The organism is Microbispora sp. NPDC088329, from assembly GCF_040685655.1.
Classification (GTDB): Bacteria; Actinomycetota; Actinomycetes; order Streptosporangiales; family Streptosporangiaceae; genus Microbispora.
This window is the reverse complement of sequence record NZ_JBFBIP010000026.1, coordinates 57,214-112,451: the sequence shown is the minus strand read 5'-3', so window position 1 is coordinate 112,451 and position 55,238 is coordinate 57,214. Positions and strand designations below refer to the sequence as shown.

51 protein-coding genes and 1 pseudogene (2 of these 52 only partly in view) are annotated in these 55,238 nt (G+C 72.4%); 29 read left to right on the top strand and 23 right to left on the bottom strand.

Annotated features, from left to right (window positions below; all coding sequences use genetic code 11):
- On the top strand, nucleotides 1-2,041 hold the 3' portion of the coding sequence (locus tag AB0O28_RS34470) for an AAA family ATPase (RefSeq protein WP_363646764.1). Its footprint begins 68 nt before the window's first position; only the last 2,041 of its 2,109 coding nucleotides appear in the window; its start codon lies beyond the left edge, outside the window; the stop codon is at nucleotides 2,039-2,041.
- Nucleotides 2,042-2,051: 10 nt separating this feature from the next.
- Here AB0O28_RS34470 and AB0O28_RS34465 read toward each other — a convergent pair whose 3' ends face one another.
- Both AB0O28_RS34465 and AB0O28_RS34460 read right to left on the bottom strand, forming a co-directional pair.
- On the bottom strand, nucleotides 2,052-3,017 hold the full coding sequence (locus AB0O28_RS34465; protein WP_363646763.1) for a 4-epi-cubebol synthase: 966 nt from the start codon (nucleotides 3,015-3,017) through the stop codon (nucleotides 2,052-2,054).
- Nucleotides 3,018-3,101: 84 nt separating this feature from the next.
- Entirely contained in the window at nucleotides 3,102-3,494 is a 393-nt protein-coding gene (locus AB0O28_RS34460) for an ankyrin repeat domain-containing protein (protein ID WP_363646762.1), read from the bottom strand.
- Between the two features lie 105 nt (nucleotides 3,495-3,599).
- Between AB0O28_RS34460 and AB0O28_RS34455 the strand changes: the two genes are divergently transcribed.
- A complete protein-coding gene (locus AB0O28_RS34455; protein WP_363646761.1) occupies nucleotides 3,600-4,505 on the top strand; it encodes a PAC2 family protein in 906 nt (301 codons plus the stop codon).
- A gap of 22 nt (nucleotides 4,506-4,527) precedes the next feature.
- Nucleotides 4,528-5,592: a Gfo/Idh/MocA family oxidoreductase gene (locus AB0O28_RS34450; protein WP_363646760.1), complete on the top strand. Its 1,065-nt coding sequence runs from the start codon at nucleotides 4,528-4,530 to the stop codon at nucleotides 5,590-5,592.
- A gap of 2 nt (nucleotides 5,593-5,594) precedes the next feature.
- Here the strand turns inward: AB0O28_RS34450 and AB0O28_RS34445 are convergent, their stop codons facing one another.
- Nucleotides 5,595-6,224 (bottom strand): TetR family transcriptional regulator, encoded by a 630-nt coding sequence (locus tag AB0O28_RS34445; protein WP_363646759.1) that lies wholly within the window; start codon nucleotides 6,222-6,224, stop codon nucleotides 5,595-5,597.
- 97 nt (nucleotides 6,225-6,321) lie between these two features.
- On the opposite strand from AB0O28_RS34445, the gene AB0O28_RS34440 reads away from it, so the two are divergent.
- Nucleotides 6,322-7,119, top strand: a complete 798-nt coding sequence (locus AB0O28_RS34440) for an SDR family oxidoreductase (protein WP_363646758.1) — start codon at nucleotides 6,322-6,324, stop codon at nucleotides 7,117-7,119.
- Between the two features lie 24 nt (nucleotides 7,120-7,143).
- On the opposite strand, the gene AB0O28_RS34435 is transcribed toward AB0O28_RS34440, so the two are convergent.
- Nucleotides 7,144-7,941, bottom strand: coding sequence for a tyrosine-protein phosphatase (locus tag AB0O28_RS34435; protein WP_363646757.1), 798 nt, complete (start codon nucleotides 7,939-7,941; stop codon nucleotides 7,144-7,146).
- Between the two features lie 191 nt (nucleotides 7,942-8,132).
- Here AB0O28_RS34435 and AB0O28_RS34430 point away from each other — a divergent pair, with 191 nt between their 5' ends.
- The 3 genes from AB0O28_RS34430 (at nucleotide 8,133) to AB0O28_RS34420 (ending at nucleotide 10,603) form a co-directional block, all read left to right on the top strand.
- Nucleotides 8,133-9,437 carry an SGNH/GDSL hydrolase family protein gene (locus AB0O28_RS34430; protein ID WP_363646756.1) on the top strand — a complete coding sequence of 435 codons (1,305 nt, stop codon included), beginning with the start codon at nucleotides 8,133-8,135 and terminating at the stop codon, nucleotides 9,435-9,437.
- Nucleotides 9,438-9,484: 47 nt separating this feature from the next.
- A complete protein-coding gene (locus tag AB0O28_RS34425; RefSeq protein ID WP_363646755.1) occupies nucleotides 9,485-9,934 on the top strand; it encodes a hypothetical protein in 450 nt (149 codons plus the stop codon).
- A 96-nt stretch (nucleotides 9,935-10,030) separates the two neighbouring features.
- On the top strand, nucleotides 10,031-10,603 hold the full coding sequence (locus AB0O28_RS34420) for a hemerythrin domain-containing protein (protein ID WP_363646754.1): 573 nt from the start codon (nucleotides 10,031-10,033) through the stop codon (nucleotides 10,601-10,603).
- Nucleotides 10,604-10,693: 90 nt separating this feature from the next.
- Here the strand turns inward: AB0O28_RS34420 and AB0O28_RS34415 are convergent, their stop codons facing one another.
- Nucleotides 10,694-11,794 (bottom strand): serine hydrolase domain-containing protein, encoded by a 1,101-nt coding sequence (locus AB0O28_RS34415; RefSeq protein WP_363646753.1) that lies wholly within the window; start codon nucleotides 11,792-11,794, stop codon nucleotides 10,694-10,696.
- 65 nt (nucleotides 11,795-11,859) lie between these two features.
- On the opposite strand from AB0O28_RS34415, the gene AB0O28_RS34410 reads away from it, so the two are divergent.
- Both AB0O28_RS34410 and AB0O28_RS34405 read left to right on the top strand, forming a co-directional pair.
- Entirely contained in the window at nucleotides 11,860-12,315 is a 456-nt protein-coding gene (locus tag AB0O28_RS34410) for a MarR family winged helix-turn-helix transcriptional regulator (protein ID WP_363646752.1), read from the top strand.
- 152 nt (nucleotides 12,316-12,467) lie between these two features.
- Nucleotides 12,468-13,391 carry a hypothetical protein gene (locus tag AB0O28_RS34405; RefSeq protein WP_363646751.1) on the top strand — a complete coding sequence of 308 codons (924 nt, stop codon included), beginning with the start codon at nucleotides 12,468-12,470 and terminating at the stop codon, nucleotides 13,389-13,391.
- On the opposite strand, the gene AB0O28_RS34400 is transcribed toward AB0O28_RS34405, so the two are convergent.
- The 3 genes from AB0O28_RS34400 to AB0O28_RS34390 form a co-directional block, all read right to left on the bottom strand.
- A complete protein-coding gene (locus AB0O28_RS34400; protein ID WP_363646750.1) occupies nucleotides 13,373-16,645 on the bottom strand; it encodes a hypothetical protein in 3,273 nt (1,090 codons plus the stop codon). The genes AB0O28_RS34405 and AB0O28_RS34400 overlap by 19 nt on opposite strands.
- Before the next feature lie 81 nt (nucleotides 16,646-16,726).
- Nucleotides 16,727-19,438, bottom strand: a complete 2,712-nt coding sequence (locus tag AB0O28_RS34395) for an AAA family ATPase (RefSeq protein ID WP_363646749.1) — start codon at nucleotides 19,436-19,438, stop codon at nucleotides 16,727-16,729.
- 236 nt (nucleotides 19,439-19,674) lie between these two features.
- Entirely contained in the window at nucleotides 19,675-20,328 is a 654-nt protein-coding gene (locus AB0O28_RS34390) for an HAD-IA family hydrolase (protein WP_363646748.1), read from the bottom strand.
- A 65-nt stretch (nucleotides 20,329-20,393) separates the two neighbouring features.
- On the opposite strand from AB0O28_RS34390, the gene AB0O28_RS34385 reads away from it, so the two are divergent.
- Entirely contained in the window at nucleotides 20,394-21,926 is a 1,533-nt protein-coding gene (locus AB0O28_RS34385; RefSeq protein ID WP_363646747.1) for a gamma-glutamyltransferase, read from the top strand.
- Nucleotides 21,927-21,957: 31 nt separating this feature from the next.
- On the opposite strand, the gene hrpA is transcribed toward AB0O28_RS34385, so the two are convergent.
- The 3 genes from hrpA to ppgK all read right to left on the bottom strand — a co-directional run bounded on the left by hrpA (nucleotide 21,958) and on the right by ppgK (nucleotide 27,384).
- On the bottom strand, nucleotides 21,958-25,878 hold the full coding sequence (gene hrpA, locus AB0O28_RS34380; RefSeq protein WP_363646746.1) for an ATP-dependent RNA helicase HrpA: 3,921 nt from the start codon (nucleotides 25,876-25,878) through the stop codon (nucleotides 21,958-21,960).
- An 84-nt stretch (nucleotides 25,879-25,962) separates the two neighbouring features.
- Nucleotides 25,963-26,469, bottom strand: a complete 507-nt coding sequence (locus AB0O28_RS34375) for a winged helix-turn-helix domain-containing protein (protein WP_363646745.1) — start codon at nucleotides 26,467-26,469, stop codon at nucleotides 25,963-25,965.
- 180 nt (nucleotides 26,470-26,649) lie between these two features.
- Nucleotides 26,650-27,384, bottom strand: coding sequence for a polyphosphate--glucose phosphotransferase (gene ppgK / locus AB0O28_RS34370; RefSeq protein WP_363646744.1), 735 nt, complete (start codon nucleotides 27,382-27,384; stop codon nucleotides 26,650-26,652).
- Nucleotides 27,385-27,537: 153 nt separating this feature from the next.
- Here ppgK and AB0O28_RS34365 point away from each other — a divergent pair, with 153 nt between their 5' ends.
- Complete coding sequence (locus AB0O28_RS34365; protein ID WP_363646743.1) at nucleotides 27,538-27,828, top strand: hypothetical protein; 291 nt, start codon at nucleotides 27,538-27,540, stop codon at nucleotides 27,826-27,828.
- Between the two features lie 94 nt (nucleotides 27,829-27,922).
- On the opposite strand, the gene AB0O28_RS34360 is transcribed toward AB0O28_RS34365, so the two are convergent.
- Complete coding sequence (locus AB0O28_RS34360) at nucleotides 27,923-28,849, bottom strand: NmrA family NAD(P)-binding protein (protein WP_363646742.1); 927 nt, start codon at nucleotides 28,847-28,849, stop codon at nucleotides 27,923-27,925.
- A gap of 103 nt (nucleotides 28,850-28,952) precedes the next feature.
- On the opposite strand from AB0O28_RS34360, the gene AB0O28_RS34355 reads away from it, so the two are divergent.
- Together AB0O28_RS34355 and AB0O28_RS34350 are read left to right on the top strand one after the other, a co-directional pair.
- Complete coding sequence (locus AB0O28_RS34355; RefSeq protein ID WP_363646741.1) at nucleotides 28,953-29,519, top strand: helix-turn-helix domain-containing protein; 567 nt, start codon at nucleotides 28,953-28,955, stop codon at nucleotides 29,517-29,519.
- Nucleotides 29,520-29,530: 11 nt separating this feature from the next.
- Nucleotides 29,531-30,073 (top strand): hypothetical protein, encoded by a 543-nt coding sequence (locus AB0O28_RS34350; protein WP_363646740.1) that lies wholly within the window; start codon nucleotides 29,531-29,533, stop codon nucleotides 30,071-30,073.
- A 6-nt stretch (nucleotides 30,074-30,079) separates the two neighbouring features.
- Here AB0O28_RS34350 and AB0O28_RS34345 read toward each other — a convergent pair whose 3' ends face one another.
- Nucleotides 30,080-30,781, bottom strand: a complete 702-nt coding sequence (locus tag AB0O28_RS34345) for an HAD family hydrolase (protein ID WP_363646739.1) — start codon at nucleotides 30,779-30,781, stop codon at nucleotides 30,080-30,082.
- 103 nt (nucleotides 30,782-30,884) lie between these two features.
- The gene (locus AB0O28_RS34340) at nucleotides 30,885-31,283 is read right to left on the bottom strand and encodes a cupin domain-containing protein (RefSeq protein WP_363646738.1); all 399 of its coding nucleotides are present in this window, start codon (nucleotides 31,281-31,283) and stop codon (nucleotides 30,885-30,887) included.
- A 334-nt stretch (nucleotides 31,284-31,617) separates the two neighbouring features.
- On the opposite strand from AB0O28_RS34340, the gene AB0O28_RS34335 reads away from it, so the two are divergent.
- A complete protein-coding gene (locus AB0O28_RS34335) occupies nucleotides 31,618-32,052 on the top strand; it encodes an Hsp20/alpha crystallin family protein (RefSeq protein ID WP_363646737.1) in 435 nt (144 codons plus the stop codon).
- A gap of 78 nt (nucleotides 32,053-32,130) precedes the next feature.
- On the opposite strand, the gene AB0O28_RS34330 is transcribed toward AB0O28_RS34335, so the two are convergent.
- Nucleotides 32,131-32,991, bottom strand: coding sequence for a universal stress protein (locus AB0O28_RS34330; protein ID WP_363646736.1), 861 nt, complete (start codon nucleotides 32,989-32,991; stop codon nucleotides 32,131-32,133).
- Between the two features lie 104 nt (nucleotides 32,992-33,095).
- Between AB0O28_RS34330 and AB0O28_RS34325 the strand changes: the two genes are divergently transcribed.
- Nucleotides 33,096-33,365, top strand: coding sequence for a DUF1876 domain-containing protein (locus AB0O28_RS34325; protein ID WP_139580661.1), 270 nt, complete (start codon nucleotides 33,096-33,098; stop codon nucleotides 33,363-33,365).
- 110 nt (nucleotides 33,366-33,475) lie between these two features.
- Here the strand turns inward: AB0O28_RS34325 and AB0O28_RS34320 are convergent, their stop codons facing one another.
- Nucleotides 33,476-35,623: a S8 family serine peptidase gene (locus AB0O28_RS34320; RefSeq protein ID WP_363646735.1), complete on the bottom strand. Its 2,148-nt coding sequence runs from the start codon at nucleotides 35,621-35,623 to the stop codon at nucleotides 33,476-33,478.
- A 44-nt stretch (nucleotides 35,624-35,667) separates the two neighbouring features.
- On the opposite strand from AB0O28_RS34320, the gene AB0O28_RS34315 reads away from it, so the two are divergent.
- Nucleotides 35,668-36,084, top strand: a complete 417-nt coding sequence (locus tag AB0O28_RS34315; protein WP_363646734.1) for a helix-turn-helix domain-containing protein — start codon at nucleotides 35,668-35,670, stop codon at nucleotides 36,082-36,084.
- Nucleotides 35,997-36,449: pseudogene (locus AB0O28_RS34310) on the top strand (RNA-guided endonuclease TnpB family protein); the annotation flags it as partial. The gene AB0O28_RS34315 and the pseudogene AB0O28_RS34310, both read left to right, overlap by 88 nt.
- 162 nt (nucleotides 36,450-36,611) lie before the next feature.
- Here AB0O28_RS34310 and AB0O28_RS34305 read toward each other — a convergent pair.
- Nucleotides 36,612-36,896, bottom strand: a complete 285-nt coding sequence (locus AB0O28_RS34305) for a hypothetical protein (RefSeq protein WP_363646733.1) — start codon at nucleotides 36,894-36,896, stop codon at nucleotides 36,612-36,614.
- Between the two features lie 22 nt (nucleotides 36,897-36,918).
- On the bottom strand, nucleotides 36,919-37,548 hold the full coding sequence (locus tag AB0O28_RS34300) for a hypothetical protein (protein ID WP_363646732.1): 630 nt from the start codon (nucleotides 37,546-37,548) through the stop codon (nucleotides 36,919-36,921).
- A 217-nt stretch (nucleotides 37,549-37,765) separates the two neighbouring features.
- Here AB0O28_RS34300 and AB0O28_RS34295 point away from each other — a divergent pair, with 217 nt between their 5' ends.
- From AB0O28_RS34295 to AB0O28_RS34285, 3 genes are read left to right on the top strand one after another with little or no spacing between them, the layout of a single operon-like run.
- Nucleotides 37,766-38,377, top strand: a complete 612-nt coding sequence (locus tag AB0O28_RS34295; protein ID WP_363646731.1) for a helix-turn-helix domain-containing protein — start codon at nucleotides 37,766-37,768, stop codon at nucleotides 38,375-38,377.
- Entirely contained in the window at nucleotides 38,377-39,132 is a 756-nt protein-coding gene (locus AB0O28_RS34290) for an SRPBCC domain-containing protein (protein WP_363646730.1), read from the top strand. Before AB0O28_RS34295 ends, AB0O28_RS34290 begins: the two co-directional genes overlap by 1 nt.
- Before the next feature lie 44 nt (nucleotides 39,133-39,176).
- Nucleotides 39,177-39,632: an SRPBCC domain-containing protein gene (locus tag AB0O28_RS34285; RefSeq protein ID WP_363646729.1), complete on the top strand. Its 456-nt coding sequence runs from the start codon at nucleotides 39,177-39,179 to the stop codon at nucleotides 39,630-39,632.
- A gap of 62 nt (nucleotides 39,633-39,694) precedes the next feature.
- Here AB0O28_RS34285 and AB0O28_RS34280 read toward each other — a convergent pair whose 3' ends face one another.
- Both AB0O28_RS34280 and AB0O28_RS34275 read right to left on the bottom strand, forming a co-directional pair.
- Nucleotides 39,695-40,426 carry a DUF429 domain-containing protein gene (locus tag AB0O28_RS34280; protein ID WP_363646728.1) on the bottom strand — a complete coding sequence of 244 codons (732 nt, stop codon included), beginning with the start codon at nucleotides 40,424-40,426 and terminating at the stop codon, nucleotides 39,695-39,697.
- A gap of 10 nt (nucleotides 40,427-40,436) precedes the next feature.
- Complete coding sequence (locus AB0O28_RS34275) at nucleotides 40,437-41,813, bottom strand: FAD-binding oxidoreductase (RefSeq protein ID WP_363646727.1); 1,377 nt, start codon at nucleotides 41,811-41,813, stop codon at nucleotides 40,437-40,439.
- 164 nt (nucleotides 41,814-41,977) lie between these two features.
- Here AB0O28_RS34275 and AB0O28_RS34270 point away from each other — a divergent pair, with 164 nt between their 5' ends.
- Nucleotides 41,978-42,676: a GNAT family N-acetyltransferase gene (locus tag AB0O28_RS34270; protein ID WP_363646726.1), complete on the top strand. Its 699-nt coding sequence runs from the start codon at nucleotides 41,978-41,980 to the stop codon at nucleotides 42,674-42,676.
- On the top strand, nucleotides 42,676-46,365 hold the full coding sequence (locus AB0O28_RS34265; protein WP_363646725.1) for a BTAD domain-containing putative transcriptional regulator: 3,690 nt from the start codon (nucleotides 42,676-42,678) through the stop codon (nucleotides 46,363-46,365). The genes AB0O28_RS34270 and AB0O28_RS34265 overlap by 1 nt, the downstream gene beginning before the upstream one ends.
- A gap of 28 nt (nucleotides 46,366-46,393) precedes the next feature.
- Here the strand turns inward: AB0O28_RS34265 and AB0O28_RS34260 are convergent, their stop codons facing one another.
- Nucleotides 46,394-46,555 (bottom strand): hypothetical protein, encoded by a 162-nt coding sequence (locus tag AB0O28_RS34260; protein ID WP_363646724.1) that lies wholly within the window; start codon nucleotides 46,553-46,555, stop codon nucleotides 46,394-46,396.
- Nucleotides 46,556-46,618: 63 nt separating this feature from the next.
- Between AB0O28_RS34260 and AB0O28_RS34255 the strand changes: the two genes are divergently transcribed.
- Nucleotides 46,619-47,599 carry a cation diffusion facilitator family transporter gene (locus tag AB0O28_RS34255; RefSeq protein WP_363646723.1) on the top strand — a complete coding sequence of 327 codons (981 nt, stop codon included), beginning with the start codon at nucleotides 46,619-46,621 and terminating at the stop codon, nucleotides 47,597-47,599.
- 29 nt (nucleotides 47,600-47,628) lie between these two features.
- Here AB0O28_RS34255 and AB0O28_RS34250 read toward each other — a convergent pair whose 3' ends face one another.
- Nucleotides 47,629-49,182: an ABC transporter substrate-binding protein gene (locus AB0O28_RS34250; RefSeq protein ID WP_363646722.1), complete on the bottom strand. Its 1,554-nt coding sequence runs from the start codon at nucleotides 49,180-49,182 to the stop codon at nucleotides 47,629-47,631.
- Between the two features lie 81 nt (nucleotides 49,183-49,263).
- Entirely contained in the window at nucleotides 49,264-50,034 is a 771-nt protein-coding gene (locus AB0O28_RS34245) for a sporulation protein (RefSeq protein ID WP_363646721.1), read from the bottom strand.
- A gap of 139 nt (nucleotides 50,035-50,173) precedes the next feature.
- Here AB0O28_RS34245 and AB0O28_RS34240 point away from each other — a divergent pair, with 139 nt between their 5' ends.
- From AB0O28_RS34240 to AB0O28_RS34215, 6 genes are all read left to right on the top strand, one after another.
- A complete protein-coding gene (locus AB0O28_RS34240) occupies nucleotides 50,174-50,497 on the top strand; it encodes a YciI family protein (protein WP_363646720.1) in 324 nt (107 codons plus the stop codon).
- On the top strand, nucleotides 50,494-51,741 hold the full coding sequence (locus AB0O28_RS34235) for a sigma-70 family RNA polymerase sigma factor (RefSeq protein ID WP_363646719.1): 1,248 nt from the start codon (nucleotides 50,494-50,496) through the stop codon (nucleotides 51,739-51,741). The genes AB0O28_RS34240 and AB0O28_RS34235 overlap by 4 nt, the downstream gene beginning before the upstream one ends.
- A 71-nt stretch (nucleotides 51,742-51,812) precedes the next feature.
- Complete coding sequence (locus AB0O28_RS34230; RefSeq protein WP_363646718.1) at nucleotides 51,813-52,445, top strand: maleylpyruvate isomerase family mycothiol-dependent enzyme; 633 nt, start codon at nucleotides 51,813-51,815, stop codon at nucleotides 52,443-52,445.
- Between the two features lie 159 nt (nucleotides 52,446-52,604).
- Nucleotides 52,605-53,888 carry an endo-1,4-beta-xylanase gene (locus AB0O28_RS34225; protein WP_363646717.1) on the top strand — a complete coding sequence of 428 codons (1,284 nt, stop codon included), beginning with the start codon at nucleotides 52,605-52,607 and terminating at the stop codon, nucleotides 53,886-53,888.
- 135 nt (nucleotides 53,889-54,023) lie between these two features.
- Entirely contained in the window at nucleotides 54,024-54,422 is a 399-nt protein-coding gene (locus AB0O28_RS34220) for a YciI family protein (RefSeq protein ID WP_363646716.1), read from the top strand.
- Nucleotides 54,419-55,238, top strand: the 5' portion of a protein-coding gene (locus tag AB0O28_RS34215; RefSeq protein ID WP_363646715.1) for a sigma-70 family RNA polymerase sigma factor. Its footprint extends 431 nt past the window's final position; 820 of the gene's 1,251 nt are visible here — the first part of the coding sequence; the start codon lies at nucleotides 54,419-54,421; the stop codon falls past the right edge of the window. The genes AB0O28_RS34220 and AB0O28_RS34215 overlap by 4 nt, the downstream gene beginning before the upstream one ends.

Genomic DNA, 55,238 nt, shown 5'->3' with positions numbered 1-55,238 from the left:
GACGCGGCTGCTCGCGTCGCTGAGACAGAAGCTGCAGGAGCACCGGCTGATCACCGTGACGGGCATCGGCGGGGTCGGCAAGTCGCGCACGGCGCTGCGTCTCGCGCATCAGGTGCGGCGGCAGTTCAGGGACGGCGTCTGGTATGTCGACCTGGCCCGGCTGCAGGACCCCGCGATGGTCTACCACACCATCACCGCCGCGCTCGGCATCGCCGACCAGTCGCCGCGCGAGGGGTCCGACACCCTCGCCGAGTGGCTGGCCGACCGGGAGCTCCTGCTCATCCTGGACACCTGTGAGCACCTGGTCGACGCGTGCGCCCACCTCACGCAGGATCTGCTCAGCACGGCGCCGCACCTGCGCATCCTCGCGACGAGCCGGCGTTCCCTCAACGCCCCGGGCGAGTACACGGCCGCCGTGCCGCCGCTGTCGGTGCCCGGCGACAGTCCCTCGGAGAACCCGTTCACCAACGAGGCCGTCGAGCTGTTCGGCGCGCGGGCCTCCTCCGTCGTGCCCGACTTCGTGGTCGACGAGGACAACATCACGGCCGTCGCCGAGCTGTGCCGCCGCCTCGACGGGATCCCGCTGGCCATCGAACTGGCCGCCGTACGGCTGCGCACACTGTCGGTCGAGCAGATCCTCGCGCTGCTCGCCGACCGGTTCAGCCTGCTCGCCGGGGCCAGCCGTACGGCGCTGCCACGGCACCAGACGCTGCGCGCGGCGATCGGGTGGAGCCACGAGCTGTGCGAACCGGCCGAGCGGCTGCTGTGGGCACGGCTGTCGGTGTTCGCCGGCGACTTCGAGCTGGACGCCGCCCGGAACGTCTGCGCCGGTGAGGTCCTGCCCGCCGAGCGGATCCTCGACGTGATCGGCGGCCTGGTCGACAAGTCGGTCCTGCTCAGCTTCACCACTCCGGCCGGCCAGCGGTATCGGCTGATCGACACGCTGCGGCAGTACGGCGGCGAGTGGCTCGACAAGCTCGGCGAGACGCAGAACCTGCGGCGCCGCCACCGCGACTACTACCTCCAGCTCGCCGAGCGCAGCGAGCACTCGTGGTCGGGACCGCGGCAGGTCCACTGGTACACCCGGTTGCGCCAGGAGCACGACAACATCCGCGTCGCCCTCGACTACTGCCTGTCGACACCGGGCGAGGAGCGCGTCGGCCTGGAACTGCTGTCGGCCCTGTGGTTCCTGTGGGTCGCCTGCGGATTCGCCCGCGAGGGCGTGGTCTACCTGGAGCGGGCACTCAAGGCCAGCCCCTCGCCGAGCAAGGAACGCTGCAAGGCCCTGTGGGTGCTGGCCTACATCCGCAGCGCCCAGGGCGACATGGCGGGCGCGCTGGCCGCGGCCGAGCAGTGCAGCACCGACGCGGTGCGGGTGGGCGACTCGGGCGCGGTGCTGCTCGCGACCAAGATGCAGGGCACCGCGGCCATGCTGCAGGGCGACGCGAAGAAGGCCACCGCGCTGCTCGGCGTCGCGATCGAGTTCCACCGCGGCGGCCGGGAGCTGAACCCGGGCCTGCTGCCCGCGATCGTCGAGCTGTCCATGGTGCTGCTCTCGCAGAGCGACTTCGAGGAGGCGGAGACCCTGCTCGTGGACTGCCTGCAGGTCTGCCAGGAACGCGGCGAGCTGTGGCTGCGCTCCTACGCCTGGTACGCGACCTCCCTGGTGCACCGGGCCATAGGCCGGCGCGACGAGGCGCTGGTGGCGTGCAAGGAGGCGTTGCGGATCAAGCGGCACTTCCACGACGTGCTCGGCATCGTGCTGTGCGTCGACAACCTCGCGACGCTGAGCCTCGAGGCCGGTGAGCCGGAACGGACGGCGACCCTCCTCGGGGCGGCCCAGGCCAACTGGCGGACGTTCGGGCTGCCCCAGTTCGGGTCGCCGTTCTTCACGACCGAGCACGAGCAGTGCGTCAAGGAGTGCAAGAAGCTGGTCGGCGACGCCGCCTACGACGAGGCGTACGCCGTCGGGGCCCGGTTCAGCCTGGGTGACCTCGTCGAGTACGCGCTGGACGATCTCGACGACTTCTCCCCGGACTGACCGGGCGCAGTCACTGCCAGGCGCCGACGTACCGGGAGCTGGTCAGCGAGTAGTCCACGCTGCCGCTGATCCAGTACTTCAGGCCGTCCACGTACGCGTCGACGGCGGGCGAGCCGAGCGCCTCGGTGGCCGGGGTGAGCGCCGCCATCGCGGCGACCGCCTCGTCGCGCATCGCGCCGATGCGGTCCATCGCCTCCTGGACCGTGCAGCCGGTGTGCCCGACCAGCACGCTGACGAGGTTGTTGCGGATGTTCGCCTCCCCCCGCTCCTTTGCGTACGAGATGAGATCGTTGTCCCAGACGACCACGTCGTTGGCGTGCTCGGTCATCTCGTGCACGACCGGGTGGCGCCACTCGTCCACGGTGAGGGGAATCTCGGCGGCCACGTCGATCAGCGCGAAGACGGTGAGCATCGCGCCGGTCCTGCGGCGCATGAAGATGTAGTCGTCGATCGTCGGAACGACGTCGTCCTCGCGGTTGGCGGCCTCCCACACCTGCGCGAACAGGTAGTCCTTGGTCGTCGCGCACCAGCGGTCGATCTGGTCGGCGGTGGCGTGGGCGGCGATCCTCGTCCTGATGTCGAGCAGCGCACGGGCGAAGACGTTGTCGACCGGTTCGGCGTTCTCCTCGACGACGCCGTAGAGCTGGGGCAGGGCCCGGGCGATCTCGGCCGCCCGCCGGTCCGACTCGCAGTAGGCGTCGTCGAACGCGAACAGCCACACGCACCAGTCCGTGACGAGCTGGCACAGCTCCCGGGAGGCGTACGGGTAGGTCCGGGCGCCGAGCCATCCGTAGCGAGCGAGCCGGTAACGGTCGAGCTGGTCCTCGCCGGCGATCATGCCGGACGCGGCCAGCCAGGCCAGCGTGTCCCGGTTCACCACCTCGACGTGCGGGTTCACCGCGCTCGGGAAGGGGCAGGTGAGCGAGGGAAGGCGGAGGGGGCGCCCACTGAGGGAATCCGCTTTCGCAGTAGCCATCCGCCCAGCATGGTCCCACCGGGTGAACGATGCCAGATCTCCCCAATTACGGACACACCAGTCAGTCGGATCGGCTCAGCCGGATCAGCCCTCCAGGAGGCTGACGATCTCCGGGTCCGCGAACAGGCGGGCGGTGTCGACCGCCGACGGCGTCCCGGCGTAGCGATCGGCTCCCAGCTCCAGCAACGCCCGCACGACCTCGGGCTCCTTCTTGAAGACCGCGCCGGCGAGCGGCGTCTGCCCGCGGTCGTTCGCGAGGTCCGGGTCCGCGCCCCGCTCGCCCAGGGCGCGTACGGTGTCGGCGTGCCCGTGGTAGGCCGCCAGCATGAGCAGGGTGTCGCCCTTCTGGTTGTGCAGGTTCACGGGCACGCCCGCGTCGACGTAGGCGCACAGCGCCTCGGTCCGCCCCGACCTCGCGAGGTCGAAGAGCCTGGTGGCGAACTCCTCCAGCTCCGGGTCCGGCTCCATGTTCTCCATTGTCCAACGGTAGGGTCGCCGCTACCTCCCGGGATTCAAACGCGGAATCGACCGGGGGTCCCGTAGGTTCAGTAGGTAAAGACTTCGTGAGAAAGGCTGGGACACGTGTCCGACCCCACGGATCTCTATCGGCTCGACGGGGACCTGCCCGAGCTGACCGATCCGGTGCTGCTCTACCACTTCGAGGGGTTCGTCGACGCCGGTGCCACCGGGCGGCTGGCCCTGGGGCACCTCCTCGCCGAACTGGAGCACCGGGTCATCGCGCACTTCGACGTGGACCGGCTGCTCGATTACCGGTCGCGCCGCCCGGTGATGACCTTCGACGCCGATCACTGGAGCGATTACGACACTCCTGAGCTGGCCGTCTACCTGGCCAAGGACGTCACCGGCACGCCGTTTCTCATCATGAGCGGCCCGGAGCCCGACCGGGAGTGGGAGCTGTTCACCGAGGCCGTCGGCATGCTGGTGACCCGGCTCAACATCGGCAAGCTCGTGACCGTGCACGGGATCCCGATGGGCGTCCCGCACACCCGGCCGCTCGGCCTGACGGCGCACGCCAGCCGGCCCGACCTCGTCCACGGGCAGACCAGTCCCTTCGGCAAGGTCCGCGTGCCAGGGAGCCTCGCCGCGCTCGTCGAGTTCCGGCTCGGCGCGAAGGGCCACGACGCGCTCGGCTACGCGATCCACGTGCCCCACTATCTCGCCCAGGCCGAGTATCCGCAGGCCGCGGTGACGGCGCTGGAGGCCGTCACCCGCGGCACCGGGCTGGTGTTCCCCACGGACGCTCTCCGGGACGCGGCCGACAAGACCAACACCGAGATCGAGGAGCAGATCGCGGCCTCCGACGAGCTGGCCGGCGCGATCCGCGGCCTGGAGCAGCAGTACGACGCGTTCCAGTCGGGCGCCGAACGGGAGAGCCTGCTGGCCGAGGATGCGCAGATGCCCACGGGTGACGAGCTCGCCGCCCAGTTCGAGGCGTTCCTCGCCGAACAGGACGAGCGCGACACCTGAGCCGAAGGACATCCCGCCCCTCATGCCGCCCTCAGATCTCCCCGGGATCCGCGTAGGATTGGCCGGTTTCGGCCCGGCCGGATCCTTCTTCCACGCGCCGTTGATCGCCGCCACGCCGGGACTGCGCCTCGCCGCCGTCGTCACCCGCGACCCCGCCAGGGCCGGCCGCGTACGCGCCGAGCATCCCGACGCGGACGTCGTGGCGTCGGCGGACGCCCTGTGGGACCGCTGCGACCTCGTGGTGATCGCGACGCCGAACCGCACCCACGTGCCCCTCGCGGCCGAGGCGCTCGCCGCCGGTCTCCCCGTGGTCGTCGACAAGCCGCTGGCCGGCACCGCGCAGGAGGCCCGCGACCTCGTACGGCTGGCGCGTGACCGCGGGCTGATGCTGACGGTCTTCCAGAACAGGCGCTGGGACGGCGACTTCCTGACCCTGCGCCGCCTGCTGCCCGAGCTGGGCGAGGTCCACCGGTTCGAGTCGCGGTTCGAACGGTGGCGGCCGGTGCCCAAGGGCGGCTGGCGCGAGTCGGGCGGCCCGGAGGAGATCGGCGGCACCCTCTACGACCTCGGCAGCCACCTGGTGGACCAGGCCCTGCGGTTGTTCGGCCCGGTCTCTCGGGTGTACGCGGAGACCGACGTCAGGCGGGCCGGGGTGCGCAACGACGACGACGCGTTCGTCGCGCTGACCCACCGGAACGGCACCCGCTCGCACCTGTGGATGAGCGCGATGGCCGCGAACCTCGGCCCGAGGTTCCGGGTGCTGGGCTCCCGCGCCTCGTACGTCAAGTGGGGGCTGGACCCGCAGGAGGAACGCCTGCGGGCGGGCGAGCGGCCGGGCACCGCCGGGTGGGGCGTGGAGTCCCCCGAGCGCTGGGGCACGCTCGGCGCCGAGGGCGACGCCCGCCCGGTTCGCACGGAGCCCGGGGCGTACCAGCGGTTCTACGAGGGCGTGGTGGCCTGCCTGCGGGACGGCGCGGCGCCTCCGGTCGAGCCGGGCGACGCCGCCGAGACCATCGCCGTCCTGGAGGCCGCCGCTCTCTCGGCCGCCCGCGGCCAGGTGGTCACCCTTTCCGAGCGGCAGGAATAGCCTCAGCCCGTGTCGCTCCGGGAGCCCGTTACGGAGGCGCCCTGGGCGGCGGCGAGTCGGCGCGCGACCTCGATCACGGTCTCGCGGCGGCGGTCCAGGGCGGCCTGGTCGGTCTCCTCGTCCAGAGCGAGGCGGCACATCCGGGGCACCGCGAAGTTCCAGGCGATCAGGCCCATGACGGTGAACAGCAGGTCCTGGGCGGCGCGGACCCGTACGTCCTCGGGAACGTGGTGCGCCACGCCTCCGTCCACGAGCTGGTGGGCCTTCTCGCGGAACGCGTCACGGCGCTTCGGCTCGCCCTCATCGGGTGCGTCACCCGCCTCCAGCGCCTCCCACAGCAGCAGCCTGATCAGCTCCGGGTGCTCCCGGTACCAGTCGAAGATCTGCCCGACCGACTCGGCCACCGCGTCGGGATCGATGGAGATGGCGACGGGGACCTCCTCCAGCTTCGCCCGCAAGACGGCGGCGAACAGCTTCTCCTTGTTGCCGTAATACAGGTAGATGGCCTGCTTGTTGGCCCTGGCGGCCGTGGCGATGCGATCCACCCTGGCCCCGGCGAGACCGTGCTCGGCGAACTCGGCGGCGGCGGCATCGAAGATCCTCCGTCTGGTGTCCTCCGCGTCATAGGCCATGGACGAATTAAACCATCCGGTTGACTCCTCTCCGGTCCGGTGACATGATCGAGCCGAATTAAAACAACCAGATGGTTTATTTCATCGAGAGGCTCTCATGAGCACCACGGTTCCCATCCCCGTTCGTTCGCCGCTGCCGACCGCTCTCTCGGGCACGACCGCCGTCGTCATCGGCGGAAGCTCGGGCATCGGGCTGGCGGCGGGCGTCCTGCTGCGTTCGGTCGGCGCCCGCGTCGTGCTGGTCGGCCGCGATCCCGACCGGCTGAAGGCCGCCGTCTCCCGGGTCCGAGGCGCAGGCCCGGCCGAGGATCCCGACGACGCCGTGGTCGGCGTTCCCGGCGACGGCGGAGACGAGCAGACCCTCGCCGAGGCCTTCGACCGGGCGGGTCACGTCGACCATGTGTACGTCACCGCCGGCGGCGTCAGCGGCGCCGGCCCCCTGACCGGGCTGTCGGCCGACGACATCCGCACGACCCTCGGTTCCGGCCCCCTTCAGACGGTCTTCGCCGTCGCCCGCGCGGCGGCGACGCGGCTTCCCGCGGGAGGCTCGCTCACGTTGAGCTCGGGCATCCTCGTGGTCCGCCCCTACCCCGGGATGACCGTCCCGCTGTCGCTCGCCGGCGCCGTGGAGACCCGCACCAGGGCCCTCGCCGTGGAACTCGCCCCCGCACGGGTGCGCGTGAACACCGTGCGCTACGGCCGGATCGACACCCCGCTCCTGCGCTCACTGCCGGGGCTGGACTCCGACGACGCGGTCACCGCCGCCGGGATGTCCGCTCCCCTCGGCCGCTTCGGCACCGCCGAGGAGGCCGCCGCCACAGCTGTCTTCCTCATGGCCAACAACTACGTCACCGGCCAGGTCATCACCGTCGACGGCGGCGAAACCCTCACCTGACCCGCTTCCGGCGGCGGCCCGCGGTCAGTCGCGCAGGCGGCCGCGCAGGGCCTCGGTGTCCGCGTCGGTCCACCCGTGGGTGCGCAGCCAGCCGAGGGGGCCGCCGAACCGGACGTCCAGCGTCGTCAGGAACTGGCCCATGTATTCGGGCCGCGGCAGGTGACTGTCGGCCGGCTTGGAGTCGAGATCCTCGCGGTAGGTGCGGCTGGCGCGCAACCGGGCGAGGATGCCCTCCAGCCGTTGGCCGGTGGCGACGTAGTCCTCGATGATCGCCTCCCGGGTGGCGCCCGCGACGGCGAGCGCCAGCGCGCTGACGACCCCGGTGCGGTCCTTGCCCGCCGCGCAGTGGACCACGGCCATGCCGTCGTCACGGGCGAGCACCCGCAGCGCGGCCACCACGGAGTCGGGCCGGTCGCGCAGGTAGCCGTAGTAGTAGCCGGTAACGCGGAGTTCGGCCAGGTCCGCCTCGTCCCGCTCACCCTGCCACGGCAGCGCCCTGTCGTCGATGGTGTCGGCCTCGACGTCGGTGAGACGCCCGCCCTCCGCGAACAGGCTGTGGTGGTGGATGCCGACCTCCGGCAGGAGGGTCAGGGGCCCGGGCCCCTCCAGGCGTACCTCGGTCTCCGACCGCAGGTCGACCACGTGCCGCAGCTTGAGGTCGCCCACCAGTAGTGCCACGTCCCCCTCGGTCAGGCCCTGCAGATTATCGGCCCGCAGGATCCGCCCGGACGCGGTGGTCCCGCCGTCCGCGGTGGGCAGACCGCCGAGGTCCCGTACGTTCGCCGCGCCTTCCAGAACGATCCAACGCTCGTGTGCATTCATCACATCGAGCCTATCCGCCCCGGCAGCCACGCAACTGTGACGCCTGACGGTCAAGTTCTTCCCCGGTGTTCGCCAAACAGCCGTAATGTATGGCGTCGCGGGCGCTTCTCGATCACCGGTTCCGGCGCAGCGATCGGGAGCGCCGTCGCCACGGACCCCGCCCCAGGCAGCACACCCAATGGAGGACCCGGATGGCACGGCCGGCTCACCGGTTGACCATGGCCGCTCTCGCCCTCGCCGTCGGCGGCGCGACCGCCGCGCTCCCCACGACGCCGGTCCACGCGGAGTCCCTCACGGCCGCGAGCACCGCGACCACCCCCCGGCCTCACCCGTCCTCCGCCGCCCGCGGAGCGGCGGCAGGCGGGGAACGGCCCCGCAACGAGGCGCCCGTACGGCCGCGCCTTGTCGGTTCCTGGACCACCTCGGCCGACCGGATCACGGCGGCCCTCGGCGGGCAGACCGTGCGGATGGTCGTGCGCGCCAGCATCGGCGGCACCGGCATGCGCCTGCGCCTGTCCAACGTCTTCGGGACGGCGCCGGTGACGTTCGCGAGCGTTCACGTGGGCGTCCAGGCGTACGGCGCCGAGATCCTCACCGGAACCAACCGGCCGGTGACGTTCCGCACGCGCACCTCGGTGAAGGTGCCGCCGGGCCAGGCCGTCTGGAGCGACCCGATCCCGGGCCGGATCGCCGGCGGCTCCGCGCTGGTCGTCAGTTTCCACCTGCCCGGCACGGTCAGGGGCGTCACCGGGCACGAACGCGCCTACAGCACCACCTACCTGTCGGACCCGGGGGACCACGCGGCGGAGGAGAGCGGCGAGGGCTTCACCTACACCAGCACGCAGTGGTACTTCCTCGACCGGGTCGCGGTCGAGGCGGGCGCGGCCACGGTCGGCTCGGTGGTCGCGTTCGGCGATTCGATCACCGACGGCGCCGGCCAGGCTGTCGACGCCAACCGCCGCTGGACCGACTACCTGCGGCAGCGCCTCGCCGACCAGTCGCCGTCGCGGCGGATGGGGGTGCTCAACGCCGGCATCGCCGGAAACCGGCTGCTGCACCCCAACGTCGGGCCGAGCGGTCTCAGCCGGTTCTACCGCGACGCGCTGTCCCAGCCGGGGGTGCGCACCGTGGTGGTCTACGAGGGCATCAACGACATCGCCCGGGGCGAGTACACCTCGATCAAGCCGCTCGCCTACGGCTACAAGCGGCTGATCCGCGAGGCGCACGCCCGCAAGGTCAAGGTGCTGGTGGCCACGCTCACGCCGTTCTACGGCTGGGGCACATGGACGCCGGAGCGCGAGGAGATCAGGCAGCGGCTGAACACCTGGATCCGCACGAGCCGGGCGTTCGACGGCGTCCTCGACTTCGACCGGGCCGTGCGCGACCCCGAGTTCCCCGAGCAGCTCGCCCTCCCGTACGACTCCGGCGATCACCTGCACCTGAGCGACGCCGGGCGGCGCGCGCTCGCCGAGGCCGTGAACCCGCGCATGCTCTGATTCCCGATCGGCGGCGGATCGCTACTGTTTGGCCATGGTCGCCCCCCTTGAGCCAGACGACCCGCGCACGCTCGGCGGGTTCCGTATCAGCGGACGGCTCGGCGAGGGCGGCCAGGGCGGCGTCGGGTCCTGGTGACACGGACGGGGCCGATCCCACGACCGCCGCCGAACGGGCGGGCATCCCGCACGCGTTCGCGGGCGAGTGGCGGGGCCACATCGCGCCCACCGCCGGCCTCCTCGCGAGCGAGTACGACATCGAGATCGAGCTGAGGCGCGGTGCGAAGTCCGGCAAGTGGAAGGAGCCGGCGAACTCCTGTGTGGGCACGCTGCGGCTGACCGGAGCGTCCGACTCCGCGCTGATCCTCCGGCTGGAGGACGTTGCGGGGTGTGTCCCGGGCGACGTCGTGCTCGTCCGCAAGGGCGACGCCCTCGCCTATCGCCACACCGACGACTTCCGCGTGATGACCTACGAGGGAAGGCTCACCAGGGACTCCTGATCAACGGCGTGAAAGGCGGGGCTCCCACCCGGCGTGATCGGTGTGATCGCCGCGGCGCCGGGTAGTGCGAGCGCGTCCCACGCACAGGAGGAACCCATGGCAATCGACGTCATCAGCCTGATCAAGGAAGATCACCGCGACGTGGAGTCGCTGTTCGAGCGGCTCCAGAAGATGCCGGAGAACCGCCCGGCCCTGCTCGCGGAGCTGGCGGCGAAGTTCATCGCCCACAGCGAGGGCGAGGAGGACGAGGTCTACCCCGTGCTCGCCAAGCGGCAGCCGGAGGAGAAGGAGGAGGTCCACCACGGCACGGAGGAGCACCACGAGGCCGAGGAGATGATCTCTCAGCTCCTGGAGACCGACCCCGAGAGCCCCGCGTTCGAGACGCTCCTTCAGGAGCTGATCGGGGCGGTGACGCACCACGTCGAGGAGGAGGAGAACGACATCCTCCCGGTCCTGGAGAAGGCCGTCCCCTTCGAGGAGCGGGTCCAGCTCGGCAAGGCCTTCAGCAAGCGGAAAGCGGAGGTGCTGGCCGCCCCGATCAAGCCGCGCTCGCGGACCAAGGACGAGCTGTTGCACCAGGCCAAGCAGCTGGGCGTCGAGGGCGCGTCGGGGTTGAGCAAGGACGAGCTCGTCACCGCCGTCAAGCGGAAGAAGCAGGAACGGGGCTGAGCGGACGTCGCGGCGTCGCCCGTACGCCCGGCGGACGGCCGGTCGGCGCACCGTCCTCGCCCGGCCGCGGGCGGCACCGCGAGCGGATTGTCAGAGGCAGGAGTACAGCGCCGCGACCATGGGCCTCCACCTCGGGTCGGGGCCGGCCGCGCTGACGATGAGGCGGCTCGGGGTGTAGGCCAGGGCGACGCCGGCGTCCGGGTCGGCGAAGGCGAGCGCCCCGCCCGAGCCGCTGTGCCCGAAGGCCCGCGGGTTCGGCGCGTACGGCCGGATCTCGCAGGGCAGCATGTAGCCGAGCGCGAACCTGGTCTGGGCCAGCAGGACCTCGTCGTGTCCCTCGCTCCTGGGTGCGACGGTCCGGTCGAGCGCCTCCTGGTGGAGGATCGCTCCCGACACGAGCCGGCCGTACAGCGTGGCGAGGGCCCTGGCGGTGGCGTGCCCGTTGGACGCGGGGATCTCGGCGGCCCGCCAGCGCGCGGTGTTGGCCAGACCCGCAGTGAGCTGCTCGGCGGGGTTGCAGAAGGCCTTCATCGTGATCGACCCGGGGTCGGCCATGGCGCTCATGAGCGTGGACGACGGGACGTCCGTCCCGGCCTCCGGCGGCGCGAGGTGGGCCGCGCGGGCCGCCTCCGACGCGGGCAGGCCGATCCACAGGCCGGCGATGCCCAGCTCGTCGCGGACCAGGTCGCGCACCGGCCGCCCGCCCACCCGGCGCAACACCTCGCCGACGAGCCAGCCGAAGGTCACCGCGTGGTACCCGTGCCGCTCCCCCGGCGTCCACCACGGGCTCTCGGCCGCCAGCGCCGCGGTCATCGCGTCCCAGTCGAACAGGGAGCCCGGCGGCAGATCCCGGCGTACGGCGGGCAGCCCGGACCGGTGCGCGAGCAGGTCGGCGACGGTGGTCGCGGTGGTGAAGCCGGGCCAGTAGCGGGCCACCGGCGCGTCCAGGTCGAGCAGCCCGCGCTGGACGTAGAGGTGCGCGAGAGTCGCCAGCACCCCCTTGGACGCCGAGAAGACGTTGACGACCGTGTCCCGTTCCCAGGGCCGTACGCCGTCCGCGTCGGCCGTGCCCTGCCAGAGGTCCACGACCATGCGCCCGCCCGCGTACACGGCGAGGGCCGCGCCGCCGCGTCCGCCGCCGGTCTCCCTGAACGCGTCGGCGACGGGCGTGAAGGCCGGATCACACCACACGAGAACCCTCCACAGTTATTCAACTCAAGTTGCGAAACCAAGGTTGAGTATTTGAGCATTCCGGGGTGGTGTCAAGCGACCTGACCCTGCTGTTCACGGCCCTCGCCGCGGCCTGCGACGCCGAGGTGCGCGCCCGGATGGCCGCCGCCGGGCACGACCAGGTGCGCACCGTGCACGGATACGTGTTCCAGCACCTGCTCGCCGGCCCCGTCCGGGTCTCCGACCTGGCCGGGCTGCTCGGCATGACCCCCCAGGGGGCCTCGAAGGTGGCGGCCGAGATGGAGCGCATCGGTTACGTGGCACGCCGGACCGACCCCGGCGACCAGCGGGCACGGATGATCGAGCTCACGCCGTACGGCAGGGCCGCGATCGAGGCGGGCCGCGCCGCGCGTGAGGCCGTGACCGCGCGGATGCTCGGCATCCTCGACCGGCCGGAGGAGTTCCTGACGTCGCTCAACCGCCTCGGGGAGGAGACCGGCGCGCTACGCGAACTCCTCGCCCGCCGCCTGCGACCACAGTGAACGACCTTGGTTCCGAACGACCGGCGTGGATCGCTTCAGTCGAGATTGTCGCGCTGCCTGACGAGATTGGCACTATCAATGGCTCGGTACCCCCCGCCATGGAATCCGCGCGCCCCCCGCCTTCGACCTGGCATCGTCGAATCATGGTCGTCGTGCGGACTTTCCGGACCCCACTGTCCCTGATCTCCGGCGCCATCGTGTTGGCGCTTGCCGGGTGGTGGCAGTACCAGGCGGCCATCCCCTCGTTCCCCGTCGTCGCCGAGCCTGGAACGGTGGGAGTGATCATCTTCGGACCGGCCCACGACGTCGAGATCACGCTGCGCGTGTCCGACGGATCAAGCCTGGCAGTCGAGGTCCTGGCTACGTTCGACCCGGACGAACCGGCCCGGCCCGCCATCCCGGCGTCGCGGTGCGTTCCGATGCGGGTCTACCACTCCGTCGACCGCCCGTCGCCGCCGCGAGAAACCGAGCTCTGCCCCCCGGCTTCATCAGCCGGGAGATACCGGGCCGGGGGAGGGGCCAGTTTCACGGTGGCCGATCCGATGGTAGCCCGGAGCGGGTCCAGCACCGTCGTGCGAATGCCCCGGGTGAGCCCGACCTGGTTCGGGACGGACTGGGACTACGAGGTCGTGTACGAGGGCTCCTTCGACCGGACCGACCAGGACGCTGAAGACCAGCTCAAACCCGAGGCGGTCTCTCCCGACTACGGGGGCCCCGGCCTGCGATGGGTACGCGAGCATCTGCGCGCCAACACGCCGGGCCCCGAGCCCGGTCCCTACGGCACCTTCACCGACGTCCCGGCCGAGAAGGCGGCGAGCCGCTCGCTGTTCTGGGCCGGCCTGCTCGGTGGGGCCGCGCTGTCGGTGCTGGCGTGGGCGGGTGACCTGGCCCTGGCACGACGGTCCGAACGGCGGCGCGAGCAGGAGCGGCGGGCCGAGGAGGAAGCCCACCGGCGCGAGATCGCCGACCTGGCCGCGCAGCGGGTGCTGGCGGCTCTGGCCGAACGGGAGAACGAACGGCCCGGCGGGTTGCTCCGCCGGGTCGCCCGATGGGCCGGTCAGGGAACGCGGAGATAGGCCAGGGCGAACGAGCTGTCACCGGGGGTTCCCGCGGCGGTGTGGCACCAGACGTCGACCGTCACCCGGGGTGCGGCGGCGTAGGAGTTGACGTTGCCGAGATGGCAGTACCCGCCGCCCGTGCCGGTGGAGGTCACCTGGATACTGTCCCCGACCTTCCCTAGGTTCTCCCAGGTCAGCCGGTAGTTGCCGGTGCCGAGCCGGGTGAGGGCGGGGGTCTCGCCAGTGCTGCTGTAGGAACGGGCGGGGTCCACGTCGCCGGTCACGGTGACATACGCGGCCGGTGTGGTGACGTCCCGGTGGAGTCCCGCGTCTTGGGTGTACGACAGCAGCCAGGGCGAGTCGGCGGGAGCGCCGCCGCTGATCGCATGACAGACGACGGTGATCTCCAGGCGATCGTCCCCAGGCTGGGTGGTTGCCGGGTTGCACCGGGCGGGGGTGCCGTTCCCGTAGGGCGTGACCTGGACGTACCCGGTCCCGTCGGCGAACGCCCGGCCGTCGAGGGTTACCTGGTAGCGGCCTACGGACTCGCGGACGACGCGATTGACGCCGCCGCCGGAGTTCACCGTGCCCGTGTTGAGGACGGGGTTCAGCGTGTGGACGCCGCCGGCCGTGTCGTCGTACCGGATCGTGGCATAGGGGGTTGTGCCGGGGCCGAACTCGGCGAAGAAGACCGTGAACCACCAGTCGGCCGGAGCGCCGTTCTCGTTGAAGCAGCGCACCTGGACCAGCTGGTCGGGCCCATCAGGCGCGTATCCGGTGACGCCGCAGGTGCGGCCCCGGTAGGCGGTCCGGTACGGGGTGACGTGCGCGATCCCGCCGGGCGACGCCACCCCGGGCAGGCGCACGTCGTAGGTGCCCGTGCCGGTGTGCACTACCGTGGCGCGCCGGTTGGCGGTGGCCGGGTCGAGGCGCCCGGTGCTCCACTGTCCTGAGGTCGTGAGCGGGGTCACCGTCCCCAGCGGGGCCTCGGCGGGGGTGGCTCGGTCCATGTAGGCGTAACCCCAGCGCGGCGCCGTCACCGGCTTCGGGCTGTCGGCCGCCACGACGGCGTCGAGGAAACGGGCGCGGTGCGCCATGATCTCGTCGGTGGTCATCTCCGGCACGTCGCCGGGAGCGGGGAGGCCGTCGCCGGAACCGGGGGCGATCCGGATCCGCGACCAGTCGTTGGAGCCGAGCAGCACACCGTCGTCGATTTTGTACTTGTGCTCTTGGGGGTAGTCGAAGCCCTGGGGCACCACGGCCCGGTCGGTCAGCGCGGGGCTGCTGTCGCAGACTCCGTCGAGTCCCGCGTAGATCTTCCCGCCCTGCACGCTGTCGTCGTTCGCCCGCCGGCTCTCCAGACTCCCGTCGGCGGCCTCGATGCAGAGCTGGAATTCCCCGTTGACGTCGACCTTCACGACTCCGTCGTCTTCGGGATGCCAGTCGATCGGGTCGGAGGCGTCGCCGACGTGCCGGACGCCCTTGTTGTCCCACCAGGTGGCCATGGCGTGCTGGCCGGTTCCCAGCCCGTTGCGGCCTTCGTCGAGCCGCCAGCGGCGCAGCGGCCAGAGCGTGCTTCTGGAGTAGTCGATCGTGCTGACCTCCTGGAGGGTCTGTTCGAGCGCGTTGCGGCCGATGGCCGGGCCGAGCTGTTCCCTGCGCCGGTCCCATGCGACGTAGTCGGGGATGCCGATGGACGAGTAGGCGTAGTTCATCACCGACAGATAGTTCGGCTTGTAGTTCACGTGGTCGTGACCGCCGTGCGCGAGTCCCAGGGCATGTCCGAGCTCGTGGACGAAGGACGCGCTCTGCACCCGTACCGGCGGATCCTGCATGGTGCCGAGGGTGACCACGAAGCCCCATTTCGTGCAGCAACTCCCGCTCCTGTTGGTGTCGTCCGCCCGGTAGCCCCACAGGTTGTAACGGAACAGGCCCCTGCGGACCGCCGAGAAGTGGGCGTCGGCGAATTCGTAGTAGGGCAGCACCTGGTGGGGCGCCTGGAGCAGCGGCCGCATCCGTTCCGCCTGGTCGACGGGAATGCCCTCGTCGAGGTCGACGAGCAGTTGGACGCCCGCCGTGGGAAGGTGCCCGTAGGGGCAGAAGTCCTGCGGGCCGCGCGGGGCGTTGGCGAACATGGCGATCGCCTCGTCGATCGCGGCGCGGTCGGGCATATCGCTGACGTCGTTGACGGTGTCGTGGAGCCAGTCGATCTCGACCGCGATGGTCTCGCGGCAGGGGTCGGAGCCGTGGTCGGGCAGCCACGTGTCGACGACACCCTGGTCGCGGATGCCGTGCAGCTCAATCCGGTCGCTGAGCCCGTCGCCGTCGCTGTCGTGGTCGAGCGTGGTGTAGAACTGGTCGGCGTTCTTCTGGAAGAGGTGCAGATCCTTGCCCGGGGGCGCGGCGTGGTCGAGCAGGACGCGTCCCGTGTCAAGGTCCCGGATGCGCAGGGACCGCAGGCTCCAGTTGTCGGTGCAGCAGTCGTCGGCGTAGTTGATGTGCTCGATGGTGAAGCCGTTGGCCAGGTCGGCGGCGGTGGCGCAGCCGGCCAGGTGGGCTCGCCAGGTGTACTCGGCATCGGGCTGGTCACTGGTGTTGCCCTGATGGTAGGGGCGGGGTGGGGCGTACGCGGGGCGCTCCTCGAAGAGGAACACGAGGTCGCCGAGCCTGATGATCTCAAGGGAGTCGTTCCGGAGCCCGTACGTGCCGACTCCGATGGTGAACTCCATCCGGCAGAACGTGCGGGCCGGATCGGCCGGAGGGTCGGGCGGGTGCTCGCCGTCGACCGGGATCCGCAGGATCTGACCGGCGTTCTTCTGGAAGTAGTGCACGTACTCCCTGCCGGGTGGGGCGGTGAGTTCGGCCAGAACGGATCCGCTCACCGGGTCCTCGATTCGCACGTATTTCAGATACCAGTTGTCGGTGCAACAGTCGTCGGCGTAGTTGACGTGCTCGATGCTGAAGCCGTCGGCCAGATCGGCAGAGGTGGCGCAGGTGCGCAGATGCCCCGTCCACCGGTGTTCGGTGTGGGCCCGGTCGCCTGTGCCGCCCTGATGGTAGGGCCGGATCGGCGCGTAGAGCGGGCGCTCGGTGAACAGGAACGCCTTCTCACCGAGCCTGATGATCTCCAGGGAGTCGTCCCGGATCCCGTCATCGCCGGTCCCGATGACGAACCTCAGACTGCATAACTCGGCCGCCCACGCGGGTGGGGCCGGGAGTGCCACGAGAACGGCGGCGACCAGCAGCACCATGGCGGCGGCGAGTCGGGACATGGGCAACCTCCGGCGGGTGAGTTCGGCACACCCAGGATCGGATCGGGCCACTCACGCGGGCATCGGGGGAACCACGGATGTTTAGGGCGTCACGCCGCGCAGGATGAGGTCGCGGCGGGACATCCGCAGCTTTGTGTACACCCTGCTCAGGTGAGTCTCCACGGTTCTGACGGTGATCGACAGCCGTTCGGCGATCTCGGCGTTGGTGAGTCCCTGGGCAGCCAGCGCTGCGGTCCGGGTCTCGGCGGGGGTCAGTGACTGTGGGTCGGTCATACGGCGGCGGCGGCCGTCGGCGCGGCGGAGTTCCTCGTGCGCCCGTTCGGCCAGCCACCGTGCCCCGGCTTGGGCGGCCGTGGTCGCTGCATTGGCGAGCATCGGCCTGGCTCGCGCGGGCCGGCCGGTCCGGCGCAGCCAAGCGCCGAAGAGGAGCTGGGTCTCCACCTTCTCGAAGGGCTGGTCGGTGGTGTCGTGCAGGGCGAGGGCCGTCGCGAACTCGGCCTCGGTCTCGGAGGGGTCGTCGGCCAGGAGGGCCCGCCCGGTCGCGGCCGCGATTCGCGGCCAGACGCAGGGGAGCCGGGCCGAGACCGCTTCGAGCCGCGCGACCAGTCGCTCTGCCGACTCGCGCCGCCCGATTCTCGTGTACGCCACGGCGGCGTCCCGCGCGAAGGGGACCAGGCAGGGTTCGAAGATGCCGACCCGCTGGGTCGTCTCGTCGAGCAGGTCGAACTGCGCGCAGGCCGTGGCGAGGTCGCCCTCGTGGAGGGCGCGGCGGCCCCGGACGTACCAGACGACGATCAGGGTGCCGACGTCGCTCAGGTTCGACGCGCTGTGCTCGACCTGGGAGCAGCGCCGCTCGCACTCCTCCAATTCGCCCGACAGCAGCAGGAGCCAGGTCTGGGCGGCGGCCACGTAGCGCTCCGATATCGGGGCCAGATCCTTGACGGCCCGGGCCTGCTCCACGCTCGCGAAAGCCTCGCGGAGCCGGCCGACGCGCACCATGAGTTCGGCGTGGGAGGCGTACAGCATGCTCAGGGTGCCGATCGCCCCGGCGCGCTCGGCGGCGGCGATCACCCGGGTGAACGCCTGCTCGCACTCGTCGAAGCGCTCGGCCCACTTGGCGGCGAAGGCGTGGTTGCTCAGCGCCCCCCAGGTGCCCTGTACGTCGGTCAGCTGGGCCTCCGGGTCGTCCTCGATCTCCCGGGCCGCTCGCACGACCTCGTCGAGTCCGGCCAGGTCGGCGCCGATGTAGGCGATGTAGCCGTGCGCGGAGGCGACCTTCCGGCGCAGGGCTGCGCCGACGCCGGCCGCGTGTTCCCGGGCGTGGTCCCGGGCCCGGGCGGCGAAGGGGAGCGCCCGGCTTCCGTGGATCAGGTGCTGAAAGTTGGCGTGGTCGAGCAGCGCCTCGACGGCGATCGAAGGGGCACGCTCGGCGGCCAGTCCGGCGGCCCGGTCGAGGTCACGTTCGGCCTGCCGATGGTTGCCGGTGAGGAACCCGGCGCGGCCGGCCATCCAGGCGGCCTGCGCGGCGGTCTCCACGTCGGCGGCGGGATGGCGGGAGACGGCACCGAGCAGCGCGACCGCCTCAGCGGCCCGGCCGACCGCCATGAGGGCCTGGCCTGCGGCCAGCCCCAGCCCCGGGTTGGCGTGGTCTCCGGCCAGGCGATGGGCGCCCGCCAGGTAGCGCGCGGCCGTCTCGGTCGCGCCGGCGGCCAGCGCGTCGCGGCCAACCCGTTCCAGCGCGGCGACGGCATGCCGGTCGCCGGCCAGGTTCCCGCGCAGTGCGTGCTCGGCCGCCTCGGCCCGCGACCCCCGCCGCATCAGCAGGGCGAACGCCCGCGCGTGCAGCCGTAAGCGAGTCGAGGTCGGCATCTCCTCGTAGAGGATCTGCTGGAACAGCGGATGGACGAACTCGACCCGCCCGCCGGGAGCCTCCCGCAGGAGGCGCCCCCGCTGGAGACCCGCGACGGTGTCGTCGCCCGCCTCGGTGTCCAGGCCTGCCAGTTCCATCGCCGCCCCTAGATCGAACGACAGCCCCAGGACGCTTCCCGCCCGCGCGCAGCGCATCGCCTCGGGCGCCGCTCCGACAAACCGCCGGACCAGCAGCTCCCGGCCCGCGAGATCGGGCGATCGCGTCTCCAGTGAGCCCAGGTCCACGCCGTCGGCGAGCAGCCGCGCGGCGTGGTCGAGCAGCAGTGGGTTGCCCGCGCACATCGCCCACACTTTGTGAGCCATCCGGGCCGGCAGCTCGCGGCCGGTCCGCCGAGCGAGGAAGGCGGCGGAGGACCGCTCACCCAGGGGTTCGAGCTCGACCGTACGCGCGCACCCGCTCTCCTCCAGGTCCCGCACGAGGTCCAGAGCGGCGGGCGGCCACGCCCGTAGGGCCGCCACGACCGCTACCCGCGAGGCGGCCAGACGGCGGCACAGGAACGCCATCAGCGTGAGCGAGTCGGCGTCGGCCCAGTGGAGATCGTCGACGACCAGCACCACAGGATCGCCCGACCACGACCCCAGGGCCTGCCACATGCGGTGACACCGGCCCGCCATGGTGTCGGCCGGCCGGTCGCCGACGCCGAGGCCCGTCAGGGCCTGAGCCATCACGTCGAAGGGCACCCCCGACGCGATGGGCGAGCCGTGGGCCCGCCCAACGTGGAAGCCGGCACCAGCGATCCCGCCGAGCAGCCAGGTCTTCCCCATCCCCGCGTCCCCGAGGACGAACACCGCCCCGCCACGCCCGGCCCGGGCCTCCGCCAGCCGCTCACGAATGGCCTCAGCCGCAACGTTCCGCTCCCGCACAAATTCACAGTGTCGCAAAAAAGCAGGAAGGATTCCGTTGCATCGGTGGCGGGACAATCCTTACTTCTCAGCCTCGGTCGTGAGTTAGAGCTGCTGCCGACTTCGATGACACGTCCAGCGAGCGGTCACACACGCAGCCGCTGCCACACCCCGGAGGCGTTCCACTCGGCCGGCCGCCGCCGGCACGTCATGCCCGAGCCGTAGAACAAGATGCCTTGCCGAGCAGCGCCAGGCGGTCAGCCGAGGGTGGGGACCAGGCGGACGAGGTCGGCGAGGCCGTCGGCGACGAGGTCCGCGCGGGCGGCGTCCGGACGTGCGGCGTGCAGGTAGCCCCAGGGCCCCCGGCGCAGCAGGGCGGTCCGCATCCCGGCGCGCGCGGCGGGCAGTACGTCGTTGTCGAGGCGGTCGCCGACGTACAAGATCTGCCCGGCCTCGTGCCCGCACACGGCCGCGACCTTGGCGAAGAACCCGGGATCCGGCTTCTCCACTCTCCATCCCGCCGAGGTGTGGATCCCGTCCACCGGCAGGTCCATCGCGACCAGCGCGTCGTACGCCTGGGGCGGCTGGTTTCCGGCGACGACCAGGTCGTAGCCGGCCTCCCGCAGGGCCGCGAGGCCGGGCCGCACATCCGGGTAGAGGTCGCCGGCGTCGAAGTTCTCGCGCAGCCCGTCCGGGTCCTCACGCCGCCACTCCTCGATCTCGGCGTCGAGGTCGATCCCCGGCCTGATCAGCTCGAACGCCTCCCGGTGCCCCCGGTCGAGCGCGGCCATGCCGCCGAGGACGCCCATGAAGGTGAGACGCGGCACGCCCAGCCGGTCGGCCCATCGGGACCAGATCCGGGTCTCGTCGATGAGCGTCTCCCCCACGTCGAACACGAGTGCCCGGATCATGAATTCCTCACCTTCGTCCTGCTTACGGCAGCCACAGCCTATTGGCCTGTCATACGATCCCGAACGTGAGCGAGACTCGGTATGCCCTGAATGGCATGGTGTGCACCATCGACCATCTGGCCTCCGCGGCGGGCGTCGCGATGCTCGACAGAGGTGGCAACGCGGTGGACGCGGCCATCGCCGCCAACGCCGTGCTGGCGGTCACGGCGCCGCACATGTGCGGTCTCGGCGGCGACCTGTTCGCTCTCGTCCATGACGGGAACGTCAGCGCGCTCAACGCCTCGGGCCGGGCGGGCTCGGGCGCCGACCCCGACCGCCTGCGGGCGGAGGGCCACGACCGGGTGCCCGCGGCGTTCGACATCCGCTCGGCCACGGTGCCCGGCTGCGCCGACGGGTGGCTCGCGCTGCACGAACGCTACGCCCGCCTGCCGCTCCCCGACCTGCTCGCCCCGGCGATCCGCCACGCCGCCGAGGGCTTCCCCGCCTCGCCGCTGCTGGGTCCCGCGGGCGACTTCCTCGGAAACCTCGCGGGCGCCGGCGACTTCGCCGCCATGCGGCGCGCCGGCGACGTGGTCCGGCGTCCCGGCGTCGCCAGAGCCCTCACCGCCCTCGGCGAGGGCGGCCGGGCCGCGTTCTACCAGGGCGAGTTCGGCGAGGGCCTGCTGAAGCTGGGCGGCGGCGAGTACGCCGAGGAGGACCTGGCACAGCCGAACGCCGACTGGGTGGAGCCCCTGAGCGCCGAGGTGTTCGGGCACCGGATCTGGACCGTCCCGCCGAACTCCCAGGGATACCTGCTGCTGCTGGCTCTGGAGATCCTCGCCGGACTGGGCGAGCCGGGCGATCCGGCCGATGCGCGCTGGGCCCACCTGCTCGTGGAGTCGGCCAGGGCGGCCGGGCACGACCGGCTCGACGTCCTCCACGAGACGGCCGTCGCGCCGCTCGGCACGGCCGCCGCCCGCCGGGCGCTGATCGACCCCGAGCGGCGCTCCCCCGTGCCCGACGCCCCCAGCGCGCAGGGTGACACGACGTACCTGTGCGTGATCGACGGGGACGGCATGGGCGTCTCGCTCATCCAGTCGAACGCGTCGGGCTTCGGCAGCCTGGTCTTCGAGCCGAACACCGGGATCAACCTGCACAACCGCGGCATCGGCTTCTCGCTCACACCCGGTCACCCCGCGGAGTACGGCCCGCGCCGCCGGCCGCCCCACACGCTGTGCCCGGCGCTGGTCACCCGGCCGGACGGCACGCTGCGCACGGTCCTCGGCACGATGGGCGCCGACGCGCAGCCGCAGATCCTGCTGCAGCTGGTCACCCGCCTGCTCGCGCACGGCCAGACGCCCGGCGAGGTGATCGCCGCGTCCCGCTGGGCGCTCGCCACCGGCGGCTCCGGCTTCGACACCTGGCACTCCGACACCGTGATCGCGGTGGAGGAGGGCGCGCCATGGGCGGACGGCCTGCGCGAGCGCGGGCACGCCGTCGAATCGGTGGAGTACGGCACCCTCTTCGGCCACGCCCACCTGATCGACGTGCTGCCGTCGGGCGTGCTCGCCGGAGCGGCCGACCCCCGCGCGCTCATCGGCGCCGCCCTGGGCCGCTGACCCCCCTCATCCCCGCGGCCCTTCTTCGTGGTCACGCGGGGGTGAGGAGGTTGTCCATGGCCTTGCGGATGCGCTTCTCGGAGACGGGCGTGGGGGTGCCGAGCTGCTGGGCGAAGAAGCTCACCCGCAGCTCCTCGATCATCCACCGGATGTCCCGCACGGCCTTGGCGTCCCGCTCGGCGGGCTTCAGCCGGTCGAGCAGATCGCGGTACTCGTCCTCGACGTCGTGCACGCGGTGCATCCACTCGCGGTCCCGGCGGGGATCGTCGGGCAGCTTGTCGAGCCGGCGTTCGACGGCCCGCAGATAGCGGTGCACGTCGGGCAGCCGGTCGTAGCCCGTCTCGGTGACGAACCCGTCGTGCACCAGCCCGTCGAGCTGGTCGGCGATGTCGGCCCTGAGATCGGCCACGCCGCCGCCCAGCGCGCCGAGCCGGTTCTGCACGGCGTGCCAGGCCGCCAGGACGCGCTCCACGCGCGAGACGACCTCCTCGGTCGTCTCGAACAGCGAGGCGCGCACGTGGTCGCGCAGCCGCTCGAACCCCGCCTCGTCCCAGACGGGCCCGCCCGCCTGCGCCATGAGCGCGTCGGCGGCGCACGCCGTGCAGTCGTCGAACAGGGCGGCGGCCCCGCCGTGGGGACTGCGGCTGAGGGCGAGCTTCTGCGCGGTGGTCAGGGTCCGCAGAATGGCCTTGGCCGGGTTGACCACGTTGAGCAGCAGCAATCTCCTGGTGCCCGCCCACATGGCCCGGTCACGCTCGCGCTCGGTCTCGAACATCCGGACCGCGACGCTCGTGCCCTGGTCCACCAGGGCGGGGTACGCCCGCACCCTGCCCTGCTCGAACACCTTGGGCAGCGTGCCGATCGTCCAGCCGTGCAGGCCGTCGCGTTCGAGGTCGTCGGCGGCCCTCGACAGCGTCGCGCGCAGCTTCGGCGCGAGCCGCCGCTTGAGCGCCTCCAGGTCCTTGTCCTCGCCCACCGTGCGCTTGCGGTCGTCGATCACCCGGTAGGTGATCCGCAGGTGGGCGGGGAGCTGGTCGAGGGCCCACGCGTCGCGCGGCACCTCCACCCCGGTCAGCGCCCGCAGCTCGCGCTCCAGCGCGTCGAGGATCGGCTCGCCGCCGGGCCGTACGCGTTCCAGCACGGCCTTGGCGTAGTTGGGGGCGGGCACGAAGTTGCGGCGCAGGTTCTTCGGCAGCGACCGGATGAGCGCGGTGACGAGGTCTTCGCGCAGGCCGGGGATCTGCCAGTCGAAGCCGGTCGGGTCGACCTGGTTGAGCACCGCCAGCGGGATGTGGACGGTCACGCCGTCCGCCTCCCCCGTCTCCGCCGCGCCGGGCTCGAAGCGGTAGGTCAGCCGCATCCGCTGGCCGTTCTGCCGCCAGGCGTCGGGATAGTCGCGCGCGCTGACCCCGGCGCTGTCGTTGACCAGCATCTCCGGTGAGAACGTCAGCAGGTCGGACGTCTCCCGCGACGCCTTCTTCCACCAGCTGTCGAAGTGCCTGCCCGAGACCACGTCGGCCGGGATCCGCTGGTCGTAGAAGTCGAACAGCGTCTCGTCGTCCACGAGGATGTCGCGGCGGCGGGCCTTCTCCTCCAGCCGCTCGACCTCTTCGAGCAGCTTGCGGTTCTCGTGGAAGAACTTGTGGTGGGTGCGCCAGTCGCCCTCGACCAGCGCGTGCCGGATGAACAGCTCCCGGCTCAGCTCGGGGTCGATGCGGCCGTAGTTGACCTTCCGCTCGGTCACGATCGGCACGCCGTACAACGTGACCTTCTCCAGCGCGACGACGGCCGCCTGGTCCTTCTCCCAGTGCGGCTCGCTGTAGGTGCGCTTGACGAGATGCTGCGCGAGGGGCTCGATCCAGCCGGGCTCGATCTTGGCGTTGACCCGGGCCCACAGCCGGGAGGTCTCCACCAGCTCGGCCGACATCACCCACTGCGGCTGCGCCTTGGCCAGGGCCGAGCCGGGGAAGATCGCGAAGCGGGCGTTGCGGGCGCCGACGTACTCGGTGAGCGGCCGGCGCGGGCCGTCCTGCCTGCGCTTGTCGACGACGTCCTTGAGGCCGATGTGCGACAGCAGGCCGGCCAGCAGCGACTGGTGGACGCGCTGGGGGTCGGCGGGCACGCTGTTGGGCACGACGTTCAGCGTCCTGGCCACCTGGCGGAGCTGGCTGTCGATGTCCTGCCATTCCCGCACGCGCAGGTAGTTGAGGAACTCCGCCTTGCACAGCCGCCGGAACGCGCTGGACGACAGCTCCTTCTGCTTGTCGCGCAGGTAGTTCCAGAGGTTGAGGTAGGTCAGGAAGTCCGACTCCTTGTCGGCGAAGCGGCGGTGCTTCTCGTCGGCCGCCTGCTGCTTGTCGGCCGGCCGCTCGCGCGGGTCCTGGATGGACAGCGCGGCGGCGATGATCATCACCTCGCGCGCGCAGCCGTTCTTGTCGGCTTCGAGCACCATCCGGGCGAGGCGGGGGTCCACCGGGAGCTGGGCCAGCTTGCGCCCGAGCGGCGTGAGCTGCGCGCCCTTCCCGGCCTCCCGGCCCGCGCTCTTGTCCGCGAGGGCGCCGAGCTCGAGCAGCAGGTTGACGCCGTCCCTGACCTGGCGGCTGTCCGGCGGCTCCACGAACGGGAACGCCGCGATGTCGCCCAGGCCCAGCGAGGTCATCTGCAGGATGACGCTCGCCAGGTTCGTACGGAGGATCTCGGGGTCGGTGAACTCCGGCCGGGAGAGGAAGTCCTCCTCGGAGTAGAGCCGGATGCACACGCCGTCCGACGTACGGCCGCAGCGGCCCTTGCGCTGGTTGGCCGACGCCTGGGAGATCGGCTCGATCGGCAGCCGCTGGACCTTCAGCCGGTGGCTGTACCTGGAGATCCGGGCGGTGCCCGGGTCGATCACGTACTTGATGCCCGGCACGGTCAGCGAGGTCTCGGCGACGTTGGTGGCCAGCACGATCCGCCGGCCCCGATGAGACTGGAAGACCCGGTGCTGTTCGGCGGCCGACAGCCGCGCGTACAACGGGAGGACCTCCTCGCGACGGCCCTTGAGCGCGTCGGCGGTGTCGCGGATCTCCCGCTCGCCGCTGAGGAAGACCAGGATGTCGCCCGGCCCCTCGGCGCACAGCTCGTCGACGGCGTCGACGATGGCCTGGGTCTGGTCGTCGTCCTCGCCGACCGGGCGGTAGCGCACCTCCACGGGGTAGGTCCGGCCGGACACCTCGATCACGGGCGCCGGCTTCCCGTCCGGGCCGGCGAAGTGCCGGGCGAACCGCTCGGGGTCGATGGTCGCCGAGGTGATGATCACCTTGAGGTCGGGCCGTTTGGGGAGGAGCTGCTTGAGATAACCGAGGATGAAGTCGATGTTGAGGCTGCGCTCGTGCGCCTCGTCGATGATCAGCGTGTCGTACTGCAGCAGCAGCGGGTCGGTCTGCATCTCGGCGAGCAGGATGCCGTCGGTCATCAGCTTGACCAGGGTGCCGTCGCTGGAGTGGTCGGTGAAGCGGACCTTGTAGCCGACCGCCTCCCCCAGCTCGATCGACAGCTCCTCGGCGATGCGCTCGGCCACCGTGCGGGCGGCGATGCGGCGCGGCTGGGTGTGGCCGACGAGCCCGTGCACCCCCCGCCCGAGCTCCAGGCAGATCTTGGGGATCTGGGTGGTCTTGCCCGAGCCGGTCTCGCCGGCCACGATCACGACCTGGTGGTCCCTGATGGCGTCGAGCAGATCGTCCTTGTGCCGGCTGACCGGCAGCTCGGGAGGGTAGCTGAGGACCGGGACGGCCGCGCGGCGCGCGGCCACGCGGCGTTCCGCGGCCTCCACGTCCCCCGCGATCTCCTGGACGACGGACTGGCGGGCGGCGCGGTCGCGGACCCGGCGCAGGCCGTCGAGACGGCGGCGCAGCCTGCGCTGGTCGCGCAGCATCAGGTCGGGGAGGCGGGCCTGGAGATCGGCGAGCGTGTTCATTCCATGCTCAAGGATAGGCAACGCCCCCCGCCGATCTGCCAGCGGTTTTCCTGCGGCCCTTTCCGGGCGGCGTCGGGGGCGATGTCAGGGGCGGCGTGCCGGCTGGTACTTGTAGCCCACGTTGCGGACGGTGACGATCCTGCCCGCGTGGCGGCCCAGCTTGCGGCGCAGCCGCAGAATGTGCACGTCGACCGTACGGCCGCCCTCGTCGTCGTACCGGTCCCACACCGCCGCCATGAGCTGACGGCGGTTGTAGACCCGGCCGGGCGCCGAGCTGAGATAGTCGAGCAGCTCGAACTCCCGGAAGGTCAGCTCGATCTCCTCGCCGCCCGCGCGGGCCACCCGCGCGGCCCGGTCCAGGACCAGCTCGTCCTCCTCGCCGGGGGCCGCCCGCCTCTGCAGGGCGGCGGGCGGCGCCTCCGGCGCGTCCGCCGCGTGCCCTGCGGGCACCAGGTAGCCCACGATCATCAGCACGGCGCCGGTCTCCGGCACCGGCAGCACGCCGAGCACGGAGCCCTGCCCCAGATCGGGGGGCTCATGGCCCTGTTCGCGCCTGCGCTCCACAAAGTCGATCACGTTCTGGTGGGACATGCCCTCTCCCTTGCCTCGTGGCGTACCGGACGGCGGTGACCGCGGTCGTCAACAGGCGGCGGCGCAGACGCGCAGCAGATCGATGTGCCGGCGCTGGGTCAACCCCCCCGAGGAACTCATGGGATCATCATGACAGCGAAATTACCCGCTGTCCAGGTAGGAATAAGGGAGATCTATCACTCACGCAAGGTGCGCGGCCCCCGCCGCCATCGCCGCGCCGATGATCCCGGCCTCGTTCCGGAGCACGGCGGGCACCACCGGAGTGTCCCCGAGGTCGACGTACGGCAGGAACTTGCCGGCCTTCTTGCTCACGCCACCGCCGACGACGATCAGCGTGGGCGACAGCAGGTCGCGCATGTGCCTGAGGTACTCCTCCACGCGCCGGGCCCACTTCTCCCAGCCCAGGTCCTCCTCCTCGCGCACCCGGTCGGAGGCGCGGTGCTCGGCCTCCTTGCCGCGGATCTCGATGTGGCCGAACTCGGTGTTGGGCACCAGCACACCGTCCGCGAAGAGCGCGCTGCCGATCCCGGTGCCGAAGGTCAGCATGAGCACGACCCCCTTCCGGCCCCGGCCGGCCCCGAAGGTCATCTCGGCGACGCCGGCCGCGTCCGCGTCGTTCAGCACGACCGTCCGCTCGCCGAACAGGTCGGCGCCCTTCACCCCGATCCACGACTTGTCGACGTTGGCCGCCGTCCTGACGACTCCGTCGAGGACAACCCCGGGGAAGGTGACGCCCATCGGGCCGGTCCAGGAGAAGCGCTCCGCGATCTCGCGTACGGCCTGGGCGACGGCCCCCGGCGCGGCGGGCCGCGGCGTCGGGATGCGCAGGCGCTCCCGGGTGAGCGCGCCGGTGGCCGTGTCCACCGTGGCGCCCTTGATCCCGGAACCACCGATGTCGATGCCCAAGACTTCCATGACTTCCCTCCCGGTCCGGCTGGTCGGCTACCCGGCCGCCCCCGCCTCATGCGCGGTCGCGAGTATCGCACGGCATCGTGCGGTCGGCCGGATTACGGGAGGACAGGCCGGGTACGCCCCGAATCGGGGCAAATCACCACAAGGGGGACACGCATGATCAGCACACTCCACAAAATGGGGCTGCGCTCCAACGTGATGTACAGCGCCGCTCTGGCGTCGATCGGCATGTCGATCGTCTCGTGGATCATCTCGAACAAGTACGAGCAGGCCGGCATCGAACGCGCCGACCGCTGGGCGCTGTTCGTCGGCGAGTGGGCGCCGACCTTCTTCGCGACGGGGATCGCCCTGCGCATGGAGGAGATGGCCGAGGAGAAGGGGCGGGAGACCCCCGAGTGGCAGGAGCAGAGCAGCGATATCCGCCGCCCCACCCGCGCCGGCGTGTAGCGGAGGCGGGCAAGGGCTTCCAGCAGCGGCCCGGAGGGATCGGACGGATCCCTCCGGGCCGCTCCGTGCACGCCCCCGGCCGTTCCGGGAAGTGTCAGGCCGCGGCCCGCATGTGTCCGTGCGCCCAGTCCTCGAAGCTCGTGAGCGGGATGCCGAGGGCCCGCGCGTACTCCGGACGGGCGGGCTGACCGACCACGTCGATGAATTCGTGTACAGCGGCGCCGTAGCCCGGCATCCCCGCGGCGACCGCCTCCTCCACGGTCATGTCGGGCGCGGTCAGCTCGGTGCCCAGAGCCCGGGAGAGGACCGCGGCGATCTCTCTCATCGTCAGGTGGTCACTGGCCAGTTCCAGTTCTACGCCGTGGAACCGCCCCGGTTCCGCGAAGGCCGCGGCGGCCGCGGCGCCGATGTCGCGAACCGCGACGAGGGAGAGCCGGGTGCCGGGCTTCAGCACGGTCACGATGCCCCCCTCGACGCCGCGGGGCAGCAGGTACGCCGCGGACGGGAGGAAGTTCTCCATGAAGAAGCCCGGCTTGATGATCGTCCAGTGCGTGAAGCCCGCCTCACGCACGCGATCCTGGGCGGCGGCCTTGGCGCCGAGGACCGGCTCCAGCGACGCCCAGCGTCCTTCGGCCCAGCCGGGCGCCTCGCTGTGCTGACCCGCTCCAGAGGCGGACGTGTGCACGAGCTGCGGAACGCCTGCGGCCAGCGCGCCTTCGACAAGGTTGACGGCCTGGACCAGCTCGCCCTCGAAGTCGAAGGCGCCTTCCCGCAACGCCGGCATCTGCACCGAGAAGACGGCCCGGGCTCCTCGCGCGGCCCTGATCACGGAGTCACGGTCGAGGAGGTCGCCGGTGACCAGCTCGGCGCCGAGCGCTTCGACCGCCCTCGCTCGTTCGGTCGCGGGGTCGCGGACCAGTGCCCGGACGGGCACGCCGTTCGCCAGCAGGGCACGGGCGGTGGCACCCCCCTGCTGTCCGGTGGCGCCCGTGACCAGAACGGGTGCGGAATCGATTGCCATGAGGCCCTCCTGTGGCGAGCGCACGAGAAACGGCGGGGCCCGCCGTTTATGCTTCGGTACAATACGGCGGGCCCCGCCACTTAGCAATCGATGAGGTGACACCATGCCCGTCCAGCGCGCGGACGCCCGGCGCAACTACGCGCGCCTGCTCGCCGTGGCCAAGGAGGCGATCGCCGTGGACGGCCCCGACGCGTCCATGGAGCAGATCGCCCGCACCGCGGGAGTCGGATCCGCCACCCTGCGCCGGCACTTTCCCAGCCGCCACGCACTGCTTGAGGCGGTCTTCCGCGAACGGGTCGAGACCCTGTGCGCCCACGCCCGCGACCTGACCGGCAGGGCCGACACCCGGGCCGCGCTGCTGGAATGGCTGAGCGCCGTCCTCGCGGACGCCGCGACCATCCGGGGGCTGGCCACCGCGCTGACCCGGGACCGGGCGGACGACCCCGACGTGGTGCACGAGCACTGTTGCTCGGCGCAGCTCACCGAGGCGGGCGGCCCGCTGGTGCGCCGCGCCGCGGACGACGGCGCGCTGGCCCCGGGCGTGACCATCGGCGACCTGCTCGCCCTGATCACCGGCATCGCCCTGGCCGTGGAACACCACCCGGACCCCGCCGCCGGCGCACAGCGGCTGCTCGGCCTGTCCATAGCGGGAGTCAGCCCCCGGCATTAGGCTCGGCCCGCGTGACCCCCGATGCCGCCGCCGTCGCATGCTGGCTGCGTACGCGGCCCGCCCGCGCGGCCGGCACCCGCGTGCTGGCCGTCGAGGGACGCTCGGGCGCGGGCAAGTCGACGCTGGCCGCCGCCGTGGCCGCGACGCTCACCGCGCCGGTCGTCCGCATGGACGACCTGTACGACGGCTGGGACGGCCTGCAGGCAGGGGTGGACGCCCTGCTGGAATGGGTGCTGCGTCCCCTGGGCCGCGGAAACCGGGCACGCTGGCGGCGCTACGACTGGACGCGGGGCCGGTACGCCGAATGGCACGAGGTGCCGGGAGCGGACGCCGTCGTGATCGAGGGCGTGGGCTGTGGCGCCCGCGAGGCGGGGCCGTACCTCAGCGGGCTGGTGTGGCTGGAGGCCGGTGAGGAGGTCCGCAGGGCGCGGGCGCTCGCCCGCGACGGCGAGCTGTACGCGCCCCACTGGCGGCGCTGGGCCGAGCAGGAGCAGCGCTTCTACGCCCGCCACGACGTGCGTTCCCGGGCCGGCCTCGTCATCGTCACCGGCTGAGCCGCGTCAGGAACCGATCCGTACGCCGACCTCGTCGAGCCGCGTCAGCAGCTCGGCGGGATCGGCGTACACGCGGAAGGCGCCGGCGCGCTCCAGCTCGTCCCTGCCGTAGCCGCCGGACAGCAGCCCGACGCCCAGCGCGTTCGCACGCCGTGCGGCCAGCAGATCCCACACGCTGTCGCCGACGGCCATCGTGAACCTCGGCTCGACGTCCAGCAGCGCGGCGCCCGCGAGGAACAGGTCCGGGTCGGGTTTGGCCCGGCGCACCTGGTCGCGATGGACGAGCGGCACATCGGGCGGCAGCCCGAGCATGTCCAGCGCGTGCCGGGCGGTGTCGGCACGGCTGCTGGTCGCGATCGCCCAGCGGACGTCGTTGCCGGACAGCCGTTTCAGCAGCTCGATCGCGCCCGGCAGCGGGCGCACCGAGTCGATCTGCTCCAGGTACGCCTCGGCGTGCGCCTGCTGCAGGTCCTCGACTTGCTCGTCGCTCAGCGAGACGCCGGTCTCCCGCAGCAGCGCGTTGACGAGCAGGCCGCCGCTCATGCCGATCCTGCGGTGGATGCGCCACACCGACAGGTCGATGCCGACCCCGCGAAGGGCGGTGCGCCAGGCGATGACGTGCTGGTAGACGCTGTCGATCAACGTGCCGTCGAGATCGAAGAGGAAGGCCGGGGCGGGCGGCTCCGGGTAGTCGAATCGCGCGTTCATTCGGGCTGTTCTCACCGGCCGGCGCCCGTCGAAACACCTCCCGCCGAGACTTTCGGGCCGTTCGGCACCGCCCCGATGGCGGCAGAAGCCGCCCGGCCGCCGCTCAGCCCAGGCCGGCGCGGTACTCCTCGTCGGTCACCGGCCCGTGCCAGTGCGTCTTGCCGTTCGCCGTGACGGCGATGTGCACCAGCGTGTCGTCGGCGACGGCGCCGTGCCAGTGCTTCTCACCCGGTTGCACGTGGACCCAGTCGCCCGGCCCGATGAGGGTGCCCTCGCCCTCCCCCCAGCGCGTCACCACCCCGCGTCCCGACAGCACGTACAGCGCCTGCTCCCCGTCGTGGGTGTGCCAGCCCGAACGGGCCTGCGGCTCGTAGGAGAAACGCTGGGCGCGCAGGCCGTCCGGCTGCACCTCCTTCAGCGCCTCCGCCTCCCACACGCCGTCGGTGAACCTGTCCGGTCCCGGCCGGGTGGCCTTGATCTCTTCTTCGCGTACGAACCTCATGTGGCACTCCCTTCGCCGCGAACCGGTCGTCGGTGCGGCGCCTGCTGACGAACGTGTGCGTCCACCGGCGGTCTCCCCCACGTACTCCATCGTCGCGTCGAGCAGATCCGGCTACGCCCGGCACAGGTCGCCGCCGGGCATGAGCGTCGCGTAATAGTCGACCGCGCACCCGTCCGGAGTGATCGGGCCGGGGCCGGTGCCGTGGTAGAGCCGTTTTGGCAGCATGATCACCATCCTGCATCACGAACCCGTCAGCGGCCCGACTGTGGTGATTTGTCCGATTTATGCCGGGTACTTCTCTCATGATGAGGTCTGCCGGACGGAGGTGACAGACATGAGCGTTCCGATGCGGCGGGAAAGAGGTCTCATGCCCGACCTGTTCGACCTCCTGGAGGCGCCGATGGCGGCGCTGCGGCCGATGGCCGGGCAGCAGATGCGGCTCGAGGACTACGTCAAGGACGGCCGGTACGTGCTGCGCGCCGAACTGCCCGGAATCGACCCGGACAAGGACGTGGAGATCAGCGTGTCGAGCGGCGTGCTGACCATCCACGCCGAACGGCGCCACGAGGAGCGGCAGGCGCACCGCAGCGAGTTCCGGTACGGAGCCTTCACCCGGTCGATCGTGCTGCCGCCGAACGTGGACGAGAACGACGTGAAGGCCACCTATGACAAGGGAATCCTCGAGGTGAGCGTGCGGCTCGCCGAGGAACGGGAGGAGCGCAGGCGAATCCCGATCGAAAAGCCGGCCGCCGGGGAGCAGCAGCGCTGAAGCGGCCCGCGCCGGGCCCGTCCGCAGCACGCGGGCGGGCCCGAGTGCGTGCGGCTCAGGGCGCCGGTCTCGCGCGGCTCAGGGCGCCGAAGGGGACCGTACGACGGCGACCGGGCACTCGGCGTGATGCAGCACGCCCCTGCTGACCGAGCCGAGCATCGCCGAGCCGAGCACGCCCCGGCCGTGGGAGCCGACCACGAGCAGGCCGGCCCCGCGCGAGGCCCGGACGAGCGCGTCGACCGGGTGCCCGTAGACGATCTCCTCGCGCACCGGCACCTCGGGATATCGCCTCCGGAGTTCCGCCGGCTTCTCCCGCGTCACGCGCTGACCGGCCTCGCGCATCTCCTCCACGTCGTAGGCGATCTCCGGTGCGAGCGGATGGACAGGCGACTGCCAGGCGTGCACGGCCCTCAGCCCGCCACCGTGCGCCCTGGCCTGCTCGAAGGCGTACGCCAGAGCGGGCTCGCATTCGGGCGAGTCGTCCACACCCACCGCGATCTCCTGCCTGCCGCCGCTCCAGCCGGGCCGTACCACGACGACCGGGCAGGGGGCGTGACCGGCGACGTGGGTGCTGACCGAGCCGACGACGATGCCGGCGAAGCCGCCGAGCCCCCTGCTGCCGAGCACGATCTCGGCGGCCTCCTTGGCCTTGTCCCGCAGGATCCGGGAGGGAATGCCCTCGATGATCTCCGTACTGATCCTCACGTCCGGCTGCCGCTCGCGCGCCACCGCCTCCGCGGCGGACAGCGCACGCTCGGCGTGTGCGGTGAGCGGGTCGCCGCCGGAGGTGGGGAACTTCGGGATGCCGTACGCCCAGTGATCCACGACGGAGACGAAGCGCAGCGGGCAGCCGCGGCGGGCGGCGTCGTCCGCGGCCCACCGCACGGCGGCCGTCGCGGCGGGCGAACCGTCGGTGCCGACGATGATCGGGCCGGACATGGACGCTCCTTCTCTGGCCCGCGCCTGGTGCCGGGGCTCGTGCCGGGGCCGGTGCCGGGGTCGCGCGGCCGGGAGGGATGCTGGAATCCTGGAGGTGGTCCGACATGGAATCCAAGCGCTGGACCGTCGAAATCTTCGTGAACGAGGACGACAACGACGACGTCACCACCGCGACCGCCGTGCTGTACACGCCCGCGGGACGACGCCACGAAAGCGTCGGCCGAGCCCGCCGCAACCCGTCCGACCGGCCCGTGCCGGAGATCGGCGACGAACTGGCGGCCGGACGGGCCCTCGCCGACCTGGGGGCGAAGCTCATCGGGGACGGCGCGGAGGACGTGGCCCAACTCGCCGGTCCCGCCTACGAGTCGTACTGAGACCGTCGAGGAGCCGGGGCCCGGGGCTCTCCGCCATGAGCTCCCGGGCCTCCGGCTGCACGTCCCTCATTCCGCCGGGCCTCATTCCGCCGGGCCTCATTCCGCCCGCCTCATTCCGCCGGGTCGGCCGGGTCCTCGCCGAGGAGTCCCGCGGCCCGCATCTCCTCCGTCAGCCAGGCCATCGCGGCCTGCTCGCGCGCGGCCGGGCCCGTCCCGGCCGCGGGCGTGCCGTTCGCCGTGCGAGGGCCGGCCGGGACGTCGCCGGGCGCCCGGTCCCCGCCCGCGGGCCCCGTGGCGTACGGCCGGGCGGCGGCCGATCCCCCTCGCTTGGCCCGTGTCCCCGCGCCCCCGGGCGCTCCGCCCTGTTCGGCCGACGGGACGCCGCCGCCGCTCGTCGTGGCATGCCCGCGCGGGCCGCCGGTGACGAGACCTCCGCGCACCGGTCCGTTGGCCGTCGTGCCCGTGCCGTACGCCGCCTGGGGCGCCGTGCCCGGCTGCGCCCCCGGCCCCGTCTGGCCGGACCCGCCCGTCCCCCAGGCACTCGACGCGAGCAGTCCTGCGCCGGTCATCTCGGCGGTGAGCTCGCCGAGCAGCGCGTCCGCCTCCACCGGCTCGGGAGTGATCTGCGCGAGGGCCGGCGCGAGGGCGCGCAGCGCGTTCGGCATGCCCGCGCCGCTGCGGTGGAGGTCGCCCAGGTTCAGCGGGACGCAACTCGACTTGATGATGTGGAAGAGGCGGTCGACCCGCCGCGCGTCCCTGGCGCCGTAGGGGCCCTGGAAGTCGCCGTGGTGGGCGAGCACCAGGGCCGCGAGACCGGCCACGTGCGGCGCGGCCATGGAGGTGCCGTCGAGCGCGGCGTACCCGTCCGGTGGCACGGCCGACAGAACGGCCACGCCGGGGGCGCACACGTCGATCTCGGGGCCGTGGCAGGTGAAGCGCGGCGAGAAGTAGCCGTCGCCGGTCATGGGCCCGTGGATCTCGGCCTCGTGGGCGGTGCCGGGCGGGAACGCGTCGGCCTTGCCCACGGCCGCGACCGTCAGCACGCCGGGAAGGGTGCCGGGGAAGCCGACCGGTCCCCCGTCGTTGCCGGCGGCCACCACGCAGGCCACCCCCGCCTCGCGCGCCTGCTCGATCTTCGCGGCGACGAGCGGGGAGTGGTGCCTGCTCGCCAGGCTCAGGTTGACGACGTCGACCCGCTGCTCGACGCAGTAGTCGAGCGCCTCGATGAGGTCGCTGAACCGCCCGCCCGGGAAGATTTTGCAGACGTGCACCTCCGCCTCGACGGCGAAGCCGACGACGCCGCGGCCGTCGTCCGCGCCCGACACCACGGCCGCGCAGTGGGAGCCGTGATAGGCGGCGTCGACGGACCAGCCGTCGGGCTCGCCGTCGACGAGGTCGACGCCGGCGCGTACGCGGTCACGCAGGTCGGGGTGCCGCACGTCGGCACCGGAGTCGATGATGGCGATCCTGACCCCCGCGCCGCGCAGCGTGGGCGGCAGGCGGTCGAGGTTCATCGCCTGCTGGCCCCAGCCGAAGACCTGCTTGCCGGGGAAGCCGGCGAAGGTCTCCGACAGGCGCGTCGGCTCGATCAGGTTGTCCCGGGTCGTGGACAGGGCCGGGCGGTCGATGTGGACGCTCCAGTAGCCGGAGCGCGGCCGGACCGCCACCGCGGTGATCGACTCCGGGGTCTCCCCCACCATCGTGACCACCGCGCGCCCGTCGGCCCCGGTGGATGTCTGCGCGGGCCAGCCGTGTCCGGTCACCAGGACGCTCGCGCCGGGCAGCGGTGTGCCGTCCGCGTCCCTGACCAGGAAGGCGAACGTGCTCTCCACGCCCGGCGGCACCACCGCCGGGGCGGCCCGCCGCCTGCGCGGCGGCTGCGGCACGTCGCTGTAGGTGAGCAGCCGGTCGCGCTCGAAGTAGAGCTGCGGATACTGCCGCCGCAGCGCCTCGACGTGCTCGGCGGTCATCTCCGCCACGACCACGGCCGGAAACCCGGGCGCCTGAGCTCCCGGGTTCCCCGCCGCTCCCCGCAACCGGCGCAGCACGCGCACCTCGGGGTCGTCCTCCAGCAGCCTGCGCACCGTGTCGCCGTCGAGAGCCGGCGCGGCCGGATGCGGCTGGGGCAGCGCGGCCACTATGTAGCGCCGCGGCCGGGGCTGCACCGGCTGCGGCGCCTGGCGGGACGTCTGCCGCCCCCGCGGGGACGCCGGGCGCGGCTCCTCGCTTCCGTCCTTGGGCTTGTCGTTACTGGTCACCGAAGCCTCCGGAGGAAAATCGGTCCTTCAATGCCGGGAGGAATATGGACCCCACAAGGGGCGGCCCGGCGAAGCTGGGGCAGCCCAGAGCGCCAAGCGTTCATGACTTTCTCCTTTCGCTGACCAAGCGAGCAAAGGGCAATGACGATCCGAACATGCGTACGGCGTTCAAGGTGCGGGTCTACCCCACCCCCGAACAAGCTGCGATGCTGAACCGCACGTTCGGCTGCGTGCGCCTGGTCTGGAACACGGTCCTGGCCTGGCGGCGCGCCCGCTATCGCGCCGAGGGCGTGACGACCTCTTATGCACAGAGCGACCGGTATCTGCGCCAGCTGAAACGCGACGGCGGCCACGACTTCCTGTACGAGGTTTCGTCGCCCGCGCCCACACCAAGGTCCGCGACGCCCGCGCCGACTTCCTGCACCGCACCAGCACGCGGCTGGTCCGCGACCACGACCTGATCGTGATCGAGGACCTCAACGTGCGCGGCATGGTCCGCAATCGCTGCCTGGCGCGGGCGATCTCCGATTGCGGGTGGGGGGAGTTCCGCCGCCAACTGGAGTACAAGACCGCGCGTGCCGGGCGGCACCTGGTCGTGATCGACCGCTGGTTCCCAAGCTCGAAGACGTGCAGTGTGTGCGGGCACCTGCTCGCCACGCTGTCGCTTTCCACCCGGCACTGGACGTGCCCGGGCTGCGGCACCCGGCACGACCGGGACGTCAACGCCGCCAAGAACATCCTGGCCGCTGGTCGTGCGGTGTCTGCCTGTGGAGCTGACGTGAGTCCGCAAGGGTCCTCCCTTCGGCGGTCGGCTAGGAAGCAGGAAACCTCACCCGCGAGGGTGGGACCCAGCTCAGGCTGGTGTGGCCGGCGGCGCCCGGTCGCGGCGCGGCAGGCGGTTCGGGCTCTGTCATCACAATTCGCCGGTCTCGGGACGGCGGGGGCCCGGACCGGCCGCCGACCGGTCCGGGCCACCGAGATGATCACGTCACAGCAGTGGAACCGCGGGCCGCCCGGGGTTGACGACGCCGAGCGCGAACTGGATCTGCGCCAGGCACGCGTCGTACCGCCCGGTCCGGTACAGCTGTACCGCCTGCACCAGCAGCGGGATGATCCCCGCGACCTGGGGCGCCTGCGGGAGTGACGCCTGCAGCCAGCCGTACAGCCGCTGGAGCGTCACGGCGCAGTGCGCCTGCAGAGGCGCGATCGGCGCCGGATGCCCCGTAGCGACCCCCACGACCGGGGGCGTCACCGCACCCATCCCGGGACCCATCGATTCCACGGTGTTCCTCCGATCAGAGAACGGCACCGGCCGGCACCGGGACCTGCTGCCCGGCCTGCTGGTGCTGCTGGCCGTACGACTGGCCGTACGGCTGGCCATAGGCCTGCGACAGCGGCTGGGCGGTCAGCGGGATGTGCTGCCCGTACGCCGCCTGCCCGTACGCCGCCTGCACGTGCTGGGGCATGACGGGCTGGATGCCGAGCTGCAGGGCCTGCTGGCCGGGGTGCTGCGCGTACGCCTGGGTGGCGTACGACTGGCCGTAGACCTGCGGGATCTGCTGGGCCTGGGCCTGGATGGCCTGCAGGGCCTGCAGAACCTGCGGCGGAAGAACCTGCTGCTGAACCTGCTGCTGGATCTGCTCCCTGACCTGGTGCTGGTAGAGCACCCCCTCCAGCATCTGGCGGGCCGCGTGAGCGCCGTAGCGCACGCTGTGCCGCGCGACCTTGGTCCAGAAGGTCACCGGGCTCACCAGGTGCTCCTGCGGGAGGATCTGCTCCTCCTGCTGGATCATCGCCAGCGGCGACACCTGCTGCTGCAGCCCCGGGATCTGCTGACCGAGCTGCTGCAGGGGCGAGATCTGGTGCTGAGCGCCGTACCCCAGCATGGTCGCCATGGACGTGGGGTTCATAGCTGTGAACGTCATATTCACTCCTTCGGAGCCAGTAGGTCCGGCCCATCGCCGATGTGATTACATCGCGTGACAGATCGGTCGCACAACGTTATAGGCGTAATGAGTGGATAAGGCGGACTTGGCACTCAAGCGCGGCGACACGGGGGGCCTCGCGTCGGCAAAGTGCGGCACCCATCCGACATCTCTGCTTGTCTTGACAAAATTGTTTGTCGGAGGCCATCCTTGAGACATGAAGGACGTGGCGGTGATCGAGGATCCGGCGGCGGCGGAGGCCTCCCTGGATCCGATACGGGCGCGATTGCTCGCCGAGCTGGCGGAGCCCAATTCGGCGACCATGCTGGCGGCCAAGGTGGGGCTGCCGAGGCAGAAGGTGAACTACCACCTCAAGACGCTGGAGCGGCACGGCCTCGTGGAGCTGGTCGAGGAGCGCCGTAAGGGCAACGTCAACGAGCGGGTCATGCGGGCGTCGGCGGCGTCGTTCGTGATCTCCCCCGCCGCGCTGGCGTCGGTCGCGCCCGATCCGTCGCGCTCGCCGGACCGGCTGTCCGCACGGTGGCTGCTGGCGCTCGCCGCCCAGCTCGTACGCGACGTGGGAACGCTGATCGTCGGAGCGGCACAGGCGCGCAGGAAGCTCGCGACGTTCGCCATCGACGGCAGGGTGCGCTTCGCCTCGGCCGCCGACCGGGCCGCGTTCGCCGAGGAACTGTCGGCCGTCGTGACCGCGCTCGTGAGCAAATACCACGACGATTCGGCCGAAGGCGGGCGCGAGCACCGCCTGGTCGTCGCCGTCCACCCTGCCGTCCCCCGGACGGCTTCCCCCCAATCCGACGAGGAGACCTGATGGCCCACGAATTCGAGCTGCGCAAGGAAATCGAGCTGGACGCGACCCCCGAGCAGGTCTGGGAGGCCATCGCGACCGGCCCGGGCGTGGACTCCTGGTTCATGGGGCGCACCGAGATCGAGCCCGTCGAGGGCGGCCGCGGCCGGTTCACCGTGTTCGGCAACAGCGAGAGCTCCACCGTGACCGCGTACGAGCCCGGCAAGCGGCTCGCGTACCGCGGCGACGACAACCCCGACGGCACGTTCATGGCGTTCGAGTACCTCATCGAGGGACGCGACCACGGCAGCACGGTCCTACGGCTGGTGCAGCACGGTTTCCTGGGCGACGACTGGGAGACCGAGTACGAGGCGATGGTCGCGGGATGGGACCTGTACCTGCACAAGCTCGCCCAGTATCTGACGCACTTCCGCGGGCGGCCCGTCACGGTCGTCGGCGCCGTCCATCCCCACGCGCCGGAGCGCGGCGAGGCGTGGACGGCGATCAAGGGCGCGCTGGGCCTCGCCGATACGGTCCGCGAGGGCGACCCCGTGCGGATCGCGGTGGACGGGCTGCCGGAGGAGGACGGTGTCGTCGACTACGCGCGCCTGCCGGACTTCCTCGGCGTGCGGACCGCCGACGGGCTCTACGGGTTCATCCACTCCGGGCCGAAGCGGGGGAACGTGGTGGTCCTCGGGCACCACGTCTTCGCCGAGAACGCCGGCCAGGAGCGCACCGAGGCCGCCTGGCAGTCCTGGCTGTCCCGGCTCTTCTCCTGATCCTCCCCTCGAAGACGTACGTCCGAACCCCCGACACGATGGGCATGACGATGACGAACACCCCCGACCTCGAATACACCATCACCCGCGTCCTGGACGCCCCCCGTGAGGCCGTCTTCGCGGCGTGGACCGAGCCCGAGCGCTTCAGCCGGTGGTTCGGCCCGCACGGCTTCACCACCCCGGTCTCGCTGATCACCATGGACCTGCGTCCCGGCGGCGAGTGGAGCGCGTGCCTCGTGTCGCCGGAGGGCGCGAAGGCCCCTCTCGGCGGGGTCTACCGGGAGGTCGCGGCGCCCGAGCGCCTGGTGTTCACCACCGGCGACCCGGGCAACCAGGAGGGCGCCGTGGCCTCGGTCGCGACCGTCACGCTCACCGGCCTCGGGGACCGTACGGAGATGCGATTCACGCAGGAGGGCTACAACACCGACGAGGCGCACGCCGAGGCCGCGAAGGCCGGCTGGCTCCAGTTCTTCGACCGGCTCGCCGAGCACCTCGCCTGAGCTTCCCTCGCCGTACGCCGCATCCCCCCGGGACGCGGCGTACGGCCCCATGCCTGTCTTGGTCAGGCCCAGATGGCGCAGGGGATGCCGTCGGAGAAGACCTCGGGAGGATCGGGCAGGGGCCGCGCCTCCCCGGACACCACCCGCAGGGCCGACCAGGCGGCGGCGCCCGCGTCGAGCACGTCGTCCACGCCCGCCACCGCCCCGGCCCCGCCGAGGTCGCCGGCGAGCACGACACCCGCCGCCGCCAGCAGTTCACGCCGCCGCTCGGCGCCCGCCCACGTCGTCTTCGGATGCGGGAGCGGCGCCCCGGCGAGCCGGGCGAAGCTCAGCTCGGGGTGGACCTCCACGACACGCCTGCCCGACTCCCGCGTCCAGCGCTCCACCTCCAGCAGTTTCCTTCTGAGCCCGTACGCCTGGCGGGAAACGCCCTCGCCGGCCAGGCGGCGGTTGACGGCCACGGCCGAGGCGTAGTCGTCCGCCTCGAGCGCGGCGCGCACCGGGGTCATGAACACCGACCGCCACCGGGGGCCGAGCTCCGCGCGCGCCAGGACGTCGGCCCGGCGGCGGCCCCGGCCCCGAAGACCGCCGGGGCCGCCGTCGGGCAGGCCGATCGGCATGTCCACGGCCACGACGGCGACCTCGCCGTCCGCGTCCGCCCGGGCGACCAGGTCCGCGACGCGGGTCGCGAAGTAGGCGCGTGCCGTCCCTCCGTCCCGGGGACCGGCGGGCGGGACCACCCCGACCCAGCCCGCCCCGCACGCGTCGACACCGAGCACACGGGCATCGTTCATGAGGCCATGCTCAGCCCTGGCGGGGGACGACGTGGCCGAAACGGAACAGGTTCGCCGGGTCGTAGACATCGCGCAGCTTCGCGAGCCGCCGCAGCGTCTCCTCCGGCCAGGCCCGGGAGATCTGCTCGGGAGCCAGGGCGCCGCCCTGGAAGTTGATCAGCGCGCCGCCGGTCGACCAGGGCGCGAGTGCCTCGATCACGGCCTGTACGGCGGCGGGGACGGCCGTGTCCATCAACTCGGGCACCGGTGCGCCGATGGCCAGCAGCGTGAAGGCGGCGTCGCGCCCGCCCACGGCGTTCGGCTCTTTGGGCCGGCGGGCGAGCGCGCCGCCGAGCTGGCGCAGCTCGACCACGGCCAGCGGAACCGGCGCGGCCGGGCCGGCGACCGCGAGCAGCGCGTCCACGGTCTCGGCGGTCAGCTCGCGCAGCAGCCCGCCCCGTTCGGCGACCGGCATGGGGTGGGTCGGGTCCTGGTGGATGGAGTCGATCGCCGCGTACGGCAGGGGCCCGACGGCGTCGAGCACCGGCTCGGCCACGGCCCGCATGGGGGCCAGCAGCGCCTCGGCCTCCTGCCCCTCCCCCACGTGGGCCACCCGCAGGTGGACCACGAATTTGCCGCTGAGCTGCGGCGGCAGCTCGGGCAGCGGGGGCAGGCGCAGCAGCGCGACCGAGGTGGTGACGGTCTCCGGCAGGGTGCCGGTCCAGCTCCGGTAGGCGTGCAGGACCCGCCCGGCGTCCTCCGCGGCGTAGAACAGACCGCCGCCGTACAGGCCGGTGAGCGGGAGCAGGTCCACCGTGATCGAGGTGACGACGCCGAACCCGGCCTTGCCGCCGCGCAGCGCCCAGAACAGGTCGGGCTCGCTGACCGCGTCGGCGGTGCGGACCACGCCGTCCCCGGTGACGACGGTGAGCTCCCGCACGTGGTCGGCCGCGAACCCGAAGGTCCGCGCGATCGGCCCGATGCCGCCGCCGAGCGTGAAGCCGACCACGCCGACGCCGGTCGCCGAGCCGCACAGCGGAGCCAGGCCGTACGGCGCCGCGGCGGCGATGACGTCGCCCCACGTGCAGCCGGCCGCGACGGTGGCGGTGCGGGCCGCGGCGTCCACCACGACCTCCCGCATGGCGCGGGTGCTGATCAGCACGGCGCCGTCGGCCGCCTGCACGGCGCCGTGGCCGGTCGACTGCACGGCCACGGGCAGCCCGTGCGCGGCGGCGAGCCGCACGGCCGCGGCGACGTCCAAGGCGTCCCGCGCCGCGACGATCACGGCGGGCCGGTGGCGCACGGCGAGGTTGAACCCGGCGGCCTCCTCCTCGAACCCGTCCTGCCCCGCTACCAGGACCCCGCCCGCGACCTGTCCCCGCAGCGCGTCTTCGATGATGCTGTGCATGTCCGTCCTTCGGATGTCGGATGTCGTCGTCTGTGACGGAGACAGTTGTCGCATCGGGGTCTTGGTGTTCGCTTGCGCCTGTCGGGCCGGGGCCCGCGGGATGTTTGAAAGGACTCCTAGAGACGTCCTAGGGGTGTCCAAGACAGTCCCCGCACGCTGGGACGATGTCGCCGCCGTCGAAGAAGCGCCAGCCGCCGTACGCAGGGCAGCCGGGCCGGGCCGATCCTCCGCGCGACGCCGCGGCCCGCGGCGCCCGGCCGGGGGTCCAACCGGACACCAAGCCGCCTGCCCGGCCCCGCCCCCCGGAGAACGCCCCGATCGGCCCCGCGCGGGACGCCGCGCCGCCCGGCACGCTGCTGCTGCGCGAGGTGCCTGCGCATGCCGGCGCACCGGGAACCCGGATCATCGGCCCGGCGCTGGAACACGCCCTGCGCGAGGCGCCGGCCGCCCGGTGCCGCCTCTACGTGCTGACCGACATCGCCCGTCCGGCCGCCGCCGCCCCGCTCGCCGCCGCGCTGCTGGAGACCGGGGCATCGCGAGAGACCGGGGCATCACGGCAGACCGGAGCGCAGGGGCACGCGCGGTGGGCCCTGCTGCACGCGCTCGCCGTGGCCGTCCCCCACCGCGGCCGGGGGCTCGGCCGCCGCCTGCTCGACGACCTGCTCATGGAGCTGCGCGCGGACGGCGTACGCGTCGTGTGGTTCCTCCCCCGCCCCGGGGACGGGGGTGTGCCCGCCCTGCTGAGAAGCGCCGGCTTCACCGACGGAAGCGACCGCGTTTTCCCTCGCGGGAAGGAGCGGACATACGCGTATGATGAGCCAGAAATCCGGCCCTGGGCCGCCTGGCTCGTTCGGGAGTTGTGATGCGTACGGGCATCGACGGCGCGCAGTCGGCCGCGCCGCGCCAGGGCCTGGACGTCCGTCGGGGTCCCACCCTGGACTTCCGCCTCCTCGGCACGCTGGAGGTCGCCGACGGCACCGGCACGATCCTCGATCTCGGGCCCCGCAAGCAGCGCGCCGTGCTGGCGCTCCTGCTGCTGAACGCGCCCCACGTCGTGCCGCTCGACCAGCTCATCGACCGGCTCTGGCGGGACGAGCCGCCCTCCAGCGCCACGGGAACGCTCCAGGCGTACATCTCACACCTGCGCAGGACGCTCGAACCCCGGCGCAGTCCGCGCTCCCCGGCCCGGGTCCTGCGTACGCGGGAGCCCGGCTACCTGCTGGACATCGAGCCGGATCAGGTCGACGCGGAACGGTTCGGCCGGGCGGCCGAGACCGCGCGCGCCGCCCTGGCCGCGGGCCGCCCCGAGGAGACCGAGCGCGTTCTGGGCCCCGCGCTGGCGCTGTGGCGGGGCGAACCGCTGGCCGACCTGGCCGACGAGCCGTTCGCCCGGTCCACCGTCGCCCGCCTGAACGAGACCCGTCTGGCCGCGCTGACCGTCCGTGCCGAGGCGTTGCTCGCGCTGGGACGGGCGGCCGAGGTGACGGTCGAGGTCGAGCGCCTGCTCGAACAGGACCCCTACCGCGAGGGCCTGTGGGCGCTGCTCATGCGGGCCCTCTACCGGGAGCGCAGGCAGGCCGAGGCCCTGGCCGCCTACCAGCGCTGCCGCACACTGCTCGGCGACGAACTGGGCCTCGACCCGAGCCCCGAACTGCGGCGGCTGGAGCAGGCCATCCTCGTCCAGGACGAGTCTCTGGCGGCCGCGTGGACCCCTGTGATCGCCGTCCCGCCGGAGCCGGGCACGAGGCATGAGGGGGATCCCACGGAGGGCGGCCGGGCAGGCGGGAACGCCGATGACGAGAGCACCTGCGACGCGGCCGTGCGAGGGCTACCGGAACAGGGCCCGCTGGGACAGGGCCCGCTGGGACAGGGCTCGCGGGGACAGGGCTCGCTGGGGCGGGGCCTGGTCGGACGCGAGCCGCACCTGCGCCGGATCGCCGGACGGCTCGACGACCTGCGCCGCGGCGCCGGCGGGGTGTTCCTGGTGAGCGGCGAGTCCGGCATCGGCAAGACCCGCCTCGCCGAGGCCGCCGCGAGCATGGCGGCCGAGCGCGGAGCCGCGGTGGCCTGGAGCAGGTGCGTCGAGGGCAACGGCGCCCCCGCGTTCTGGCCCTGGATCCAGGCGCTCAACGCGCTGGAGACGGACCGGGCCGCGCATCACCCGGCAGCGGAACCGGATCAGGCTCTCGGACCCGGCCGAGCTCCGGTGACGGACCCGGCTCCGGCGACCGGCAGCGCCGGGGAGGACGGCGCTCTCGCCCGGCTCGCTCACCGCCTCTCGGACGGCGACCACACGGACACCGCCGACCCCGACACCGCCCGGTTCCTGCTGCACGACAGCGTGACACGGGCGCTGACGCGGCGGGCCTTCGCCGCTCCGGTCCTGATCGTGGTGGAGGACCTGCACTGGGCCGACGCCGCCTCACTGAAGCTGCTCACCTTCCTCGGCGCCGACCTGCACCGCGTCCCGCTGCTGGTGCTCGCCACCGTACGGCCGGAGCCCGTGGTCGCCAGGCAGTCGCTGACCGAGGCGCTCGGCGAGCTGACCCGCCAGCGCGGCACCGAACGGATGACCGTCGCCCCGCTCACCCCGGAGCAGATCGCCGACTACCTGCGCGAGGCGGGATGGGCCGGCCCCGGGCCCGAGCTCGCCGCCGCGCTGCGCGACAGGACCGGCGGCAACCCGTTCTTCCTGGGCGAGCTGCTGCGCCTGTTGACCAGCACCCACGCCGACGGCCGCGTGGGCGCGGCGGACGTGCTCGCGCTCGCCGTGCCCGACGGCGTGCGCGACGTGATCAACCAGCGGGTGTCGCGGCTGCCGGAGGACTCCCAGACCCTGCTGCGGGCCGCCGCCGTGATCGGCAGGGACGTGGACGCCGACGTGCTGGAGACCGCGACCGGGGTCGGCGGCGCCCGGGTGATGATGCTGCTCGAACCGGCCGTCGCCACCGGACTGCTGGTCGAGGTGGACGGCGGCTGGGACTACCGCTTCTCCCACGCGCTGGTGCAGGAGGCGTTGTATTCCGGCCTGAGCCGCAGACAGCGGGCGCAGCTCCACGGCCGGGTGGGCGAGGCCATCGAGAGCCTTCGACGGGGCGAGCCCGGCTCCCGGCTGCCCGCGCTCGCCCACCACTTCGGGCTGGCCGCACGGGTCGGCTACGCGGACAAGGCGGTCTCGTACGCCGTGGAGGCGGCCGAGCAGGCCACGGCCAGGCTCGCCTACGACGAGGCCGTCCTGCACTGGGAGCAGGCCCTCGACGCCTGCGCCGCCGGACCGGCGGCCACCCGCTGCGCCCTGCTGATCGGTCTCGGCAAGGCCCGGCGGGTGACGGGCGACGTGGAGGGCGCGCGCGGCGCCCTGGACGAGGCCGTGACGCTCGCGACCGGCATCGGCGACGACGCCGCCGTCATCGAGGCGGCCACCGTCTTCGGCGGCGTCACCCTGTGGAACTGGCGCTCGTACGGCGTGGTGGACCAGCGCATGGTGACCGTGCTGGAGGACCGGCTCTCCCGGCTCGGCCCGGACGCCGTGCGCACCCGCGCGGAGCTGCTCGGCACGCTCGGTGTCGAGCTGTACTACGGCGAACGGCGCGAGGAGGGCCGCCGCCACGCCCTGGAAGCCGTGGAACTGGCCCGGCGCATCGGCGACCCCCTGCTGCTGGCCCGCACGCTGAACAATTTCGTCATCGCGGCCTGGACGCCCGAGCACGAGGAGGAGCGTTATCGGGCGGCCGAGGAGATCCTGAGCCTTCCCGGCCTGCCCAGAGCCACCGAGATCGTCGCCCGGCTGCACCGCATGCCCAGGTTCCTGAAGGCGGGGCTGCTCGCCGACTACGACGCGGAGCTGGCCCGCTGCCTGCGGCTCACCGCCGAGGTGCGGATGCCGGAGATCGAGACGCAGGTCGCCTACGCCGCGGCCGGGCGGGCGATGCTGGCGGGCGACTGGGCGGAGATGGACCGGCAGGCGGCCCTCGGCACGGGCAGCTTCCGCCGCACCAGCCTGTGGGGGCCGGACGTCCTCAAGCTGATCTACGCGTTCTTCGCGGACTGGTGTCAGGGACGTCCCAGCCCGCTGCTGCCGGAGCTGGTCGAGGCCGCGGCCGACGAGTCCAACCTGATCGCGCGGCCCACGGCCGTCCTCGCCGCGCTACAGGCGGGCGACCACGAGCTGGCGCACCGCCTGATCGACCGCTGGGGCGCCGTACGGCCACGCGACTGGACGTGGCAGTTCGTCGCCTGGCAGTGGGCCCTGGTCGCCGTCCGGCTCGGCCGGCCCGATCCCGTCGAGCTGCTCGCCGAGCTGCGGCCGATCGCGGGGCAGCTGATGACGATGGGCACCGGATGCCTGTCGTGGGGGACGCTCCACGACGTGGTCGCCGGGCTCCTGCACCGGATCGGCGACGTGCCCGCCGCTGTGGCGCACGCGGAGGCCGCGCGCGACGCCCACCGGCGGCTCGGCCTGCCTCATCTCGTGAGCCGCAGCGAGGCCCTTCTGCGGGATGTCCGTGAGCCGGCGGGGCGGGCCGGCCCCAGCGGCGACGCACGGGCCTGACTCCGGAACATCCGCGGGCGGTTTTCCGTCACAGGGGCAGGTGCGGGGCGTTCGCACCTGCGCCGCACGCGCTCTTGTCGAGATGCTGCGGCGGCTTTTCCGGTGCATCGTGGGTGCCATGAGCCAGGAACAGCCCGGCCACGGGCACGGGCACGGGCATGGGCATGGGCATGGGCATGGGCATGGGCATGGGCATGGTCATGGGGACGGCCGCGGAGACGGCACCGTGACGCTTCGCGCGCGGGTGGCGCATATGCTGCGCCCGCACTCGCACGAGGCCGCCGACAGGATCGACCCCGTGCTGGAGTCGTCCGCCCGGGGCCTGCGCGCGCTGTGGGTGTCGCTGGCCGGCCTCGGCGCGACCACGCTGGTGCAGGCGGCGGTGGTGGCCCTGTCGGGGTCGGTCGCACTGCTGGGCGACACCCTGCACAACGCGGCCGACGCCCTGACCGCCGTGCCGCTCGGGATCGCGTTCCTGCTCGGCCGCCGTCCGCCCACACGCCGCTACACCTACGGCTACGGACGGGCCGAGGACCTGGCCGGGGTGATCATCGTCATGACGATCGCCGCCTCCTCGATCGCCGCGGCGTACGCCGCGATCGGACGGCTCCTGGAGCCGCGGGAGGTCACGCACCTGGGGGCGGTCGCGGCGGCGGCGCTGGCGGGATTCGCCGGGAACGAGCTGGTCGCCCGCCACCGCATCCGGGTCGGGCGTGAGATCGGCTCGGCGGCCCTCGTCGCCGACGGACTGCACGCACGCACCGACGGTTTCACCTCGCTGGCCGTGCTGGCCGGCGCGGGAGGGGCCGCGCTCGGCTGGACCTGGGCCGACCCCGTCGTCGGCCTGCTCATCACGGTCGCGATCCTGACCGTGCTGCGGCAGGCGGCGCGGGAGGTGTACCGGCGGCTGATGGACGCCGTGGACCCGGCTCTCGTGGACCGCGCCGAGGCGACCCTGCGGGGCACGCCGGGCGTGCTCGGCCTGGGCCAGGTGCGGCTGCGCTGGATCGGCCACCGGCTCAGGGCCGAGTGCGAGGTCGTCGTCGACCCCTCGGCCACGGTGGTGGAGGCTCACCGGGTCGCGGCCGAGGCCGAGCACAACCTGATCCACGCCATCCCCCGGCTGACGGCCGCCATCGTGCACGCCGACCCGTTGCCTCACGACGGTGTGGACCACCACGCCGTCCTCGGCGACCACCGGCGCGACCACCGCCCCGCGTACCGCCCCGGCTGAGACCGGCGTCCTACGCGCAGGTGGAGACGTCAGGCGGGCCGCACCGAGGCCGGGTCGAGCCAGCCGAACGGCGTCAGCGCGGGCGCCGCGATCTTGCTCGAATAGCCGGCCTCGGCTTGGTAGAACCACAGCGGAATGGCCGGCATGTCCCGGACCAGCAGCGACTCCGCCTCGCGGTAGAGCGCGATCGCCTTGGCCCGCGACACCTGTCCGTCGGCGGCGCGCAGCAGCGCGTCGAACCGGGGGTTGCGGTACAGCCCGTAGTTGTATACGCCGCCGGAGGCGAACTGCGGGGCGAGCACGTTCTGGATGTGGGGGAAGTCGAGCTGCCAGCCCATCCGGAACATCCCCTTGACGGTGCCCTTCGAGGTCATCCGCTGAAACGCGTCGAAGGTCTTCACCGTCGTGGGGACGATCGTCACCGCGCCCTTGAAGACCTTGCCGACGCTCGCGGCGACCGCCTTCACCCAGTCGGCGGACCCGCTGTCGGCGGCATAGTAGAGCGGGATGCTCGCGGGCGTGCGGAACCCCTTCGCCTTGGCCCGGGCGAGGTAGGTGCGCGCGCGGGCGGGGTCGTAGCGGCAGAACGCGCCGCAGGCGCCGGACTTCGCCCCCTCGGCCGTGGGCGGGACGAACGAGTCCGCCGGCACCCGCCCGCCGCGGAAGACCTCACGGGCGATCGTCTTGCGGTCGATCGCCATCGAGACCGCCTTGCGGAAGTCGGCGTTCGTGCTCAGCCGGAGCGGAATGCCGATCTCCTGGACGTTGCCGGTCACCGAGTGGATCACCCGGCCCCTGAGGTCCTTGGCGGCACGGAGCGCGGCGGCGGCCGGCACCTGGGACATGGCGTCGAGACGGCCGACGACCAGGTCCGCGTAGGCGACGTTGTCGTCCTGGTACGTCCGGTAGGTGAGCTTGCCGGCCCGCGCCTTGAACGACCCCGCGTACCCGTCGTACCGCTCCAGCACCGTCTCGGTGCCGGGCGCCCACTTGACCACCTTGAACGGCCCGTTGCCGACCGGCTTGCGTTCGAACGACGCGGGGCTCTTCAGCACAGAGTCGGGCAGCGGCGAGAAGGCGACGTGGCCCAGCTTCTGCGTGAACGGCCCGAGCGGCCGCTTCAGCTCGATGGTGAACGTGTGGTCGTCCACGACCCTGAGCCCGGACATCACGCGGGAGCCGTATCCCTTGATGTCCTCGAACAGGAACGCGTTGGTGGACTTGCCCGCTGCGGCGGTCTGGTTCCAGGCGTCCACGAAGTTGTGCGCCTTCACCTCGGTGCCGTCGTGGAATCTCCAGCCCTCGCGCAGCCTGACGGTGAACCGGCGGTTGTCCTTCGTGCCGATCGACTTCGCCATCGCGTACGTCATACGCGAGGTCCCCGGGGCGTACTCGACGAGGCCGGTGAACAGCGCGTCGAGCACGTCGCCGCCGCACTCGCCGGCCCAGCCCAGGGTGAGCGTGTAGTACGGCGCGCAGGTGGACACCGTGACGGCGGCACCGGCCTCGGCCCGCGCCTGCGCGGGAACCGCCAGCAGGCAGCAGACGAGGGGAAGGACCGCCATGGCGGAGCGGGGGACCACCTGTTTTCACCTCCGGACCCGAAAATGGATGATCAGCCTAGTGGCCGGGTCCGGAGTGAGTCAGGATTTATCTGGTAAGCGTCAAAACCAGCCGCGGTGCCGGGCCATGGAGGCCAGGCCGTCGCGCAGCGCCTGCTCCACCCTGCCGGGGTGGTCACCGTACCCGACGCGGAAGCGGTTGTAGACATCGTGGCTGGAGGTGAGGAAGCCGCCCCGCTTGTCGGCCTCCAGGATCACGTCCATCGAGTGCGGTCCCGCGATGAAGGTCAGCTCCAGCTCGCTGAAGTGGCGCCGCCAATCTCCACCGGCGTGATACTCGATCTCCTGGTAGAACGGCATGGTCGAGCCCCGGAGCGTGCCGCGCTCAAGGTCGGCCCGCTTGAAGTGGAAGCCCATGTGGACGAGCGCCCCCAGCAGGTGGTCCTGGGCCGGCAGGGGATTGACGTGCAGCGGGTCGAGGTCGCCCTTGTCGAGCGCGCCCGCGAGCGCCAGCTCGGTGGCCACGCCCAGCCGCATGCCCGGCAGCGGGCGCCCGCCGACCGCACTGACCGGGGTCTCCCACGGCACCGGGATCGCGAACGGCAGGGCGCGGGCCTCCCCCGCGCGCAGGTCGAAAGGCCCGGAGACCGGCGCCCGCAGGAAGCCGTAGGTCGCGTGGTGTTCCTGGTCGCCGCGCTCGACCTCCACGACTGCGGTGAAGTCGACGGTGATCCCGTCCACCCGGTGATCGGACGACCCGCCCCTGAAACGGACCTCGCCGTGCAGGGTCTCTCCCGGGCGCACGTGCGGGTCACGCAGCACCGTGTCGACCTCGACGCCGGCTCCCAACGCGGCCATCAGCTTGCGGAACACCGATCACTCCCTTGGTCGCGGACCGTTCACCGCTGCCAACGACCCGTCCCCGCCGCCCGGTTCCCCGTACAGAGGTGTCCTTTCCGGCTCGTCCCGTTCGTCGTACGTCCATGATGGGATACCGGCCCGAGGAGGACCCGTGAAGTACGTGCTGCTCATCTGCGGCGACGAGTCGGCGGCGGAGCACGCCGAGGACGGGTGCGGCGGCTGGTCGGAGACGATGGCGGAGCGCGGCGTGCTCCGGGGAGGCGCCGGGCTGCGCCCGCCGGGCGACGCCACGACGCTGCGGGTGCGGGAGGGCGAGGTGCTGCTGTCGGACGGGCCGTTCGCCGAGACCAAGGAGCAGCTCGGCGGATTCTGCCTGATCGAGTGCGCCGACCTGGACGAGGCCGTCGAGATCGCCGCCGCCCATCCCGCCGCGGCGTACGGCACGATCGAGATCCGGCCGCTCACAGATCTGTGACGCCGCCGGTCGAGGCCGCCGTCGACCGGGCCTTCCGCGAGGAGTGGGGGCAGGTCGTGGCCACGCTCATCCGCTGGACCGGCGACTGGGACCTGGCCGAGGAGTGCGCGCAGGACGCCTTCGCCCAGGCCCTGCGGACCTGGCGGCGCGACGGCGTGCCGCGCCGCCCCGGCGCGTGGCTGACCACCGCCGCGCGCAACCGGGCCGTGGACCGGCTGCGCCGTGAGGCCACCGGCGCAGCCAAACTGCGGGAGGTGGCGGACGCGCTCGCGGCCCAGGGCGGCGACGCCGCCGACGAGCCGGGCGTGCCGGACGACCGGCTTCGGCTGATGTTCACCTGCTGCCATCCGGCGCTCGCGCTGGAGGCCAGGGTGGCGCTGACCCTGCGCACCCTCGCCGGGCTCACCACGGCCGAGATCGCGCGGGCGTTCCTGGTCGGCGAGCAGACGATGACCAAGCGGCTGACCCGGGCCAAGCAGAAGATCCGGAACGCGGCCATCCCCTATCGCGTGCCGCCGGCGCACCTGCTGCCCGAGCGCCTCCCGGCCGTGCTCGCGGTGCTGTATCTGCTGTTCAACGAGGGCTACTCGGCGACGGCCGGCGACGACCTCGTACGGCACGACCTCGCGGCCGAGGCGATCCGGCTGGCCCGGGTGCTGGTGCGGCTGATGCCGGACGAGCCCGAGGCGGCGGGCCTGCTCGCGTTGATGCTGCTGCACCACGCGCGCCGCGCCGCGCGGCTGGACGAGGCCGGCGACCTGGTGCTGCTGGAGGACCAGGACCGCGGCCGGTGGGACGCCGGTCAGATCGCCGAGGGCGTGGCCCTGCTGGACGCCGCGCTGCGGCGCGGGCGGCCCGGCCCCTACCAGGTGCAGGCCGCGATCGCCGCCTGCCACGCCACCGCCGCCCGTCCCGAGGACACAGACTGGGCGCAGATCGCCGTCCTGTACGGGCGACTCGCCCGGCTGGTCCCCTCGCCCGTTGTCGAGCTGAACCGCGCGGTGGCGGTCGGCATGGCGCACGGCCCGGCGGCGGGCCTGGCCCTGGTCGACTCCCTGCGGGAGACACTGCGGGCGACGGGCGCCCTGGCCGGCTACCACCTGCTGCCCGCCGCCCGTGCCGACCTGCTGCGCCGCCTGGGCCGTACGGCCGAGGCGGCCGAGGCCTACCGGGAGGCGGCCGGCCTGGCCGCCACCGACGCCGAGCGCCGCTACCTCGCCCGCCGCCTGTCCGCCCTCGAATAGGTGTCCGTACGGGCCGTGCCCGTTCGTCGGAGGGACGAACACGTACGACACGAAGGGAAGGGCGACGACCCATGGAAACGGAGATGCGGCAGCGGATCGCGGCGGAACGCCGCGAACTGGCGGACCTGCTGAGCGAACTGCCGCCGCGGTCGTGGGACGCGCCGTCGCTGTGCGCGGGATGGCGGGTGCGGGAGGTGGTCGCGCACATGACGATGCCGTACCGGCATTCCGGGCTGAGCGTGCTCGCCGGTCTCGTCAGGGCGCGGGGGAACTTCGACCGGCTGGCCGACCGGCTCGCCCGCGAGGACGCGGCGGCGCTCGGCCCCCGGGAGCTGACGGCGTGCCTGCGGGACAACGCCGAGCATCCCTGGCGGCCTCCGGGCGGCGGCTACGCGGGCGCGCTGTCCCATGACGTCATCCACGGCATGGACATCACCGTGGCGCTGGGGATCGACCGGCGGATCCCCGAGGACCGGCTGCGCGTCCTGCTCGACAACGCGCTGTCGCCCCGGAGCCGCAAATATTTCGGCGTCGACCTGGACGGCGTGGAACTACGCGCCGACGACGTGGACTGGTCGCTCGGGACGGGCGTCCCGTTGACCGGCGCCGGGCAGGACCTGGTGCTGGTCCTGTGCGGCCGCCGGCTGCCGGAGGGACGGCTGCGCGGCGAGCCTGCCGCACGCTTCACCCACTTCGTCCGCTGAACGCGCCGCTGCGGCCGCTGATCGCAAAGATGGGCAGGTCTGTGTACTTCCGGGCGTCATGAGCGTTACCGTGCTCGAGATCATCGACCTCTCCGGTTCGGAGCGACGAGGCTCCCGGAGAGGTTTCCTCCGCCCTGAGCACTCCCTGGAGGCCCTCACATGCCGTCCCGCTCCGGTTTCGATCCCGACCCGCTGATCAGGAAGCACCGCACCGCCGGCGCCACGCTCACCGTGACCGCGGACGGAGTGCCGCTCGCCGGTCAGGAGGTCGTCGTCGCGCAGCGCGGGCACAAGTTCCTGTTCGGCTGCATCGGGTTCGACTTCATCCCGCTGGCCAACGGCGAGACCGCGGCGGGCTCCGGCGAGCGGCGGTCGCTGGGCGAATCCCCCGCGGCCGGGTCGCAGGAGGTCGCCGACCTGTGGTTCGACCTGTTCAACTTCGCCACCCTGCCCTTCTACTGGGGGCAGTTCGAGCCGGTCCGGGGCCGCCCGGACACCGAGCGGCTGCTCACCACGGCCCGGTGGTTCGCCGACCGGGGCGTCCCGGTCAAGGGGCACCCGCTCGCCTGGCACACGGTGACCGCCGACTGGCTGATGGACCTGTCGAACGCCGAGATCGCCAAGGCCCAGGTGGAGCGGATCCAGCGGGACATGACCGACTTCGCCGGTGTCATCGACATGTGGGACGTCATCAACGAGGTCGTGATCATGCCGATCTTCGACAAGTACGACAACGGGATCACCCGCGTCTGCCGGGAGATGGGCCGGATCCCGATGGTGCGGATGGTCTTCGACGCGGCGCGCGAGGCCAACCCCCACGCCACGCTGCTGCTCAACGACTTCGACATGTCCGCGGCGTACGAGTGCCTGATCGAGGGCGTGCTGGAGGCGGGCATAAAGATCGACGTGCTCGGCCTGCAGAGCCATATGCACCAGGGCTACTGGGGCGAGGAGAAGACGCTCGCCACGATCGACCGCTTCGCGCGGTACGGCCTGCCCATCCACTTCACCGAGACGACCATCGTCTCCGGCCACATCATGCCGGAGGAGATCGTCGACCTGAACGACTATCAGATCCCCGAGTGGCCGAGCACCCCCGAGGGCGAGGCCCGCCAGGCCGACGAGATCGTGCGCCACTACAAGACCCTGCTGTCCCACCCGGCCGTGGAGGCGACGACGTACTGGGGCCTGTCGGACGGCGGCTGGCTCGGTGCGCCGGGCGGTTTCGTCCGCGCCGACGGCACCCCCAAGCCGTCGTACGACGCGCTGCGCTCGCTCGTCAAGGGCGAGTGGTGGCTGCCGCCGACGACGATGGTCACCGACGACGACGGCCGTGTCCGATTCGACGGCTTCCTCGGCGAGTACGAGGTCACCGCCGGCGGCCGGACGGTCACGTTCGCCCTGGACGAGCCGGGAGACGCCCAGGTGGCCGTGTCTCTCTGACGTCCCTGTGACGTTCGCTGCCGGCCGCGGAAGATTTTTCGGGATTTTCGCGGGGAGGATGTCGAGAATCGGGGAGCCGGCTTCTACCCGGGGGTGAGCGCGCCCACGAGGGGCGGGCGGCAGGAGGAGCGAGACATGAAATACATGCTGCTGATGCAGTTCGGCCCGCAGAGCGGCATCGCCTCGGTGGACACCTGGTCGCCGGAGGACATCAAGGCGCACGTCGAGTTCATGCACGACGTGAACCGCGGGCTCGTCGAGGCCGGCGAGTTCGTGGACGCGCAGGGGCTGGCGATGCCCGACCAGGCGCGGATCGTGCGGGCCGGCGAGGGCGGCGTCCCCGTCGTCACCGACGGCCCGTTCCCCGAGACCAAGGAGTTCCTGGTCGGCTACTGGATCGTCGACTGCGAGGGGCCGGAGCGGGCGTACGAGCTGGCGGGCCACATCTCGGCGGCGCCCGGCCTGAACGGCGAGCCGCTCAACATGCCGATCGAGGTGCGGCAGGTGATGGCCGGCCCGCCGCAGGAACTGTGAACATCTCGCAGCCGCACGCCGACGACCTGCTGCGCCCGCTGGCGCCGCAGGTCGTCGGCGTGCTCACCCGCAGGTTCGGCGACTTCGGCGCCGCCGAGGACGCGGTCCAGGAGGCGCTGCTCGACGCCCTCGCCCAGTGGCCCGCCGAGGGCGTGCCGGACAACCCGAAGGGCTGGCTGGTCCAGGTCGCCTCCCGGCGGATGATCGAGCAGGTGCGTGGTGAGCAGGCGCGCCGCCGTCGCGAGGAACTGGTGGCCGCGCGGGCTCCCGCCGGCCACTCGACATCCCCGGCGGCCGACCGGGCGCACGAGACGGACGGGGACGACACGCTCGTCATGCTGTTCCTGAGCTGTCACCCCGCGCTGACGCCGGCGTCCGCCATCGCCCTGACCCTGCGCGCCGTCGGAGGGCTGACCACGGCCGAGATCGGCAAGGCCTTCATGGTGCCCGAGGCGACGATGGCGCAACGGATCAGCCGGGCCAAGCAGCGCATCAGGGCGTCGGGGGTGCCGTTCCGCATGCCGGAGCCGCAGGAGCGCCGCGCGCGGCTCGCCTCCGTGCTGCACGTGCTCTATCTGATCTTCAACGAGGGCTACGCCGCCAGCGGCGGCCTCGGCCTGCATCGCGTCGAGCTGTCCCGCGAGGCGATCCGGCTGGCCAGGACGCTGCACCGCCTGCTTCCCGGCGATTGCGAGGCGGCCGGACTGCTCGCGCTGATGCTGCTGACCGACGCCCGGCGGCCCGCCAGGACCGGGCCCGGCGGTGTCCCCGTCCCGCTGGCGGAGCAGGACCGCTCCCTGTGGGACCGGGAGGCGA

Bases quoted from the DNA above. Each gene is read 5' to 3' on its own strand.
- AB0O28_RS34355 (WP_363646741.1), top strand. From the start codon at position 28,953: ATGCCCGTCCAGCGCGCGGACGCCCGGCGCAACTACGCGCGCCTGCTC.
- AB0O28_RS34430 (WP_363646756.1), top strand. From the start codon at position 8,133: ATGGCACGGCCGGCTCACCGGTTGACCATGGCCGCTCTCGCCCTCGCC.
- AB0O28_RS34390 (WP_363646748.1), bottom strand. From the start codon at position 20,328: ATGATCCGGGCACTCGTGTTCGACGTGGGGGAGACGCTCATCGACGAG.
- AB0O28_RS34335 (WP_363646737.1), top strand. From the start codon at position 31,618: ATGAGCGTTCCGATGCGGCGGGAAAGAGGTCTCATGCCCGACCTGTTC.
- AB0O28_RS34265 (WP_363646725.1), top strand. From the start codon at position 42,676: ATGCGTACGGGCATCGACGGCGCGCAGTCGGCCGCGCCGCGCCAGGGC.
- AB0O28_RS34260 (WP_363646724.1), bottom strand. From the start codon at position 46,555: ATGCCCATGCCCATGCCCATGCCCATGCCCATGCCCGTGCCCGTGCCC.
- AB0O28_RS34325 (WP_139580661.1), top strand. From the start codon at position 33,096: ATGGAATCCAAGCGCTGGACCGTCGAAATCTTCGTGAACGAGGACGAC.
- AB0O28_RS34220 (WP_363646716.1), top strand. From the start codon at position 54,024: ATGAAATACATGCTGCTGATGCAGTTCGGCCCGCAGAGCGGCATCGCC.
- AB0O28_RS34225 (WP_363646717.1), top strand. From the start codon at position 52,605: ATGCCGTCCCGCTCCGGTTTCGATCCCGACCCGCTGATCAGGAAGCAC.
- AB0O28_RS34330 (WP_363646736.1), bottom strand. From the start codon at position 32,991: ATGTCCGGCCCGATCATCGTCGGCACCGACGGTTCGCCCGCCGCGACG.
- AB0O28_RS34465 (WP_363646763.1), bottom strand. From the start codon at position 3,017: ATGGCTACTGCGAAAGCGGATTCCCTCAGTGGGCGCCCCCTCCGCCTT.
- AB0O28_RS34365 (WP_363646743.1), top strand. From the start codon at position 27,538: ATGATCAGCACACTCCACAAAATGGGGCTGCGCTCCAACGTGATGTAC.
- AB0O28_RS34360 (WP_363646742.1), bottom strand. From the start codon at position 28,849: ATGGCAATCGATTCCGCACCCGTTCTGGTCACGGGCGCCACCGGACAG.
- AB0O28_RS34290 (WP_363646730.1), top strand. From the start codon at position 38,377: ATGGCCCACGAATTCGAGCTGCGCAAGGAAATCGAGCTGGACGCGACC.
- AB0O28_RS34315 (WP_363646734.1), top strand. From the start codon at position 35,668: ATGGACCCCACAAGGGGCGGCCCGGCGAAGCTGGGGCAGCCCAGAGCG.
- ppgK (WP_363646744.1), bottom strand. From the start codon at position 27,384: ATGGAAGTCTTGGGCATCGACATCGGTGGTTCCGGGATCAAGGGCGCC.
- AB0O28_RS34285 (WP_363646729.1), top strand. From the start codon at position 39,177: ATGACGATGACGAACACCCCCGACCTCGAATACACCATCACCCGCGTC.
- AB0O28_RS34305 (WP_363646733.1), bottom strand. From the start codon at position 36,896: ATGGGTCCCGGGATGGGTGCGGTGACGCCCCCGGTCGTGGGGGTCGCT.
- AB0O28_RS34270 (WP_363646726.1), top strand. From the start codon at position 41,978: ATGTCGCCGCCGTCGAAGAAGCGCCAGCCGCCGTACGCAGGGCAGCCG.
- hrpA (WP_363646746.1), bottom strand. From the start codon at position 25,878: ATGAACACGCTCGCCGATCTCCAGGCCCGCCTCCCCGACCTGATGCTG.
- AB0O28_RS34460 (WP_363646762.1), bottom strand. From the start codon at position 3,494: ATGGAGAACATGGAGCCGGACCCGGAGCTGGAGGAGTTCGCCACCAGG.
- AB0O28_RS34300 (WP_363646732.1), bottom strand. From the start codon at position 37,548: ATGACGTTCACAGCTATGAACCCCACGTCCATGGCGACCATGCTGGGG.
- AB0O28_RS34450 (WP_363646760.1), top strand. From the start codon at position 4,528: ATGCCGCCCTCAGATCTCCCCGGGATCCGCGTAGGATTGGCCGGTTTC.
- AB0O28_RS34295 (WP_363646731.1), top strand. From the start codon at position 37,766: ATGAAGGACGTGGCGGTGATCGAGGATCCGGCGGCGGCGGAGGCCTCC.
- AB0O28_RS34400 (WP_363646750.1), bottom strand. From the start codon at position 16,645: ATGTCCCGACTCGCCGCCGCCATGGTGCTGCTGGTCGCCGCCGTTCTC.
- AB0O28_RS34345 (WP_363646739.1), bottom strand. From the start codon at position 30,781: ATGAACGCGCGATTCGACTACCCGGAGCCGCCCGCCCCGGCCTTCCTC.
- AB0O28_RS34230 (WP_363646718.1), top strand. From the start codon at position 51,813: ATGGAAACGGAGATGCGGCAGCGGATCGCGGCGGAACGCCGCGAACTG.
- AB0O28_RS34445 (WP_363646759.1), bottom strand. From the start codon at position 6,224: ATGGCCTATGACGCGGAGGACACCAGACGGAGGATCTTCGATGCCGCC.
- AB0O28_RS34255 (WP_363646723.1), top strand. From the start codon at position 46,619: ATGCTGCGCCCGCACTCGCACGAGGCCGCCGACAGGATCGACCCCGTG.
- AB0O28_RS34275 (WP_363646727.1), bottom strand. From the start codon at position 41,813: ATGCACAGCATCATCGAAGACGCGCTGCGGGGACAGGTCGCGGGCGGG.
- AB0O28_RS34340 (WP_363646738.1), bottom strand. From the start codon at position 31,283: ATGAGGTTCGTACGCGAAGAAGAGATCAAGGCCACCCGGCCGGGACCG.
- AB0O28_RS34440 (WP_363646758.1), top strand. From the start codon at position 6,322: ATGAGCACCACGGTTCCCATCCCCGTTCGTTCGCCGCTGCCGACCGCT.
- AB0O28_RS34435 (WP_363646757.1), bottom strand. From the start codon at position 7,941: ATGAATGCACACGAGCGTTGGATCGTTCTGGAAGGCGCGGCGAACGTA.
- AB0O28_RS34420 (WP_363646754.1), top strand. From the start codon at position 10,031: ATGGCAATCGACGTCATCAGCCTGATCAAGGAAGATCACCGCGACGTG.
- AB0O28_RS34280 (WP_363646728.1), bottom strand. From the start codon at position 40,426: ATGAACGATGCCCGTGTGCTCGGTGTCGACGCGTGCGGGGCGGGCTGG.
- AB0O28_RS34375 (WP_363646745.1), bottom strand. From the start codon at position 26,469: ATGTCCCACCAGAACGTGATCGACTTTGTGGAGCGCAGGCGCGAACAG.